The 57,124-nt window shown below is 54.0% G+C and carries 53 protein-coding genes and 1 tRNA gene (1 of these 54 cut by a window edge); 32 read left to right on the forward strand and 22 right to left on the reverse strand.

Annotation, left to right across the window (positions count from 1 at the left end):
* Nucleotides 1-88 precede the first annotated feature (88 nt).
* From CMO10_RS16690 to gatB, 5 genes are all read left to right on the forward strand, one after another.
* Nucleotides 89-1,309: an ABC transporter permease gene (locus CMO10_RS16690; RefSeq protein ID WP_297024366.1), complete on the forward strand. Its 1,221-nt coding sequence runs from the start codon at nt 89-91 to the stop codon at nt 1,307-1,309.
* A gap of 45 nt (nt 1,310-1,354) precedes the next feature.
* Nucleotides 1,355-1,537 carry a hypothetical protein gene (locus CMO10_RS16695; RefSeq protein ID WP_297024367.1) on the forward strand — a complete coding sequence of 61 codons (183 nt, stop codon included), beginning with the start codon at nt 1,355-1,357 and terminating at the stop codon, nt 1,535-1,537.
* Nucleotides 1,538-1,600: 63 nt separating this feature from the next.
* Complete coding sequence (gatC, locus tag CMO10_RS16700) at nt 1,601-1,891, forward strand: Asp-tRNA(Asn)/Glu-tRNA(Gln) amidotransferase subunit GatC (protein WP_008890773.1); 291 nt, start codon at nt 1,601-1,603, stop codon at nt 1,889-1,891.
* Entirely contained in the window at nt 1,891-3,369 is a 1,479-nt protein-coding gene (gene gatA / locus CMO10_RS16705) for an Asp-tRNA(Asn)/Glu-tRNA(Gln) amidotransferase subunit GatA (protein WP_297024369.1), read from the forward strand. Before gatC ends, gatA begins: the two co-directional genes overlap by 1 nt.
* Nucleotides 3,370-3,372: 3 nt before the next feature.
* Nucleotides 3,373-4,827, forward strand: coding sequence for an Asp-tRNA(Asn)/Glu-tRNA(Gln) amidotransferase subunit GatB (gene gatB / locus CMO10_RS16710; protein ID WP_297024371.1), 1,455 nt, complete (start codon nt 3,373-3,375; stop codon nt 4,825-4,827).
* A gap of 67 nt (nt 4,828-4,894) precedes the next feature.
* Here gatB and CMO10_RS16715 read toward each other — a convergent pair whose 3' ends face one another.
* Nucleotides 4,895-5,095 (reverse strand): heavy-metal-associated domain-containing protein, encoded by a 201-nt coding sequence (locus tag CMO10_RS16715; protein ID WP_297024373.1) that lies wholly within the window; start codon nt 5,093-5,095, stop codon nt 4,895-4,897.
* Nucleotides 5,096-5,164: 69 nt separating this feature from the next.
* Nucleotides 5,165-5,845, reverse strand: a complete 681-nt coding sequence (locus CMO10_RS16720) for a type 1 glutamine amidotransferase domain-containing protein (protein ID WP_297024375.1) — start codon at nt 5,843-5,845, stop codon at nt 5,165-5,167.
* 106 nt (nt 5,846-5,951) lie between these two features.
* On the opposite strand from CMO10_RS16720, the gene CMO10_RS16725 reads away from it, so the two are divergent.
* Together CMO10_RS16725 and CMO10_RS16730 are read left to right on the forward strand one after the other, a co-directional pair.
* On the forward strand, nt 5,952-6,863 hold the full coding sequence (locus CMO10_RS16725; RefSeq protein ID WP_297024376.1) for a LysR family transcriptional regulator: 912 nt from the start codon (nt 5,952-5,954) through the stop codon (nt 6,861-6,863).
* Between the two features lie 69 nt (nt 6,864-6,932).
* On the forward strand, nt 6,933-7,511 hold the full coding sequence (locus CMO10_RS16730; RefSeq protein ID WP_297024378.1) for a thymidine kinase: 579 nt from the start codon (nt 6,933-6,935) through the stop codon (nt 7,509-7,511).
* Nucleotides 7,512-7,534: 23 nt separating this feature from the next.
* Here the strand turns inward: CMO10_RS16730 and CMO10_RS16735 are convergent, their stop codons facing one another.
* Complete coding sequence (locus tag CMO10_RS16735) at nt 7,535-8,161, reverse strand: LysE/ArgO family amino acid transporter (protein WP_297024380.1); 627 nt, start codon at nt 8,159-8,161, stop codon at nt 7,535-7,537.
* Between the two features lie 102 nt (nt 8,162-8,263).
* Here CMO10_RS16735 and CMO10_RS16740 point away from each other — a divergent pair, with 102 nt between their 5' ends.
* From CMO10_RS16740 to CMO10_RS16770, 7 genes are all read left to right on the forward strand, one after another.
* Nucleotides 8,264-9,163, forward strand: a complete 900-nt coding sequence (locus CMO10_RS16740; RefSeq protein WP_297024381.1) for a LysR family transcriptional regulator ArgP — start codon at nt 8,264-8,266, stop codon at nt 9,161-9,163.
* 146 nt (nt 9,164-9,309) lie between these two features.
* The gene (locus CMO10_RS16745) at nt 9,310-10,626 is read left to right on the forward strand and encodes a paraquat-inducible protein A (RefSeq protein WP_297024383.1); all 1,317 of its coding nucleotides are present in this window, start codon (nt 9,310-9,312) and stop codon (nt 10,624-10,626) included.
* Nucleotides 10,623-12,302, forward strand: a complete 1,680-nt coding sequence (locus CMO10_RS16750) for a PqiB family protein (protein WP_297024385.1) — start codon at nt 10,623-10,625, stop codon at nt 12,300-12,302. The genes CMO10_RS16745 and CMO10_RS16750 overlap by 4 nt, the downstream gene beginning before the upstream one ends.
* Nucleotides 12,299-12,892 carry a PqiC family protein gene (locus tag CMO10_RS16755; RefSeq protein WP_297024387.1) on the forward strand — a complete coding sequence of 198 codons (594 nt, stop codon included), beginning with the start codon at nt 12,299-12,301 and terminating at the stop codon, nt 12,890-12,892. The genes CMO10_RS16750 and CMO10_RS16755 overlap by 4 nt, the downstream gene beginning before the upstream one ends.
* Before the next feature lie 256 nt (nt 12,893-13,148).
* Nucleotides 13,149-14,837, forward strand: coding sequence for a hypothetical protein (locus tag CMO10_RS16760; RefSeq protein ID WP_297024389.1), 1,689 nt, complete (start codon nt 13,149-13,151; stop codon nt 14,835-14,837).
* 132 nt (nt 14,838-14,969) lie between these two features.
* Nucleotides 14,970-16,001 (forward strand): GlxA family transcriptional regulator, encoded by a 1,032-nt coding sequence (locus CMO10_RS16765; RefSeq protein ID WP_297024390.1) that lies wholly within the window; start codon nt 14,970-14,972, stop codon nt 15,999-16,001.
* A gap of 56 nt (nt 16,002-16,057) precedes the next feature.
* Nucleotides 16,058-17,236, forward strand: coding sequence for an MFS transporter (locus tag CMO10_RS16770; protein ID WP_297024392.1), 1,179 nt, complete (start codon nt 16,058-16,060; stop codon nt 17,234-17,236).
* Between the two features lie 155 nt (nt 17,237-17,391).
* Here CMO10_RS16770 and CMO10_RS16775 read toward each other — a convergent pair whose 3' ends face one another.
* Nucleotides 17,392-17,613 (reverse strand): hypothetical protein, encoded by a 222-nt coding sequence (locus CMO10_RS16775; protein WP_297024394.1) that lies wholly within the window; start codon nt 17,611-17,613, stop codon nt 17,392-17,394.
* Nucleotides 17,614-17,895: 282 nt separating this feature from the next.
* Between CMO10_RS16775 and CMO10_RS16780 the strand changes: the two genes are divergently transcribed.
* Nucleotides 17,896-17,988: transfer RNA gene (locus tag CMO10_RS16780), tRNA-Ser, on the forward strand.
* A 73-nt stretch (nt 17,989-18,061) separates the two neighbouring features.
* Here the strand turns inward: CMO10_RS16780 and CMO10_RS16785 are convergent.
* The gene (locus tag CMO10_RS16785; protein WP_297024396.1) at nt 18,062-19,246 is read right to left on the reverse strand and encodes an SAM-dependent methyltransferase; all 1,185 of its coding nucleotides are present in this window, start codon (nt 19,244-19,246) and stop codon (nt 18,062-18,064) included.
* Between the two features lie 389 nt (nt 19,247-19,635).
* Here CMO10_RS16785 and CMO10_RS16790 point away from each other — a divergent pair, with 389 nt between their 5' ends.
* Entirely contained in the window at nt 19,636-20,496 is an 861-nt protein-coding gene (locus CMO10_RS16790; RefSeq protein ID WP_297024398.1) for a cupin-like domain-containing protein, read from the forward strand.
* Between the two features lie 6 nt (nt 20,497-20,502).
* Here the strand turns inward: CMO10_RS16790 and CMO10_RS16795 are convergent, their stop codons facing one another.
* The 5 genes from CMO10_RS16795 to CMO10_RS16815 form a co-directional block, all read right to left on the reverse strand.
* A complete protein-coding gene (locus CMO10_RS16795) occupies nt 20,503-21,330 on the reverse strand; it encodes a lysophospholipid acyltransferase family protein (RefSeq protein WP_297024401.1) in 828 nt (275 codons plus the stop codon).
* A gap of 5 nt (nt 21,331-21,335) precedes the next feature.
* Nucleotides 21,336-22,649: a hypothetical protein gene (locus tag CMO10_RS16800; protein WP_297024402.1), complete on the reverse strand. Its 1,314-nt coding sequence runs from the start codon at nt 22,647-22,649 to the stop codon at nt 21,336-21,338.
* 1 nt (nt 22,650) lies between these two features.
* Nucleotides 22,651-25,401 (reverse strand): cyclic nucleotide-binding domain-containing protein, encoded by a 2,751-nt coding sequence (locus CMO10_RS16805; RefSeq protein ID WP_297024405.1) that lies wholly within the window; start codon nt 25,399-25,401, stop codon nt 22,651-22,653.
* Between the two features lie 62 nt (nt 25,402-25,463).
* Entirely contained in the window at nt 25,464-26,279 is an 816-nt protein-coding gene (locus CMO10_RS16810; protein ID WP_297024407.1) for an outer membrane lipoprotein-sorting protein, read from the reverse strand.
* 9 nt (nt 26,280-26,288) lie between these two features.
* Entirely contained in the window at nt 26,289-27,020 is a 732-nt protein-coding gene (locus CMO10_RS16815; protein ID WP_297024408.1) for a GNAT family N-acetyltransferase, read from the reverse strand.
* Nucleotides 27,021-27,426: 406 nt separating this feature from the next.
* On the opposite strand from CMO10_RS16815, the gene CMO10_RS16820 reads away from it, so the two are divergent.
* Nucleotides 27,427-27,924 carry a hypothetical protein gene (locus CMO10_RS16820; protein WP_297024411.1) on the forward strand — a complete coding sequence of 166 codons (498 nt, stop codon included), beginning with the start codon at nt 27,427-27,429 and terminating at the stop codon, nt 27,922-27,924.
* Between the two features lie 84 nt (nt 27,925-28,008).
* On the opposite strand, the gene CMO10_RS16825 is transcribed toward CMO10_RS16820, so the two are convergent.
* The 3 genes from CMO10_RS16825 to CMO10_RS16835 form a co-directional block, all read right to left on the reverse strand.
* A complete protein-coding gene (locus CMO10_RS16825) occupies nt 28,009-28,251 on the reverse strand; it encodes an Lrp/AsnC ligand binding domain-containing protein (RefSeq protein WP_044828849.1) in 243 nt (80 codons plus the stop codon).
* Between the two features lie 96 nt (nt 28,252-28,347).
* Entirely contained in the window at nt 28,348-29,295 is a 948-nt protein-coding gene (locus CMO10_RS16830; protein WP_297024414.1) for a carbohydrate kinase family protein, read from the reverse strand.
* 159 nt (nt 29,296-29,454) lie between these two features.
* Nucleotides 29,455-31,047 carry a bifunctional metallophosphatase/5'-nucleotidase gene (locus CMO10_RS16835; RefSeq protein WP_297024416.1) on the reverse strand — a complete coding sequence of 531 codons (1,593 nt, stop codon included), beginning with the start codon at nt 31,045-31,047 and terminating at the stop codon, nt 29,455-29,457.
* A 624-nt stretch (nt 31,048-31,671) separates the two neighbouring features.
* On the opposite strand from CMO10_RS16835, the gene CMO10_RS16840 reads away from it, so the two are divergent.
* From CMO10_RS16840 to deoA, 7 genes are all read left to right on the forward strand, one after another.
* Complete coding sequence (locus CMO10_RS16840) at nt 31,672-32,667, forward strand: BMP family lipoprotein (RefSeq protein WP_297024418.1); 996 nt, start codon at nt 31,672-31,674, stop codon at nt 32,665-32,667.
* Between the two features lie 43 nt (nt 32,668-32,710).
* Nucleotides 32,711-34,294 carry an ABC transporter ATP-binding protein gene (locus CMO10_RS16845; protein ID WP_472910366.1) on the forward strand — a complete coding sequence of 528 codons (1,584 nt, stop codon included), beginning with the start codon at nt 32,711-32,713 and terminating at the stop codon, nt 34,292-34,294.
* On the forward strand, nt 34,291-35,409 hold the full coding sequence (locus CMO10_RS16850; RefSeq protein ID WP_297024422.1) for an ABC transporter permease: 1,119 nt from the start codon (nt 34,291-34,293) through the stop codon (nt 35,407-35,409). The genes CMO10_RS16845 and CMO10_RS16850 overlap by 4 nt, the downstream gene beginning before the upstream one ends.
* Nucleotides 35,409-36,380 carry an ABC transporter permease gene (locus CMO10_RS16855; RefSeq protein ID WP_297024423.1) on the forward strand — a complete coding sequence of 324 codons (972 nt, stop codon included), beginning with the start codon at nt 35,409-35,411 and terminating at the stop codon, nt 36,378-36,380. Before CMO10_RS16850 ends, CMO10_RS16855 begins: the two co-directional genes overlap by 1 nt.
* Nucleotides 36,381-36,490: 110 nt before the next feature.
* Complete coding sequence (locus CMO10_RS16860; protein WP_297024425.1) at nt 36,491-36,904, forward strand: cytidine deaminase; 414 nt, start codon at nt 36,491-36,493, stop codon at nt 36,902-36,904.
* Entirely contained in the window at nt 36,901-37,707 is an 807-nt protein-coding gene (locus tag CMO10_RS16865; protein ID WP_297024427.1) for a purine-nucleoside phosphorylase, read from the forward strand. The genes CMO10_RS16860 and CMO10_RS16865 overlap by 4 nt, the downstream gene beginning before the upstream one ends.
* Before the next feature lie 59 nt (nt 37,708-37,766).
* Complete coding sequence (gene deoA, locus CMO10_RS16870; protein ID WP_297024428.1) at nt 37,767-39,107, forward strand: thymidine phosphorylase; 1,341 nt, start codon at nt 37,767-37,769, stop codon at nt 39,105-39,107.
* A 63-nt stretch (nt 39,108-39,170) separates the two neighbouring features.
* On the opposite strand, the gene CMO10_RS16875 is transcribed toward deoA, so the two are convergent.
* A complete protein-coding gene (locus CMO10_RS16875; RefSeq protein ID WP_297024431.1) occupies nt 39,171-40,769 on the reverse strand; it encodes a GMC family oxidoreductase in 1,599 nt (532 codons plus the stop codon).
* A 305-nt stretch (nt 40,770-41,074) separates the two neighbouring features.
* On the opposite strand from CMO10_RS16875, the gene CMO10_RS16880 reads away from it, so the two are divergent.
* Both CMO10_RS16880 and CMO10_RS16885 read left to right on the forward strand, forming a co-directional pair.
* On the forward strand, nt 41,075-42,625 hold the full coding sequence (locus CMO10_RS16880; RefSeq protein WP_297024433.1) for an SLC13 family permease: 1,551 nt from the start codon (nt 41,075-41,077) through the stop codon (nt 42,623-42,625).
* A 118-nt stretch (nt 42,626-42,743) separates the two neighbouring features.
* Entirely contained in the window at nt 42,744-43,508 is a 765-nt protein-coding gene (locus tag CMO10_RS16885) for a DeoR/GlpR family DNA-binding transcription regulator (protein ID WP_044828858.1), read from the forward strand.
* Between the two features lie 41 nt (nt 43,509-43,549).
* Here CMO10_RS16885 and CMO10_RS16890 read toward each other — a convergent pair whose 3' ends face one another.
* From CMO10_RS16890 to CMO10_RS16915, 6 genes are all read right to left on the reverse strand, one after another.
* Nucleotides 43,550-44,368 (reverse strand): ABC transporter ATP-binding protein, encoded by an 819-nt coding sequence (locus CMO10_RS16890; RefSeq protein WP_297024437.1) that lies wholly within the window; start codon nt 44,366-44,368, stop codon nt 43,550-43,552.
* A 137-nt stretch (nt 44,369-44,505) separates the two neighbouring features.
* Nucleotides 44,506-45,216, reverse strand: a complete 711-nt coding sequence (locus CMO10_RS16895) for an amino acid ABC transporter ATP-binding protein (protein ID WP_472910367.1) — start codon at nt 45,214-45,216, stop codon at nt 44,506-44,508.
* A gap of 93 nt (nt 45,217-45,309) precedes the next feature.
* On the reverse strand, nt 45,310-46,413 hold the full coding sequence (locus CMO10_RS16900) for an amino acid ABC transporter permease (RefSeq protein ID WP_297024441.1): 1,104 nt from the start codon (nt 46,411-46,413) through the stop codon (nt 45,310-45,312).
* A gap of 1 nt (nt 46,414) precedes the next feature.
* Complete coding sequence (locus tag CMO10_RS16905) at nt 46,415-47,611, reverse strand: amino acid ABC transporter permease (RefSeq protein WP_297024443.1); 1,197 nt, start codon at nt 47,609-47,611, stop codon at nt 46,415-46,417.
* Between the two features lie 117 nt (nt 47,612-47,728).
* Nucleotides 47,729-48,751, reverse strand: coding sequence for an amino acid ABC transporter substrate-binding protein (locus tag CMO10_RS16910; RefSeq protein ID WP_297024444.1), 1,023 nt, complete (start codon nt 48,749-48,751; stop codon nt 47,729-47,731).
* Between the two features lie 495 nt (nt 48,752-49,246).
* On the reverse strand, nt 49,247-51,199 hold the full coding sequence (locus tag CMO10_RS16915) for an acetoacetate--CoA ligase (protein ID WP_297024446.1): 1,953 nt from the start codon (nt 51,197-51,199) through the stop codon (nt 49,247-49,249).
* Nucleotides 51,200-51,621: 422 nt separating this feature from the next.
* Here CMO10_RS16915 and moaB point away from each other — a divergent pair, with 422 nt between their 5' ends.
* From moaB to CMO10_RS16940, 5 genes are all read left to right on the forward strand, one after another.
* Nucleotides 51,622-52,152: a molybdenum cofactor biosynthesis protein B gene (moaB, locus tag CMO10_RS16920; protein ID WP_297024448.1), complete on the forward strand. Its 531-nt coding sequence runs from the start codon at nt 51,622-51,624 to the stop codon at nt 52,150-52,152.
* A 60-nt stretch (nt 52,153-52,212) separates the two neighbouring features.
* The gene (locus tag CMO10_RS16925; RefSeq protein WP_297024450.1) at nt 52,213-52,980 is read left to right on the forward strand and encodes a sulfite exporter TauE/SafE family protein; all 768 of its coding nucleotides are present in this window, start codon (nt 52,213-52,215) and stop codon (nt 52,978-52,980) included.
* A gap of 274 nt (nt 52,981-53,254) precedes the next feature.
* Complete coding sequence (locus tag CMO10_RS16930) at nt 53,255-54,286, forward strand: methyl-accepting chemotaxis protein (RefSeq protein ID WP_297024452.1); 1,032 nt, start codon at nt 53,255-53,257, stop codon at nt 54,284-54,286.
* A 182-nt stretch (nt 54,287-54,468) separates the two neighbouring features.
* On the forward strand, nt 54,469-55,281 hold the full coding sequence (locus CMO10_RS16935; protein ID WP_297024453.1) for a hypothetical protein: 813 nt from the start codon (nt 54,469-54,471) through the stop codon (nt 55,279-55,281).
* Nucleotides 55,282-55,350: 69 nt separating this feature from the next.
* Entirely contained in the window at nt 55,351-56,112 is a 762-nt protein-coding gene (locus CMO10_RS16940) for an IclR family transcriptional regulator (protein WP_297024454.1), read from the forward strand.
* 12 nt (nt 56,113-56,124) lie between these two features.
* Here CMO10_RS16940 and msrA read toward each other — a convergent pair whose 3' ends face one another.
* Nucleotides 56,125-56,769: a peptide-methionine (S)-S-oxide reductase MsrA gene (gene msrA, locus CMO10_RS16945; protein WP_297024455.1), complete on the reverse strand. Its 645-nt coding sequence runs from the start codon at nt 56,767-56,769 to the stop codon at nt 56,125-56,127.
* A gap of 78 nt (nt 56,770-56,847) precedes the next feature.
* Nucleotides 56,848-57,108, reverse strand: a complete 261-nt coding sequence (locus CMO10_RS16950; protein WP_297024458.1) for a hypothetical protein — start codon at nt 57,106-57,108, stop codon at nt 56,848-56,850.
* On the opposite strand from CMO10_RS16950, the gene CMO10_RS19800 reads away from it, so the two are divergent.
* Nucleotides 57,011-57,124, forward strand: partial view of a hypothetical protein gene (locus CMO10_RS19800; RefSeq protein WP_363928347.1) — the 5' end (the start) only. The gene runs 147 nt beyond the window's last position; 114 of the gene's 261 nt are visible here — the first part of the coding sequence; the start codon lies at nt 57,011-57,013; its stop codon lies beyond the right edge, outside the window. The two genes, CMO10_RS16950 and CMO10_RS19800, sit on opposite strands and share 98 nt — an antisense overlap.

The following is a 57,124-nucleotide window of genomic DNA, read 5'->3' on the forward strand; positions in this document are numbered from 1 at the left end:
ACCATCCTTCTTGTCGTCGTTCTTGGCCTGTACTGGTGCTACGATAAGATTGTGGGCATCGATAACGTGAAGTTGGGGGGCTAAGGCCATGAATGAAGTAATCTCTTATACGAAGCGGCCTGAATTGATGTCCTTCACCATGCCGATCGTGGCTGTGTTGGGTGCGATGTTCGGCTTCGTGACCGGCAACATCTTCGGGAGCCCTTGGATCGGGTTCCTGCTTGGTGCCATCGTTGGTGCTGCTCTTGCGCTCCTGTTCTCGAAAATCACCAATATCAAAAGCAAACCGAAGACCCTTGGTTCCGGCGTTGTGTTTGGTATTGTTGGTCTGGTTTTCGGTGGTCTTGGTGGCCTGTTTGGCGGTTTCCTCGTCGGTATCTCGATGGGCTGGTTCGCCAACTGGGTTGGCAGCGGTAAATACCGTGCCGGTGTTCCGATCTATTACACGCCGGGGCAGGTTCTTTGGCACAACACGTTCATGTTCATCTGTGCGTTTGTGTTCTTCTTCCTGATCGCGCCGCTTCTGCCGGTGATCTGGCTGAGCTTCAATGCCGAGAACTTCTTTACCTTCACGCCTGAAATGCTGAGCTTCAAGGCAGAGGGTTATAGCCTTAAGCATTATCGCGACTTCCTGGGTACCGATGAATGGATGGTGCCACTCAAGAACTCGTTGATCATTGCGCCGATTGCGACCCTGATTTCGGTTTCACTGGGTACCCTTGCTGCGATCGGCCTTAGCCAGTCGCACGTACCGGGCCGTCAGGCGATGATGGCGGTGCTGATTTCTCCGATGATCGTGCCGCTGATCATTTCGGCAACGGGCATGTTTTTCTTCTACGCGCCGCTGGGCAACTGGCTTGAGCTCAAACTCGGGCTTAACCAAGCGTTTGTTGGCTATGTGAAGGTGATCCTGGCCCACGCTGTTCTGGGTATTCCGTTCGTGATCATCACCGTGACGGCAACGCTTGTCGGCTTTGACAAGTCGCTGACCCGTGCAGCAGCCAACATGGGTGCAAACCCGGTCACTACCTTCTTCAAGGTTCAGATGCCTCTGATCCTGCCGGGTGTGATTTCAGGCGGCCTGTTCGCTTTCATCACCTCTTTTGACGAAGTGGTTGTCGTGCTGTTCGTCGGTTCTGCCCGTCAGCAGACCCTGCCATGGCAGATGTATACCGGCCTGCGTGAACAGATTTCACCGACCATTCTGGCCGCCGCGACCATCCTTGTGTCGGTCTCGATCCTGCTGCTTCTGACCGTGGAGCTGCTGCGTCGTCGTTCCGAACGTCTGCGTGGCATGAGCCCGGGCTAAGCAGATCAGGCATTCTGTCCTGCACATACGGGGCAGGGCAAAAACATGAAACAGGCCGGCAGCTTTTTTGTTGCCGGCCTGTTTGTTTTCATATGCCTCGATCCGGTCACGGCAGGTGATATTTTCACGCGAGGGAGTTTTATCTGCCAAACAGCCCGACAACTGGCCTTCTTCGTTGCTTCCAACCCTTGCGGCAGGGGCGGCGGGGTGCTAGTTTCCGCGCTGTAATTCACGTTCCGGCAGAGTTCTGTCTGCCGGGTTTTTGTCATTCCTTAAGAGAGACTTTCATCCATGTCGTCTTTGGATAAGGAAACAGTTCGCCGTATTGCCTATCTTTCGCGTATCAACGTGTCCGAAGAAGGCCTTTCCGAACTGGCGGGAGATCTGACCCGTATCCTCGATTTCGTCGAGGAACTGCAAGAAGTCGATGTCGAAGGCTGCGAGCCGCTGACATCTGTTGCCGATCTGACCCTGCCGCTGCGCAAGGACGAAGTCACCGATGGCAATATCCAGCAAAAAGTGCTGTCAAACGCACCGATGACCGATGCTGGCTGTTTTGTTGTGCCCAAGGTGGTTGAATAATGACTGATCTGACAAAGCTGACACTTGCAGAAGCCCGCGACGGGCTTGCAAAGGGTGATTATACCTCGGTCGAGCTGACCGAAGCGCACCTGAAATCGATGGACGCGCATCGCAATTTGAATGCGTACATCACCGAAACCCCGGAAAAGGCCATGGAAATGGCCAAGGCATCTGATGCCAAGCGCGCCAAGGGCAGTGCTGGCAAGATGGAAGGCCTGCCGATTGCGGTCAAAGACCTGTTCTGCACCGAAGGTGTCCAGACCACGGCGGCATCGCACATCCTCGAAGGTTTCAAACCGGAATATGAATCCACCGTCACCAGCAACCTGTTTGGTAATGGTGCGGTGATGCTGGGCAAGGCGAACCTTGATGAGTTCGCCATGGGCTCGTCCAACACGTCGTCCTATTACGGCAACGTGGTTAACCCGTGGAAAGACAAATCCGGCAAGGATCTGGTTCCGGGTGGCTCGTCTGGTGGTTCGGCGGCAGCCGTTGCTGCCAACATGGCGCTTGCCGCGACCGGTACTGATACCGGTGGCTCGATCCGTCAGCCGGCATCCTATTGCGGTATTGTTGGCCTGAAGCCGACCTATGGTCGTTGCTCGCGTTGGGGCATTGTTGCCTTTGCAAGCTCGCTTGATCAGGCAGGCCCGATGACCAAAACCGTGCGCGACGCAGCTATCATGCTGGGTTCGATGGCCGGTCACGATGCCAAGGACAGCACGTCCGCACCGATTGCGGTGCCGGATTTCGAAGCCGCCCTTACCGACGACATTCGTGGCATGAAAATCGGTATTCCGAAGGAATATCGCGTTGATGGCATGCCTGAAGAAATCAGCAAGCTTTGGGATGATGGCGTCGCTATGCTGCGCGATGCCGGTGCCGAAGTGGTCGATGTAACCCTGCCGCACACCAAATATGCGCTTGGTACCTATTACATCGTTGCCCCGGCTGAAGCTTCCTCGAACCTCGCGCGTTATGACGGTCTGCGTTATGGCCAGCGTGTCATGGATGAAGGCGACAGCCTTGATGACATGTACATGAAGTCGCGTGCAGCTGGCTTCGGCAAGGAGGTCCAGCGCCGTATCATGATCGGTACCTATGTGCTGTCGGCTGGTTACTATGACGCCTATTACAACAAGGCACTTAAAGTCCGTCGTCGCATCTATCAGGATTTCGAAGGTGCGTTTGGTCAGGTCGATGCGATCCTGACGCCGACCGCACCGTCTGCGGCCTTTGCCATTGGCGAAAACGAAGGCGACCCGGTCAAGATGTATCTCAATGACGTCTTTACCGTTCCGGCAAGCCTTGCAGGTCTTCCGGGCCTTTCGGTGCCGACCGGTCTTTCGGCCGAGGGGCTGCCGCTTGGTCTGCAGCTGATTGGCAAGCCGTTTGATGAAGAAACCGTTCTGCGTGTTGGTGGCGTACTTGAAGGTGCGGCCAACTTTACCGCAAAACCTGCCGGGCAGGAGGGCTGATCCATGAGCTATATTCTTGAAGGTTCAACCGGCCCGTGGGAAATCGTTGTCGGTCTGGAAGTCCACTGCCAGGTGATTTCGCAGTCCAAGCTGTTTTCCGGCGCATCGACTAAGTTCGGTAATGATCCCAACACCAATGTCAGCCTCGTTGACGCGGCCATGCCGGGCATGCTTCCGGTCGTGAACGCAGAATGCGTGCGTCAGGCAGTCAAAACAGGTCTGGGTCTTAAGGCAAAGATCAACAAGGAAAGCGTTTTTGCCCGCAAAAACTATTTCTACGCCGATCTGCCGCAGGGTTATCAGATTTCGCAGTTCGACAAACCGATTGTCGGCGAAGGCACGATCATTCTTGATATGCCCGATGGTTCGACCAAGTCGGTTGGCATTGAACGGCTGCATCTTGAACAGGATGCCGGTAAATCGATGCACGATCAGGACCCGAAATATTCGCATATCGACCTGAACCGTTCGGGTGTTGCGCTGATGGAAATCGTTTCCATGCCAGACATCCGTTCACCAGAAGAAGCCGGTGCGTATCTGACCAAGCTGCGTGCGATTGTGCGTTATCTTGGCACCTGCGATGGCAACATGAACGAAGGCTCCATGCGTTGTGATGCCAACGTTTCTGTCCGTCGTCCGGGTGAAGGTTTCGGCACGCGTTGCGAGATCAAGAACGTCAACTCCATCCGTTTCGTGATGCAGGCGATCGAGATCGAAGCAAAACGCCAGATCGAAGTGATCGAAGGCGGCGGCGAAATCCAGCAGGAAACCCGTCTTTATGATCAGCGTCTGGGTGAAACCCGCTCGATGCGTTCCAAGGAAATGGCACATGACTATCGCTATTTCCCGGATCCGGACCTGCTGCCGCTGGTCTTTGATGACGCGTTCGTTTCGGAAATCGAAAAAGAACTGCCGGAACTACCGGACGAGAAAAAGGCCCGTTTCATGCGTGAAAACGGCCTGTCGGCCTATGATGCCGGTGTTCTGGTCGCTGAAAAGGAAAAGGCTGATTACTACGAAGTCGTTGCCAAGGGCCGTGATGGCAAACTGGCAGCGAACTGGGTGATCACCAACCTGTTTGGTGCGCTGAACAAGGCAGAAGTCGGTATTGCCGATAGCCCGGTAACCGCGGAAAATCTCGGCAAGCTGATCGATCTGATCTCGAACGACACCATTTCTGGCCGTATCGCCAAGGACGTCTTTGAAATCATGATCGAAACCGGCGGTGATCCGGAAAAGATCGTTGAGGAAAAAGGTCTTAAACAGATCACCGATACCGGTGCGATTGAAACGGCGATTGACGAAGTCATTGCCGCGAACCCGGACAAGGTTGAAGAGATCCGTGGGGGCAAGGACAAAATGCTTGGCTGGTTCGTCGGTCAGGTCATGAAAGCCACAGGTGGCAAGGCCAATCCGGGCATGGTCAACAAACTGCTGCGTGACAAGATCCTCAGCTGATCCTATTCATCAGACCAAAGAAAAAGCCGCCCAATTGGGCGGCTTTTTTTGTGTGAGGATTGGAAGTTTAACCTTCAATCACCTGTGCCGGGTAACCGGCCTTGTCGATGGCAGCGATGAGGGCTGCTTCATCGGGCGTGCCCGAGACAGCCAGTTCACCGGCTTCAAGATCGACGTTGGCGTCATCGACGCCGGGTACATTTTGGGATGCCTTGGTCACCGCGTTTGCGCAGTGACCGCAGCTCATGTTTTCGACTTTCAGGCGCATGTTCCATCTCCACAGGATTCGTTTTATGTTAGGAACATACGCCTTCCAGTGGTTGGAAGGTCAAGCGATTTAAGCAGAAAGAAGTTTCAGTACAGCGTCTGCTGTTTCTTCGCTGGATGCCGGGTTCTGCCCGGTAACCAGTTTGCCATCGATAACCGCATAGGGCGCCCAGTTTTCGGCACGTTCAAAGGTTGCGCCCTGCTTTTTAAACTCGTCTTCGATCGAAATCGGAACGACGTTTTCAAGTCCAACTGCCTTTTCTTCATCATTGGTGAAGCTGGTGACTTTCTTGCCTGCGACCAACGGTTTTCCGTCTTTGCCCTTGGCGCCAACAAGGGCTGCAGGACCATGGCAGACTGCCGCGACCGGTTTGTCCAGTGCGGTGAAGGCTTCGATCAGGGCAATTGATTTGGCATCGTTTGCCAGATCCCAAAGCGGACCATGGCCGCCCGGATAGAACAGGGCGTCAAAGTCGTCGGCCTTAAGGCCGTCAAGCGTGACGGTGTTGGCAAATGCGGCTTGGGCATCTGGATCATTTTCAAAGCGGTTGGTCGCATCGGTCAGGGCATCTGGCACCTGACTGTTGGGATCAAGTGGCGGCTGTCCGCCCTTGGGCGAGGCAAGGGTGATCTCGGCACCAGCATCCAGAAAGCGGTAATAGGGGGCGGCAAACTCTTCAAGCCAGATCCCCGTCTTGTGGCCGGTATCACCCATTTTATCGTGTGAGGTAACAATCATCAGAATACGCATCAGGTCCTCCGTGCGTGGATTTCATTTGCCCCGATCGTATCTGGCTGACTAAATTTGCGTTAGAGTGAATAATTAGACAGATTGTCAAAGTAATTGAGCGAATAAAATGTCAGCACTTGATGAAGTCCGGGCAATGATGATTTTTGCCCGCGTCGTTGATGAAGGCGGGTTTTCCGCCGCAGCCCGGAAAATGGGCCTGAGCCGTGCTGCCATCTCTCATCAAATCCGTCAGCTTGAGGCCAAGCTTGGCGTGCCGTTGCTCCGCCGAAGCACACGCACCTTCAGCCTTACAGACGCAGGTTCACGGTATTACGACAGTTGTCGGACCATTACGCTCGAAGCCGAGGCAGCCCGAAAACGGGTTGAGGAATTGCGTGACGAGCCCGTTGGCAAAATTTCCATCACGTCTTCGGTGCATCTCGGCAACTTGCGCATCGTCCCCATTCTGGATCGCTTCCGGCAGACATACCCGGACGTGGCAATTGATGTGCATTTAAGCGACGAGGTTGTTGATCTGATCAAGTTGGGCATTGATATCGGTATTCGGTCTGGTCCGCTCAAAAGTTCGGACCTCAAAAGTTTCAAGCTATATCAAACCCGGCGAATTATATGCGCGAGCCCAACATATCTTGAACGGGTAGGCGCCCCCGAAACTGTCGATGAGTTGGCGACCCATGATTGGGTAATGTATAGCCGCGTGCCCGAAACCCTGACCTTGATGTGCGACGGCACGGAACGGAAAGTCAGGGTCAAAGGCTATGTGCGGGTCGATAACGCGACTGCCCGTTTGCAGTTCATGCGGGGCGGGCACGGGCTTTCGGTGGTGCCACTTTGCGATGTTCAGGATGAAATCAGGGATGGCAGGCTGGTTTGGGTTTTGCCCGACTGCAGACTCCCGGATTTGGAGATTTACGCTGTTTTCGCAGCAGGCGTGACACGCAGTGCCAAGATCCAGTCGCTGCTGGAATTCATGCGCAACGACATGCGTGACATTGATATTTCGCGCAATGGCGGCTGAGTGCCGCTTCGCTGTATTGATCAATCGTGAATGATCGGGTATTTCCGTTCTGACTTGATCGGGGGACCCATGGCCAATCTGTTTTTCTACTACTCGTCGATGAATGCGGGCAAATCGACCACGCTTCTGCAGGCGAGCTTCAATTACCGTGAACGCGGCATGGAAACGTTGCTGATGACAGTTGCGTTTGATGACCGCTTCGGGGAAGGCAAGATTGCCTCACGCATTGGTCTGGAAGCCCCGGCACTTCTGTTCGACGCCAACACCAATATGACCGCTCTGATCCTTGAACAGGTTGAAAAGGGGAAGGTCGATTGCGTCCTGATTGACGAGGCGCAGTTCCTGTCAAAAGATCAGGTCTGGCAGCTTTCCGATATCGCTGACATTCATGGCATTCCGGTGCTGTGCTATGGCATCCGTACCGACTTCCAGGGTCAGCTTTTTGAAGGCTCCAAATGGTTGCTGGCCTGGGCGGATAAGCTCAATGAGCTTAAAACCATTTGCCATTGCGGACGCAAGGCCGGCATGGTGCTGCGGGTTGACGAAAACGGAAACCCGGTCCGCGAAGGCGCACAGGTCGAAATTGGCGGCAATGACCGTTATGTCCCGGTTTGCCGCCGCCATTTCAAGGAAGCTATGGGCGAATAGGATCTCATTGCTGCGCGCAACGTCTAACCGCCCATGAGAGCGCGGATCTCCGGCGCCAGCAGGCTATAGGCTACCAACCACATCACACCGCACGTCAACCCATCAATGATCTTCCAGGTAATCGGGCGGGCGACATAGGGCGCAAGCCACGCGGCCCCCAGCGCAATCGCAAAGAACCAGACAAAACTGGCGCTCATGGCACCGAGTGCAAAGCCAAGCCGCTCATCGGCTGGGTATTGCCCACCAATACCGCCCAGCATGACAACGGTATCAAGATAAACATGCGGGTTTAAAAGTGTGACGGCGAGTGTGGTACCAAGAACCACTTTCCAGCCGGTCTTTGAGATCGCTTCCTCTGACAGTGTCTCGGTCTCGAACAATCGCCGTAGCGCACCAAACCCGTACCAGATCAGAAATGCCCCGCCACCCCAGGCTGCAATCGTGGTCAGCAGCGGGTAGGCGGCAATTAGTGTTCCAAGCCCAGCAACTCCGGCCGCAATCAGGACGGCATCACACAATGCACAGACGAAGGCCACCATCACCGGATGGTTGCGCCGCAAGCCCTGACCAAGAACAAAGGCGTTCTGGGCACCAATCGCGATGATCAGTCCGCCGCCAAGGCCAAATCCGGTAAGATAGGGTAAAAGCATTCTTCGACGTTCCCATGATGGTGATACGCCGTTGATAGCAGCTTTGATATTTAAGAAAATCGAATTATACTTATCAATCATTAGAAAAAATGATGATTGATCATGCTCGATTACAAACTGGTTCAGGCTTGTGCCGAGGTTATTCATTTCGGCAGTTTCGAAAAGGCGGCACGTGCGTTGGGACTGACGCAATCGGCGATCTCTCAGCGTGTCAAACTGCTTGAGGAACGCTTGGGGCAGCCGCTTATTGTCCGCGCCAAACCCATCGCCGCCACTGCGGCCGGGCAGCGACTGCTTGCGCATTATCAAAGCGTTCGCTTGCTTGAGCAGGATCTGGGTAGTGAGTTGCCGGATGTGCAGCCAGAAAGCGGTTTTGGACAGGTAACCCTGGCGGTAAACGCCGACAGTCTTGCGACCTGGTTTGTTGACGTGCCCAAGCGCCTTTTTGAAAAGCTTGGCCTTTTGGTGCATCTGCTGGTCGATGATGAATCGCTTAATCATCAGTCCTTACAAGAAGGTAACGTGCTTGGCGCGGTAAGTCTGCGCGATACCCCCATTCAGGGGTGTCGGGTGCGCCCGCTTGGCTTCATGCGCTATTTCATGGTGGTTTCGCCAGAGTTTCAGGAACGCTATTTCAAGGATGGGGTCACGGCGGATGCCTTGCGCGCCTGTCCGGCGGTGAACTTTTCCGAACATGACGAACTGCAAAACCAGTTTCTAAATCAGTATTTCGGACTGAACCCCGGAGAATTCCCGGCCCACACAGTGCCAAGTTCGCAAGGTTTTGTGACCTTGGCCGAGCAGGGGGTGGCCTATGCCGTGGTTGAGCAGCATCAGGCCGAGGCCGGTTTGCGTAATGGAAAGCTGGTGCGCCCATGTCCGTTTGAGATTGATCGACCTCTGTACTGGCATCACAAGACCATCAACAGCCGCTTGCTTGATCAGGTCAATGAGATCGTCCTGGCGGAAGCGCGACGCCATCTGCCTGAAATAGGCATGTAAAATCAGAGTTTTCTGAACATTGTTTCGTCGCAATTGCCAAAGACATTCATAGCTGCATAGCGGCGCAATTTGACTTGTTGATAAAAGTGTCGCTTACTTTGATATGTGAGCCAGTCCGGGTAACGGATTGTAAAAACAGGAAAACAATGTCTCATCGACTGATCGCCTGTGAACATTGCGACTATCTCCATGTCGAGGAGGACATCCCGGCGGGCAGTGTCGCATATTGCGTTCGATGTGGTTCGCCGCTTTACAGTGCTGCACAGGCACGCTTTGACAAGCCATTGGCGCTGGCCATTACGGCCTTTTTGTTATTCCTGATTGCCAACAGTTATCCGGTTCTGACCTTTGCCATGGAAGGGCGGGTTGAAAGCAACACACTGGGCAGCGGTGTTGTGACCTTCTGGCGCGAAGGGTTTCCGTTTTTGGCCATCATGGTCGCTGTGACCTCGATGCTGGCCCCAATGGGGCTAATCCTGGCGCACATCTATGTCTTGCTTCCGATTACGCTGAACAAACAAGTACCCGGGATGCAGCAGGTCTGGCGCATTCTTGCGATGATCCGGCCATGGTCGATGCTTGATGTCTTCCTGATCGGGTTGCTGGTGGCCCTGACCAAACTCACCGATTTTGCCGAGGTGATTGCGGGACCGGCGTTCTTTGCCATTTGCTGCCTGATCCCGACCGTACTTCTGATGAATGTCACGCTGGATCCGCGATACGTCTGGCGGCGGTTGGCGCCAACCACCTTGCGATATCCGACGTCAGACGACATTGCCGAAGCGGACCATCAGAAAGAACCGCTTCTGACGTGTCATACCTGTGCGATGGTTGTTCTGGGAAATGGGCGCCAAGATGTCCGCTGCCCCCGCTGTGGTGATATGGTGCATCTTCGTAAACCAAGAAGCTTGTCACGCGCGTGGGCCTTGCTGTTGGCTGCCGTCATTTTGTATGTTCCCGCCAATGTCTTTCCGATCATGACGGTGACCTATCTTGGTCGGGGTGAAGCCGATACAATCCTGTCAGGCGTCAGTGCTCTGATCAATGCCGGGGAATGGCCCATCGCGATTGTTGTCTTTGCCGCCAGCATTCTGGTGCCGATTGTCAAAATTGTGCTGTTGGGCTGGGTCTATCTGGCAACCGCACTTGGTCTTTCCGGGCCGCTCCGGGAACGCACCCTGATCTACCGCGTTACCGAACTTGTCGGGCGCTGGTCGATGGTCGATGTATTTATGGTGTCGATCCTTGCTGCACTGGTAAAGCTTGGCAATATCGCAACGGTTCAACCAGGTTTCGGTGCCGTGGCATTTTGCGGAGTGGTCATTCTGACCATGTTATCTGCCATGGCATTTGATCCACGCCTGATTTGGGATCGGGCCGGAATGCAATCGGGCAGGGTGCCTGTATTGGGTGGCACAAAATCAAAACAAGACCGCGTTGAAAAACAGGGGGTCCCGTCATGAGTGACGTGAACAGTTTCGAACCGGAACAACATCCGGAAAAACCTGACGTCAAAAAAGGCTGGGGCCGTTTTTCGATCATCTGGCTGGTGCCACTGGTGGCGTTGATTGTCGGCGGATGGCTTTTGTGGCGCGATATCGTGTCAAAGGGTCCTGAAATCACCGTTAGCTTCGAGGCCGCCGAGGGATTGTCTGCGGGCAAAACGGCCGTGCGATACCGCGATGTCGATGTCGGGCAGGTAACGGCCATTGCCCTTGCCGATGACCTTGAACAGGTTCTCCTGACCATCCGCATGAACGCTGATCTTGCAGATTACCTGACCGATAAAACGCAGTTCTGGATTGTGCGGCCGCGCGTCAGTGCGCGAGGCATCACCGGCTTGGAAACAATCGTTTCGGGCGCCTATATCGAAGTAGTTCCCGACAAGTCCGGCGAAAAGGCCCGGAGCTTTGTTGGTGAAGAAGAACCGCAATTCATTCCGAATGAAGAGGACGGCACACGCTTTGTCCTGAGGGCCGAGGAGCTTGGCTCTTTGGGCGAGGGTACACCGGTCCTGCTGCGCGGGATCGAAGTCGGCGAGGTGCTCGATACCGAACTTGATGCAAATGCCAAAGAGGTATCGATCCCGGTCTTTGTGCGCAAACCTTTCGATGCACTCGTCAAACGGCAAACCCGGTTTTGGGATTCAAGCGGGATTGCACTTGATCTGAATGCCGATGGCTTTTCGGTACGTGCGCAATCGGTGCGCTCAGTCCTGGCGGGAGGGATCAATTTCTATACGCCGCCAGGGCATGAAGATGACGAAATGGCGGGTGCCGACACCGTGTTCCGCCTGCATGAAAGCCTTGAAAAGGCTGAGCTTCTCGCCGAAGGCTACAGCCAGCGTTACATGCTTTATTTTGATTCTTCCGTGCGCGGTCTGTCGCGTGGTGCGCCAGTGGAATTCAACGGCATCCGTGTTGGCACAGTTGAAAGTGTCGATCTTGAATATGTCGTGACGCAACATGCCTTCCGTGTTCCGGTGGAAGTCACACTTGAACCCGAACGGGTCAGTATCGTTGGCGGCCGGTTGGGCGATGTCGATCCACAGGAAACCATTGAAACCCTGATTGATAACGGCCTGCGTGCACGTCTTAAAACTGGAAGCTTCATCACGGGGCAGCTGTTTGTCGATCTGTCGATGCATCCGGTGTCACCAGCGCGCTATCTTGGTGACGGGCAGGGCGATTTGCCTGAACTGCCGACATTGCCGCAAAAACTGGACGAGATTGCCAATTCGCTGACCAGCCTGCTTGAAAAGGTTGAAACATTCCCGATTGAAGAGATCGGTATTCGTCTGCTGGGCACTGTTGAGGGCATGGAAAATATCGTTACCTCGCCCGCACTCAATGACGGCATGGTCAGCCTGCAACAGGCAGCAGCCGGGATCAGTACCCTCGTTACCAATCTTGATGCCAGTGTCCTGCCCGCGACCCAGACTGCACTTGATGCTGCGCGTGAGGCATTGGGCGGGGTGCGTGATGTAACCGCACCGACGTCACCGGTACGCTACAATCTGGAGCAGGCGCTGAAAGAGCTTGGCGCAACGGCGCGGTCCTTGCGCGAATTGACCGATTTTCTTGAACAGAACCCGAGTGCCCTGATCCTTGGCAAAAGCGGGCCGGAGGAGGATGAATGATGCGACAGACTGTTCGAAAAATGATCTCGCGATACATGGTTCTGCTGATTGCACCCGTGCTGGTCGCCTGTGCATCGCCTTCGGTTCCGGATCAGTACTATTTGCTGTCGCCAATGGCACAGCCGGCATCTTCAAGCGGCGCAACGCGGGTTATCGGAGTCGGGCCGGTGAGCATTCCAAGCTATCTGGATCGATCGACCATTGTCACGCGAAGTGCCGCCAACCGGCCAGAGGTCAATTCCGGCTACCGCTGGGCCGAGCCACTAGGTGAGAACATCAATCGGGTTTTGATGGATAACCTGGACAGGGCAGGTGTCGCATCACGATTGGAAGTCTTTCCGTGGAATTCCCGGGATATGGTCGAATGGCAGGTCGTTGTCGATATTGATGCGTTCGAGCTTCAGGCGGATGGCAATGTTAATCTGACAGCACGCTGGAAGCTTGTCCATTTCCAGAGTGGCGAGATCGTCGCAGCCGCCAAGTACAACAAGGTAAGTGCCCCCAATGACCCAAGCATTGAGGGCACAGTGATTGCCATGAGCAGTCTGCTTGCCGATTTGACCGGCGAAATTTCGACGCGGATTCCCTGAAAACAATCGAAAGGGAACGGGGCACAATGATGCGCAGTTGAATTGTGTTTGCAATTCAATCGCAAAAGTGAGGAAAATTCAGAAAAAACTAAAGAAATAACCGAAAGTATATGGAGTCATCGCATCCAACTATTGTTTTAATACCCCGATTGGCTTTATAAAGAAGAATAAATATAAAAATTTGGGACACGCGCCTGACTAGTTATACGGCAATCACATGCCGCCCAAACAGGAAGTTAGGGAGCCAGAGCGCGTTATGTCGGATACGACATTTGAAGTTATGGTCCAGCGTGGGGATCGCTGGATAATCCATTCGACATTTGATGTCGAAAAGGAAGCGGTTACAGAAGCTGAAAAGCTTGTGAAAACCAAGATCTCTGCCGTGCGCGTTATTCGTAACTGGGAACGCGGCGACGGTCGTCATATCGAAAAGGTACTTCTCGAAAAAGAAGGAGCTGGCGAGGATCAGGATGATGACGTTCGCGTTTCATCCATTGAAGAAGCGCCGCTATGCGAAACCGATAACGACCTTTTGCAGAAGGAAAGCCGCGCGACCATCAACCGGTTGCTGCGCAAGTATTTCGAACAGGAAATTCTGACACCTTGCGAGGTAATGTATAATTACCAGAACCTGCGCAAGCTGATGTTCCATGACACCTTGATGCCGACTGCGGTCGACAAGGTTGCCGGGCTTCATGCCAAGGCGACCGAAGGTGATCATATCGAGGCGATGAACAATCTCCACGGCGCGATTGAGCAGCTTTCTGCGCGCGCCCGCGAGGTTGAAAAAGTCGATCTGCCGGCATTCGAAGATGCCACCATCACCGAAGTGCGCGACGAAATCCGTCGCCTGAACCTAGCCGAAGATACCGACTTCCTGACCATGGTTGCGCTGACGCGCGTTCTTTCTTCTACCCGTAACTGGGTTGGCAAGCTTGACCTGGCGCTCAAGGTCAAGGGCGACGAGAAAGACGAAGCCGCGCGCAAGATGATCGATGACGTGATTGCCGATATTCTTGGCTCTCCCGTCGCACTTAAGGAACTGCTTGGTAGTTCGCGCAGCTTTGGCGAGGCAGTGACCCTGCATATCGACCTTGCACTTGGTCGGGCAAAGGGCAATCGCGGTGCCGCTGATGATATCCTTGAGTTGCTGAACCCGCTATTTGGGTCGGGCCTTCTGGCGAACAGTCAGGAAGCGATGTTTGACTACATCGTGCGCGAACTCAAAAGTGCCAACAGCTTGCAACGTCATGAAAGCGACCCGGATCCACTTGATGGTATCCTTGAGCGACTGATTACCGAGCAGGGCGTGGTCTATGGCACCCCGATGGTAAGCGCGATTGCTGAACGTGGTGCGCGGTTGCGCAATGTTGGCGGTCCGCGTGCGTTGATCGAAGGTGTGGCGGAAATCAACAGCCGTCTGATCCCGAACTTCCGCAAGCTGACCTGGTTGATCGCGGTTGCCAATAGCGGCATCGTCGAAGATTTCGCAGATGAGCTATATGAAATGATGTGTGACTCTGTTCAGGACATGCGGGCACTGCGTGCATTCTGTGATCCGGAAGCAAAGCCGCGCGACAAGATGGCAACCGTCAAGCAGATGAATGATGTGCTTGCAGCGTCGAACGTACCGGACGAGCAGAAGGCCGAAATTGCCGGCAAGCTTGATGATGGTCTGGCAGAGTATCTGGTACGCGAAAAGGTTATCGAACGGATCGATAATCCGTCACTGCATCTGCGCAAACGCGCCTACATGCTCGTGCAGTTCTGTTCAAGCGGCGTGCTGATCGAAGGTAAATCCGCGGCCATGGCGCGAAAAAGGGTGGTGGGGTATCTTAAACAGCCCAACTTCACCGACAAGCTGGTCGATGACATCAAGGATATGACAACCAAGGAAGGCACGATCCGTGACTTCTATGCATTGCTGCAACGAAGCGGGTTCTGACCCAAAAACCTTTCGTAATACCGATTGATCTGAACACCCCGCGAAAGCCATATGGCAAAATTCGTGGGGTGTTTGTCATTGTTGCCAAAATCAATCTCCGGCATCCTGTATCTGTGACAAGGAGATGCCGTGATGTCGAAATCAGCCCAAACCCCAAGAAAAATCGCCTGTTATGCCTTTGAAGATGTCATGAGCCTTGATGTCATTGGTCCGCTACAGGTGTTTGGCTCGGCAAATGACGAATTGGCTGCATTGGGGCGACCGCAGGGTTACGAGGGGATCGTTGTCGCAGAGGAGATCGGACCTGTAAGTACCTCATGTGGCGTGCGGTTCTATGCCGATATCGGATGGTGTTCCCTTGATTTAAGTACGGTAGATACGCTGTTCATCCCAGGCGGCACAGGTGTCTGGTCGATCCGCGACAATCCCGAAATTGTCGGATGGGCGCGCAAGGCAAGCACCATTGTGCCGCGATTGGGTTCGATTTGTTCAGGTGCGCTTATTCTGGCTGAGGCCGGGGTTCTTGATGGCAAAATGGCAACCACCCATTGGTCGCGCTGTGAACAAATGGCCCGCGAATACCCGGCCATTAAGATGATGGGTGATCGGTTGCACAGCTATGATCCGGCGGGGCTGGATGGCGATCCGCATGTTTTTACATCGGCTGGTGTAACGGCAGGTATTGATCTGGCGCTGGCAATCGTTGAGGCGGATTTTGGCAGAAGCCTCGCCCTGTCTGTGGCGCGCAGGCTGGTGATGTTCCTTAAACGACCCGGCGGGCAGGCGCAGTTCAGTGCCTATCTGATCCCGGAAACCGGAACCACGGCGCGCCTGACCAGCCTGCTTGAATGGTTGCCGGGCAATATCGCCAGTGATCTCTCGCTTGAAAAGCTTGCTGAGCGCGCTGGCATGACACCACGCACCTTTTCGCGTGTCTTTACCCGCGATCTTGGCATGAGCCCGGCGCGCTATGTCGAACGTGTTCGCGTCGAAGCCGCCAGAGCCCTGTTGCAGGACGAGGCGTTGGCAATTGGTCAGGTGGCAGAACTCTGCGGGTTTCGCCATCCCGAAACGCTGCGGCGTGCGTTTCAACGTCATCTGTCAGTCAGTCCGCAGGAATATGCGGAACGCTTTGCCCGCAAATCGTTGATCGCTGCGCCCTGACAGAGGCCTAAAGACCTTCATTTTTCATCACAGTTTACGAATTGGGAGTTGGGAACATGTTGTTGCTGGCCAATGGACCATTGCGTCTGCTTTTTATCGCCCAGGCGCTTTATTGGTCCTGTTCATTGATCGGAATCACGCTGACATCGATTGTCGGTGTCTCGCTGGCGCCGGTACCGGCACTGGCCACTTTGCCGCTTGGTGTTCTCATGCTTGGTAATCTGATGTCCGTCCATCCGCTGGCTATGTTGATGCAGCGCCATGGTCGGCGTGTCGGGCTTTCCATCGGGGCGGTGTTTGGGGTCGCTGGTGGGCTTCTGGTGGCCTATGGGATCTATATCGGGGCGTTCTGGGTTGTCGCATTGGCGCCTGCGCTGATTGGTACCTATCAGACCTCTGCCATGTATTACCGCTACGCTGCACTGGAAACCGTCGACCCGGCTCAAAAGGGTCGTGCTGCGGCTCTCGTTGTTGGTGGGGGCGTGTTGGCTGCACTGATCGCGCCTGAAGTTGCAGCGGTCAGCCGTGATATGCTGCCGGTGCCATTTTCAGGGGCTTATGTCGCCTTGGCCGGTTTGGCAGCGATTGGTGCCATCCTGATGACCATGTTGCCCGACGGCGGCATTCCTGAACGCGGCGGGTCAAGCAGAGCTGTGATGGCGAAATTGTTGCGGCGTCCGGTCATTCGCGGCGCGATCGCAATCAGTGCCGCCGGGCAGGGGATTATGGTTCTTGTCATGACCGCGACACCGCTTGCGATGAAATATTGCGGCTATGATGTTGATGTCTCCGCCAACGTTATTCGCTGGCACCTGATCGGCATGTTCTTGCCTGCCTTTGTCGCGGGGCCGTTGATTGACTGGATCGGTCCGCGCCGAGTGGCTTCTGTGGGGGCACTTGTTCTGGCGGCAAGTGTTGCAGTTGCTGTTTCGGGGATCTCGGTTTCCGCGTTCCTTATCAGTTCATTCCTGCTTGGGTTTGGTTGGAATATGATGCTGCTCGCCGGCACAACATTGCTGGGCGAGGGGCATGATGTTTCCGAACGCGGGCACGCGCAGAGTTTGATGGAGCTGGGCAACAGCATTACCGCCACACTGGCATCGATTGCGAGTGGCGCATTGATTGCTGGTGCGGGATGGGTCTTGGTGAACTATGGCGTTCTGCCTGTGCTGGCGGTTGCATTGCTTCTGATGTGGCGGGCCTATGTTGCGCGACAGGAAACCGTGCAGGTATGAAGATAAAAGAAACCGCCGGTCGTCATGACCGGCGGTGAAGTTGCAGGGCGAACGGGGAGTGTCGCCCCGGCGCGACTGAAAATGCCGCAGTGCCTTTCCGCGCGTGACGGACCAAACGCAAAGACCGCATGTTTATGGCAATAAAAAACCGGCCATCAGGCCGGTTGGGATGCCAGTGTTGCCGCATTGCCAGCGACAAATTCCTTGATCTTCTGCAAAACGAAATCGCGTGAGCTGTTTTCACGGGTGCGGAACAGAACTTCGCGATCCTGAATGACAAGACCCATGTAAACCGGATCGTTGTGACCTTCCTTGGTCATTTTCAGGGCGCGGAGGGTGTGACCGAAATCGTCGGTGCTTTGATAGATCGTACGCATCTTTCTCCAACCAGCATTTACGTCATAAGACGGTGAAAAACCAATCGACCATCGCTTTATGACATGTGTTTTTTGCCAAGCGATGACAGCTGTGTGATGGTTTGAAGACTCTTTTGTCCATCAACCAGGAAATGCACTGAACAAAGCAGGCAAAAAGCTGCTGGTTTTATTTGTCAGGACTGTTAAAAAGAAAACGTCCTTAACGCCAGTTTCGGGCATTGACATGCGCCATGGCGATGTTTAAGAAAGGCGTCGTTCCGCAGGGAACACCAAGGAGATAGAGGGCAAGTGGCCGAGTGGCTGAAGGCGCTCCCCTGCTAAGGGAGTATAGGGTGACAAGCCCTATCGAGGGTTCGAATCCCTCCTTGCCCGCCAGTGAAAAAGCACCCCAAGACGGGGTGCTTTTTTCGTTTCAGGTCAAGATCGTCATTTTGCCCAAAAGCGCGGCTTAGAGCGGCTTTTCGACCACGACTTGCGCCACCCGCGTGCCGAGCGCATCAAAAGATGCTTCCGAACCGGAAAGATAAAATAACCACATGCGCCGGAACCGTTCATCATAACGGTCATGATCAAGGCTGGGGTAGGCGTCATTGAAGCGCTTCCGCCAGTGTCGGAGGGTTTCGGCATAGTTGTGTCCGACATGTTCGAACGGTGCGTGCGGCACAGTCAGGCCCGCGGCCTTGGCGGCATCGGTCATATCGACAATGCGCGGGGCCTGTCCCCCCGGGAAAATGTATTTGCGAAGCCACGGGTTGGTGCGTGTTGTGGTGTCCTTGACGATGGAATGAATAACAGCCCGACCACCGGGTTTTAGCGAGCTGTAAACCGCATCAAAATATTCCTTGTAGTGGCGGCGTCCGACATGCTCGAACATGCCAATAGAAACTATCCGGTCATAGGTGCCGGCGTTTTCGCGCGCATGATCACGATAATCCTGAAGTATAAAACGTGCGCGATCGCGGACGCCCTTGGGCGTATGGGATTTCGCAAATTCAAGTTGTTCACGCGACAGGGTGATACCGGTTGCCTCACCGCCGTTTTCAGCAATGGCATGTGACATCGCACCCCAGCCACACCCGACTTCGAGAACCTTCATGCCCGGTTCCATTTTCAGGCGGTCAATCGTGGTCCTGAGCTTGTTTGCCTGCGCCTCTTCGAGGGAGGTAATTCCCTCGTCAAAGAATGCACAGGAATACAGCATCTTGTCGTCGAGAAACGCGGTGTAAAGGTCATTACCAAGGTCATAATGGTGTTCGACATTCTGATGACTTCGGTCGACAGAATTAACGGTCAGCCAATGACCAAGCGCACTTGATATCGCATCAAAGCTTTTGAAAACGAAGGTTTCTTCTAGGAGTTCCTCGTTTTTGAGCAACAACCCCATGAAATGCCCAAGATCACCTTGGACAAGGTCCCAGCCCTGATCCATGAAGATCTCGCCGATATTAAGGCTGGGGCGATACAGGATGCCGGTCAGGGCTGAACGGGTGTTGAAGCGGAGGATGAACTTTTCACCACTGCCATCACCAACGGTGACGGGCGACAGATCCTTGTAAACCAGATCAACATTCCCGACCCGGAAGAACTTTTTGATGATCGTCGAGACGGTCGCAAAAGCAAGCCGATCCGACATTGTATGCGGGGTTGATGTCGCATTTGAACTATCGCGCCTTTCGGTGTTTGTACTCTCGTCTTGTGAAGCCATGCAGTTTGGTCCCGTGTGTGTTTTTGATTTTATGAAGTCCGTAATCTTTACAAGGATTTAAACCGATTCATAGTGCTTAATGGCGGCTTGATTTCACGCGCGGCTTATGCTCTATCTGAGAAGTGGTCAGTTGACCTTCCTATGGGCCTTTACGCGCAGACAGAAACTGATCTTCTATCGGGGATCGGGCGGGCTGTGTTCCCAAGTGTCGTTGCATGAGACTTGGTGTTCTATTGGAGGTTCACAGCTGCATGGGATTAGGTGTGGTGTCTTTGAGATCACTAACAGACGCCAAAGAACAAGAAGACGGGACCGGAATGACCAATCAGCTGAACTATCAGGGCATTGACCGACGCGATGATCTGAGTCGGGAAGACTTTATTGATCAGTATCTGAAACCAAAGCGTCCCGTCATCATGCGCAGCTTCGCAGCCAGCTGGCCGGCTTCGCAAAAATGGACCTATGACTATCTCAAGCAGGGCTGTGGTGATGTCGAAGTGCCGCTTTACAGCGAAGCATTTGCCAATTCGGACAATGATTATCTGGATGCGACCCAGAACATGCCGTTTGGCGAGTATCTTGATCTAATTCAGGCCGGGCCAACACCGCTTCGTATGTTTTTGTTCAATGTGTTCAAGCACATGCCGCAACTGCGCGAGGATTTTTCATATCCTGATCTTGGTGTGACGTTCCTTAAGAACCATCCGTTCCTGTTTGTCGGTGGGCAAGATGCCTATGTCGACATTCATTATGACCTTGATCACAGCCACGTTTTCCTGACACAGATGACCGGCACCAAGCGGGTTATTCTGTATGGCAGTGAAGATGAACGGCAGCTTTATCGCCATCCGCTGACGGTGTCGTGCAATGTTGATTTTCGTAACCCGGATCTGGAGCGTTACCCGAAGCTGAAAGACATCACCGGGTACGAATGCATTCTCGAGCCCGGCGATACCATCTTTATTCCGAGCCGCTGGTGGCACTTCATCGAATACAGCACTGCGGGTATCAGCTTGACCTTGCGCGCCTTGCCGGAAACCTGGCCTGCACGTGTGGCCGGGCTGGCCAGCATCATCAAGCTTAAGGTGATCGACCAGTATCTCGGCAAGATGATTGGCGAGAAGAAGTGGTATCAGATGAAGGAAAACTGGGCGCAGGCCCGGGCCCGCAAGGCGTAGGCGACGTCAGTCCTTTTTCAGGATGATGTCATAGCCGTTCTGGACGCTCGCATGCGCCCACTGGGTAAGTTCCTTGCGGTTTGCGAACTCGGAAACCGGGCGGCTTGGACTGAAATGCACTTTGACGGTGCAGCCCTTTGTCGCCATGAACCGCCAGAAGTGAAACGCAAGCGACGTGTCATCAAACCACGGGTAAAGCACACGTTCGGGTTCCGGTGATGCTTCATCGTCCTGTGATCCGTCTCTCAGACACAGCACTGTGATCGGCTGAACGTGGCAGACTTCGGCGATCTTTTCGTCAAAGACAAATTCCATCAATGATGATTTGAACGGCAGAACGACACTGCCATCAGTGCTGGTTCCCTCGGCAAACAGGACCAGTCGACGGTCCGGCAGGATCTTTTCGCGCAGGATCTTGATCTGTTCGTGTGATTTGATTGCACGGCGTTCAACGAAAATCGTCTGGCAACAGCGCGCCAGAAACCCTATGCCCGGCCAACTGCGGACTTCGGACTTCGCAATGAAATTGACGGTAAACAACGAATTGATCACCGGAATATCAAGATAGGACGTGTGGTTCCCCAAAAGAAGCAGGGGCAGGGTTTTGCACGGAGACCCGCTTTGCTCGACCCGGATGCCAGTGATCTTGCGTGCACCGATATGCCACAGGCGTACAATCTTCGCGCTGGCGCGGATTTTAAGGCTCTCAAGGATCAGGAAGGGTATCAACAACGCAAACAACCAGATCATAAGCACCGTGAACTTGACACCGGCCTTTACATGTTGGGCAGGGGTAATCGGTGCGGTGTTGGTCGATGTAACAGTCTGGTCCAAAACGCTCAGAAATCCTTGGTGAATGTCAGTGTGACGTTATCATTGTCTTTCCAGTTGCCAAACAGGCTGACGTCACGGATGCCATCGAAGCTGGTATATTGCAAAGAAAGATCTGTCGAGTCATCAAAGCTGTAAGACAGCTTGGTCATGGACAGGGAATCCCGCTTGCTAAAGCCGCGGGCAAGTTCCTGTGACAGGGTCCATTCACTGGTCAGCTTTGCGCTGACGACGGCATAAAGTGCGTTCTGGAACGGACGGGAATAATAACTTGGTGTGCTGTAGTCCGGATGGGATTGATCGCGGACAGTGCGGTCGGCCAGGAATTCGAACGAGACATTCAGATCTTCAAAATTAAGCTTCTCAGCATAATTGTAGAAGTTCATGGCAATCCCGGTATTTACCCGGATGAAGTCGTCGTCTTTGCCGTCATCTGTATTCTGATAGAACGCTTCCATAAACAGACGGGCACTGTCGAGCGGATAGGAAATCCCGCCAAAGATGCCTGTCGCATGCGGGTAAACAGTTTTACGCTCATTAAGCTGATCGCCGTCTTTTGAAACGGAATACAACGACTGCGCACGCGATGCCCCAATCGCATAATCGAATAGATCCGCACTGCCTTCCCAGATCACGGAGATATCCGGCTTTGCGGAATAGATCGTTTCGTCGCTATAGGTAAATTGTTGACCGCCGAAGGTGAATTGCGGCTCCAGATTGCCATTGCTGTTTGCGCCACTCCAACGACTGCCCTCTGCCGGTTGGCCGGTTGCCGGATGAAACGGCATTACAGTGACGTTCAGGTTGCCACTGTCAAAAAAGTGCTGCCACTGCGTCAGCCAGTTGCCCGTATTGACGTTATTGAGCGGAACCGTGTAGTCGCCAAGATTATAGCGGTTTAGCAATGTCAGGCGTTCGGCAAACTCGTAGTTCTGTTTCCATTTGCCGATTTTGATGGTGTCATAATCACCATCCCAGCGCAGGCCAAGCTCGATAAAATCGCCGTAAGGGGATTTGCTTTCGCTCTGGTTCGGGCCGACAAAGGCGCCCGATATCTGTGTGTGGCTGGCTTCGTGGATGTAACCCGAGATCGCCATGCTGACCGTGTCGGTCAGATACAAGGTGGTGTCGGCACTATAAAGCAGGCTGGCTTCATAAGCGTTGTTGCGCGAGCCTTCAGGCGCGTCATCGGTGAAAGCCGTAGCCGTGGATTTCACGCTGTGCGAGATGTCGAGATCATCCAGTCCGTCAAACCCGAAGGCCGGGGAGACGAGGGCCGTTGAGATGAGCGCCAATGGGGTCAGGGTTGCAATCTGCCGCATGTTATTTCTTGCTCTCGTTCGCTGCCACAAGTCGACCTGACAAAATCTTGCCGATGTTTTTGTAAACCCGGCTGAGCAGGTAGGGCTGTGTTAACTGAAGGCGCTCCAACAGGTTGGAGTCAATCTCAATCAACCAGCAGGGCGTATCGGCAATCACGGTTGCCGATCGCGGTGTGCCAGCCAGAAGTGACATTTCGCCAACTGTGTCGCCCTCGTTCATATCCGAGATGCGCTGCATGTCGCCGTCCTTGGTCGGGATATAGACACCGGCCTTGCCTTCAAGCAGGACCATCATGCTGCGTTCCGTGCGCCCGATATTGATGATGTTTTCACCCGGTTCAACATTGCGCTGCACGGATGTCAGGATCAGGTCGCGGACATGGCGTTGCGGCATTTCGTTAAATAGCGGGAAGTTGCCAAGGATCGAATGCGGGATGCGCTGGGTCACCAGATCGAAAATCCCGACGAAGTTCAAACGCGTCATCAGAAGCGGTGTCAGGAAGATATCAATGATTAGGGCCAGAAGAAGGGCGGTGCCCATCAGAATGCCAAACACCTGCGTGTAATAGAGGCTTGAAACCGCCTGCGAATAGAAAGCAAGACTGAGCGCGAAAGTCGTGGTCAGAACGGCGGCGGCTTCGGAACGGATGGTGTTTCGTGCCGCCAGCCGGGGATTGGCAATTTTGCGACAGCTTTCCTTGTAGCTGCTCAGCATATGAATGGTGTCATCAACCGCAATGCCGATGGAAACGACAATCACAACAATAAGAGGTGGGTTCATCGGAAGCCCGGTAGCACCCATGATCCCGACAGTCAGAAGCGGGACAAAGATGTTGGGCAGTACAGCTGCAAAACCAGCCTTCAGGGACGAGAAGATCAGGGACATCACCAGATAGATCGCACCAACCAGGAACAGCAGGCTTTGCATCTGTGATGAAATCAGGTTGGTCGCGGTATAGGCGGCCAGTGGCGCTTCGCCAGTGATGCTGCTGGTAAGCCATGGCGGCAGCTTTTCATCCATCAAGGCCGAGATCTGATCAATCAGGGCCAGCAGCTCCTTGGTGTCGCTGATGGTGTGCTTGACCTTGATCGTGCCAAAGCGGAAGTCACGGGTGACATAGCTTTCAATGTCGGAGCGTTCCAGCAGCATCAGGAACTGTGCGACCTGATCGGATGTTTCCGGCGGAATGGTTTCGGGATTACCCCAGACGTGGTTGATATGTGCCAGCTGATCGGCAAGCGAGGTCGCCATGGTGACGCCGGGCAGCTGTTCGATTTCCGAGCTGATCTCGTGAACGATGGCAAGGGCTTCGGGATCGCTGATCTGATGCGGGCGTTGGCCATCAATAAGGATCGTCAGGCCCTCAAGACCGCCAAGGCGTTCTTCAGAGAAACGATAATCCTGCATGAAGGGATGACTTGGTGTCAGGGCATCAAGCGGATTGTTGGATACCTCGACCTGGGACGCGGCAATTGCACCAAGAATACAGACAGCGCCAAACGGTGCGACGAACAGTGCCGGCTTTTTGTAGATGCGATCAAAGCATCGTGCCAGGAAGTAGGCGACCATGCGCAGGTAACGGTTCGGACGGCGTTTCTTGTTGTATTTGCTGTCGCCAAAGAAGTGGAAGAAAGACGGTGCCAGCAGGATGGTGATCACGCCATTGGCAAAGATCGCGAAGCTCGCCATGATACCGAAATCACGAATGGCCGGCACATCACTGATCGAGCTGACGGCAAAGCCAAGGGTTGATGTGCCCGCTGTCAGCAAGGTCGGCAGGCCAACATGCTTGATCATGTATTTGCGGGCCGCCTGGACATATTCCGGCTTGTTGAGATCTGGATGTTCGCCGTGCGCCTTTCTCAAGCCTTCCATGTAGGCGGCAAAGAAATGCATGTCTTCGGTCGAGCCAAGTGCCAGCAGGATCACAGGTGCAAGGCTGCCCAGCATGTTTAGCGGAATGCCCGTCCAGCCAAGGAAACCGAATGTAATCACGGTTGAGAGGGTTGCGGTAATCAGCGGCAGGATAAAGGATTGTGGGCGTTTTGACGTCACCCACATGCCGCCAATCAGCATGATAATCAGAAACAGAAACATCGGCGGCATTTCAGCCACAAGAACATCGGTAGTTTCCGAATTCAGCCTGGTGCCGCCAATGATCGTGATGCGCTCAAAGCTGTCGCGATAGTTGGAAATGACATCGTCCATTTCCTGATCGATCGAAACATCATCCACGGTGCCGAGAATATAGGATGGCGTGGTAACAATGATGACAAGGCCCTTGGCGTCTTCCGAAATGTACTGACCGGGAAACAAGGGGTTGTTGAGCGCGTGTTCGCGTGCGGTTGCCGCTTCTTCTTCGTCATAGGGAAGGGGATCAAGCAAGGCACCGGATGCCACATCGCCGTCTTCGTCGTGAACATCACTGACATTGATCAGGCTTTCGACCTTTTCGGCGTCCGGCATATCGCCAAGGTCGTAATGAAGGTTCTCGAACTCCTGAAGTTTATCCACCGACCAGATATCGGGGTCTTCGACCAGAAGAATTGTTGTCCGGTCAGAGCCAAACAGGTTGATGAAATCAATGTAACCTTCGCGATGTTCGTCTTCATCGCTGATCAGGCTTTGAATGCTTGTGTCGATGGTCATGCGCGGCAGGCCAGCGGCAAAGATGGCCGTCATGATCGCCAGGGCAAAGACACACAGGAACGGATGACGCAAAATCGGTGCGAAAAGGCGTGAAACAGTCATTCAAACAACCTGACAACGAAGACGTTCTCTGAAAGGAGAACCGTGGACGGAAGGAAGCTCATTTAGCGCATATAGCGACCGGTCTTGATCCAGCGATGTTCGAACATGCTTTCATCAACTGCATCTTCTTCAAGGCTGCGGGATTTGATGATCATTTCGGTGCTGGTGTTGCTTTCAAGCGTCGTCATGACGGTCCGTTTCGGACGCATTGCCGGATCAGCAACCACTTCGGGTTCATAGTTCATCTGAACCTTCGAGTGGTTTTCGCGACGGTCATAGAAATCGACCTTGATGATGAAATAGGTTTCTTTCGACACATTGAAGATGCGCCACGCATATCCGGTTTCGCGCGATACTTCCTTGTTGGCCGGGGTGGCCTTGACGACAAAGGTCTGTTCGCCATCGATTTCGGAATCTTCCAGACGTTCATAGGTGAAGTCGTCGCGGTCATCCGACGTCATGTCTTCATAGGTGAAGTCAGTGCCAAGGAACGGTTTGCGTTTGGAGGACCCGGCCGTGCGTTTGAGTTTACGGCTGACAGCGGGCAGGTAGGTCCACTGGTCATCCGAGCGCCCCTTGTTCTGCCAGCTTAGCAGTGCGACGCCTTCGACACCGGCTGGTGCATCAAACACGGTGAGATACTTGAACAAGCCATCGTCGCCTTCAAGCGAAAAGCGGCGCAATTCCCGTTCTTCGAAGATGGCACCATCCTCGGCCAGGTTCATGTCGAGCTCTTCGTATTCGCGGGGCAGATCATGACGGTTGGATGATTCGTCCATGATCTGGCGACCGGTCAGATCTTCCTGAGCAAAAACAGGAACTTGGGAAGAAGACAGCACCAAGAAGCTCAAGGCACCAAACAGGGCTTGTTTCAACATTTTGGGGGCTCACGCGTTTAGGGGTTCGAAAGTAAGGCGGTCCGCCTGCTTGCGGTAAAATCTGTGGTATTGGTCCGGGACCTTGGGAACGTCGACCGTGATCAAAACGTCCAGCGTCTTGAAGTCGGGATCAAGTGCGACCCCGTCCCCGACAACCCCACCCAAAGACAGATAGGCCTTGATCAGGGGCGGCAGTTTTCCAAGTGCTTCGTCAGGATCAATATCGGCTTTCGGCATGCGGTCCATCGACTGATAATTAAGCGCCCGCGCGATATGCGGCGCATCATCAAGCTGATAGTGATGCAGGTAAGAAAGTTCATAGGCAATCTTGTCGATATCTGTCCCATGGAAGCTTGCGCAGCCGAACAGATAGCGGATGTCATGATCGAAGATCAGTTTGGTGATGCCGCGCCACAGGAGCTGAATTGCCTTGCCGTCGCGGTAATCCTTGTGAACGCACGACCGGCCAACTTCCATACAGTTATCCTGCACGGCGTCGAGCAGGGGAATGGCAAACTCTTCCTGTGCGATATAGGAAAGGTCGGCGGGCTTTTGCTGCGAAAGCAGCAGCCGGGTGGTGGCGATGACTTTCTTGTCATTGTGGTTATCGACCACAAGCAAGTGTTCACAGAATTCGTCGAACTTGTCGCTGTCAAGACCGGCCGAATGCTGCTCGGTCAGTGCGGTTGCCTGAAACTCGCCAAAGAAAACCTCAAAGCGGAGTTTTTGCGCCGCCTCCAAGTCTTTTTTTGATTTAGCTAGATGAATAGAAAATCTACCGGTGGTCATGTAAATCTTTAATCGTTATGTTCTAATAAAACTAAACTTCGTGCGATTTATACGAAGATATAAAGACCTATAGCACATAATGAACAGTCTATAAAATCAATCTGATAGCTAAAATTTGAGGTGTTTTGCTTTCAAAGCCTGTTCATCAGGGGTTGAATTCTCTGTTTACCTATTCTCAAGGGTAAGTAATCAGCCGTTCTTTACAGACATCATGGAAAGCGGGCAGTTGCAAACCGGAAGAATATTTGTCCAAGCATGGCAGAAACTGGTGATGTGAAGCGTTGTCATAGTTGGGCCGTCGCAATTCTGCACAAGGTGCCCACATTAAATTTGATGTTTTCACGAAGAAGAGGTCGCTATGCCGTTCACAACCAAATGGGTCAAAGCCGTAACGACCGGTTTCGTTTTCGCCGGTGCCACTATTGTGCTGACGACACCTGTGCAGTCACATCCACCGCAATTGACCCACGATCACAATGTTGTCGAAGTAGCCCAAAGCGGCGGCATTTTCAGTGACGAGGAACGTCGGATCATTCGCGATGTGCTTGATGTCGCGACCGGTCAGACCGATGACAAGTCAGACCGTGACGGCAACAAAAAGAACAAGGCGAAAAACGGCAAGGACAATAAGGGCAAAGGCAACAAAGGTTTGCCGCCTGGGATTGCCATGAATCTTGAGCGTGGTGGCACCTTGCCGCCGGGCATTGCCAAGCGTGATTTGCCCGATGATCTGATTTCACGGCTTCCAGCACGTACCGATGGCGCGCTACGCCAGATTGTTGGTGACGATGTTGTCCTGATCGAGAAGGGCACCGAGATCATTCTGGACGTTATCCGGGATGTCGCCGGAAATTAAGGCAGGTCAACTTTATCAAATAGAAAAAGCGGCGTCCAACGGGCACCGCTTTTTTCATGTTCCGTTCTTGAACGCTTTCTTTAATTAGGTGAAGGCGTTGAAGGTAATGATGGTTTGGGTGTCCTTGATAAAGGGCAGCTTGTGGATCTGTTCGTTCACATAGCGCCCGATATCCTGTTCGTCTTCGACATAGACCTTGACCAGCAGTTCAAACGGGCCGGAGATCGAATAAACTTCTGACACGCCTTCTACTTCTTCGACAAGTTCTGCCGCGACGTCATAGGCTTTGCCAAGTTCACATTTCACAAAGATGAAAAATGGATGCATCGGATCGGCTCCGGTTTGAGTTTGAATTCATGACAAGCTACCTGCGTTAAATGATGCATGCAATCATCAAGCAGGCTGTTGCAAGCCATCAGTGGCTTAAAGAGGTTTGCTTTCGGCGTTTGCCGCGCGCGCTGTGACGGCATCCTGCGACAGATCCCAGACAGTTGTGCCTTCGGTTTCTGCCGTCAGGCTGGCCATCGCAAGCCCGGACGCCATGGCGTCTTCAAAACTTGTATGCGGCTTAGAGTAGGCAGACAGGAACCCGGAGTAGAAAGCATCGCCAGCGCCATTAACATCCTTCACCTTCGTCGGTAGGGGGTGCCAGAACGCCGTTCCGGTCGATGTTGACGATACAACGCCTTGCGCACCCAAGGTGATGACAACATCCGGGATGCCTTTACCGCGCAGAAGTTCGATCGCCACTTTGGCTTGCGTCAGGTCATTGATCTCGATACCCGTCAAAACCCGCGTTTCGGCGCGGTTGGCAATCAGAAGGTCGAGCTTATCAAGCACCGGTTTGAACCGCGCGGCCTTGCTCGGCGATACGGTGGCTGCGCAGAACTTGCTGTTTGCTTTGTTCGCTGCCAGCCACTGAATGCTCTCGGTCGGCAGGTTGGCATCGATCAACCACCAGGGGCGTGCCTGAAGGTTTGCAAGGCTTGGTTCCAACCGGTCAATGGTCAGCAGGTCATAGACCTCGGCATTCATCATTCCAAGCGCAAGTTCACCGGTTTCATCTAGAAGCGCTGTGTAACCGGCTGTGGCCATACCACCGATTTTCATCAGATGGCGGGTATCAATGCCGATTTCCGACAGGGCCTCTATGACCTGATCACCATCACCATCATCACCGACAGCCCCCAGCATGGCGACATTGTTGCCCAGCAGTCTCAGATGCACAGCAATGTTGCGGCTGACTCCGCCGGGTTTGCGGTGCAGGGTTCGAACCGGGTTAGAGGCCGCGGGAACAAAAGTCTCGGTACATTGCAAGGTGCGGTCGAAATGGGCGGCACCAAAACAAAGGATGTTGGGAGTAGGCGTCATAGAGAACGGGTGCTCATAATAGTGGGACGTCACGCGCGTGACGGGTCATTTACGACAAGCGACGTTCATAAGCCTCAAGCGCGTACCAAGGCAAGAAAAACAAAAAGGCAGCCCGGATAAGGGCTGCCTTCTGTTGGTCGGGTTCAATCAGTAACTTGCTTACTGAAGATTGATACGGCCTTTGGTCGTTGGCGTTACCGGGGAGTTGATCCCGATATAGTCGGCAACTGCCTGTTCAAGGTTCGGGCCGAAATCATAGACATCCTTGGCATTATCACGGAACAGGGCATAACCATCACCGCCATTGCGCATGAAGTCGTTGGAAACAACGCCATACATTTTGCCCGTATCAATCGGGGCAAAGCCATCGCCCTGCGCAACCATGACGTTGGAAACGCGCGATCCGGCAGGCTTTGAAAGATCAAGGTCAAACTTTAGCCCCGCAACCTGCGGGAACTGGCCTTTGCCTTCTTCAACAAGCGAGACACCATGTTCAAGCGATGCCACGATATCGGCACCTGAAAGCTTGAAGGTTGCCAGCGCATTCTGGAACGGCAGAACGGTCAGGACTTCACCCATGGTGACGGTGCCTTCATCGATGCTTGCACGAACACCGCCGCCATTCTGGATGGCGATCTGATAATCTTCGCCGGCTTTCCAAAGCATCGCATCGGCAACAAGTGATCCCATGGAGCATTCCATCGCGCGGCAGGTTTCGCGTGATCCGTCTGCGGGCGCAGTCAAGCTCCCAACTTCAAGCGTGCGAACCGCATCAACCTGACCACTGGCCTTTTCGATGACCGCAAGAACGTCTTCAGCCGGGGTAATGCTTGCATCCAGGGCAATCGGGTCACCCGACCAAGCAGTTGCAACACCTGCATCATCAAAGGTGACGTTCAGATCACCGAGATAGCGGCTATAGGCATATGCCTGAACGATCAGCACCGGCTTGCCATCCGCGCCATTTTTGACGACAGGGTAGGGATGAGATGCCTTGTCATTGCTGTTGGAGAACAGAAGGTGGTCATGACCACCAACAATCACATCAACACCGGTGACGTCGCTGACATAGGCAAAATCGGCATAGGAACCCGAATGGCTCAGCGCGACGATCTTGTTAATGCCCTGTGCCGTCAGACGGTCTACAGAGGCCTGAAGCGATTTTGCAAGGTCGTTGAATTTGACGTTCGGACCGGCACTCGAGATATCAGCGGTTTCCGGCGTAGTCAGGCCAACGATGCCAATGCGTTCACCACCTACCGTGATGATGGTTTCCGGTTTGATCAGTTCATTAAGACCATCGGTGGTTGCTTCGATATTGGCCGACAGGATGGGTGTCAGACTCGACTTGATGAAGCTTGCCAGAACGTCGGGGCCATCGTCGAACTCGTGGTTACCGACTGCCATCGCATCATAATCGACAAGGTTCATCAGTTCAGCCGTCAAGGAACCCTTGTATGTCGAATAGAAAAGGGATCCTTGGAACTGATCGCCGGCATCGACAACAAGAACATTGCCGCCTTCGGAACGAGCATCGCGAATGGCCGTGGCAAGACGACCATAGCCGCCAAAGCATTTGCCTTCGGCGTCGTCCTCTGCACTACAGGTATTGTTGTATTTCGTGACGGATTCAACGCGATCATGCACATCATTGGTATGGATCAGACGTAAATCATAATCGGCCAATGCGCTTCCGGCACCAAGGCTCAGCATGGTGCAAGCCGATAGCAGCCCCGCAATTGTTCTTTTCATTCCTGTTCTCCAACAATAATCAGCCCGTCCTGTCCCGATCGGGAAGGGATGTTTTGAAAAATCAAATCTGTGGGTCGGAAAATTTTTGCCCCGCGAGATGCTAGCACCAATTTTCGAACAACGGTATGTCCGGTTGTTGAAGGTGTGGTGAAAATTACACTTTGCCTTGAAGGTGGTGGGCTGCCTGATCCGGCGGAGTTCGGCAGAATCGGTAGCGAACCAATTTCAACTTTCGCTGGTGTGTTTGATCCGATTTGGTGCCCATTGCGTTCATTGCGCTCAAGAAAATTCAGCACTCAGGATTGAAGCACTATCTTCGCGCTGATAAGCATAAAACTAAGGGAAACCCCGCAGATGGGCGATATTCAGCTGTAACTGTGTTAGGTGGATTTTGACCAAACGGACAGGTTTTGTCGAAGTCTTGCGTGCTCGGCTATTTACAGGGCACTATATTTTGTAGTTACCATTAGCGTTCGCAGCATGATCACCCGCGCTATATTGGTTGAGGGACCAAAGCCCGCGTTTCATCTTGCTGTGAGCCACGTTTTTTCGATGAGGGAGTTCCGCCGATCAAGGGAATTGGCGGAAGGCATAATCAGAATTCAAACAATGAAGGGCATCGGAATGAAAAAGCTTCTGACCTCGGTGGTCGCGGCTGTCGCTTGCTATGCAGGTGTTGCTTCGGCTGCAGAAATTAAACCGGCTGTCGTTTATGACCTTGGTGGCCGTTTTGACCGCTCGTTCAACCAGGCGGCATATACGGGTGCGGAGAAATACAAGGAAGACACCGGCACCGAATATCGTGACTTCGAAATCCAGAACGATTCCCAGCGTGAGCAGGCCATGCGCAACTTTGCGCGCCGCGGCATGGATCCGATTGTTGCGATCGGTTTTTCCCAGGCATCTGCACTTGAGAAAGTGGCAAAGGAATTCCCTGAAACCAAGTTCACCATTGTTGACATGGTCGTAGACCTGCCGAACGTTCAGTCGGTTGTCTTCAAGGAACACGAGGGTTCGTTCCTTGTTGGTGTTCTGGCTGCAATGGCATCGGAAACCGGTAAGGTCGGCTTCGTTGGCGGTATGGATATTCCGTTGATCCGCAAGTTCGCCTGCGGTTACGCACAGGGCGTTAAGTATTCCAATGGCGATGCCGAAATCTTCCAGAACATGACCGGCACCACCGGTGCTGCCTGGAACGACCCGGTAAAAGGTGGTGAGCTGGCGAAATCCCAGTTCGACCGTGGTGCAGACGTTGTTTACCATGCTGCTGGTGGTACCGGCGTTGGTGTGCTGCAGGCTGCAGCAGATGCTGGCAAACTCGGCATTGGTGTTGACTCCAACCAGAACGGCCTGCATCCGGGTTCGGTTTTGACCTCGATGCTGAAACGCGTTGACGTTGCTGTTTATGAAGCTTTCGATGGCGCTGCCAATGATACCTGGGCACCGGGCCTGACCGTTCTTGGTCTTGCTGAAGGTGGTGTTGATTGGGCGCTTGACGAAAACAACGAAAGCCTGATCACCGACGATATGAAGGCAGCCGTCGCCGAGGCCAAGGAAGCAATCATTTCCGGTAGCCTTGAAGTACACGATTACATGAGCGATAGCGCCTGCCCGATGTAAGGCAGTCGTCAAAGCAAATCGGGGATTTGTCGTGTCGGATACGATGCATCAAATGCACGGCGCCGGGGAAACCGGTGCCGTGCAACCCGCTATTGAACTGCGCGGTATAGACAAGCGGTTCGGTGCGGTACATGCCAATAAAGAAATCGACCTTAAGGTCGACAAGGGAACAATCCACGGGATCGTGGGGGAGAATGGGGCTGGTAAATCAACCCTGATGAGTATCCTGTACGGCTTTTATCAGGCCGATGCAGGGACCATCCATGTCGATGGCAAGCTCTGTGACATCAGAGGATCAGAAGACGCGATTGCCGTGGGGATCGGCATGGTTCACCAGCATTTCATGTTGGTGGAGACGTTCTCGGTGCTTGAAAACGTTATTCTGGGCGTTGAGGGCGGTGCTGTTCTGCGCGAGGGTGTTGATAAGGCCCGCGAAGAACTCAAACGTCTGGAGCGCGAATATTCGCTCAATATCGATCCGGATGCTACGGTTGGGGACCTTTCTGTTGGTCTTCAGCAACGCGTCGAGATCCTTAAGGCCCTTTATCGTGGGGCAGAAATTCTTATTCTTGATGAGCCGACCGGTGTTCTGACACCGCAGGAAGCTGATCACCTTTTCAGAATTCTTGATACGCTCAAAGAGCAGGGCAAGACAGTCGTCCTGATTACCCACAAATTGCGCGAGATCATGGCAGCAACGGACAATGTTTCCGTCATGCGCCAGGGCGCAATGGTGGCGCATCGCAAGACCGCCGAAACCAGTCCGGAAGAACTTTCTGAATTAATGGTTGGTCGTAAGGTATTGTTGCGACTTGAAAAAGGTGAGGCCAATCCGGCGGCGACCGTGCTCAATGTCGAGAACCTGTGTGTTGATAATGCGCAGGGTGTGCGCAAGGTCAAAAACGCGACTTTCAACGTGCGTGCAGGTGAGATTGTCGGTATTGCCGGGGTGTCAGGCAATGGACAAAGTGAGCTACTTGAAGCGCTTGGCGGGATCCGCTCTGCCAGCGAAGGTAAAGTGGAACTGAATGGTCAGGATGTCACGCCGGGCAAGGGGGTGGATGCCGCCGAGCTACGTCGTCGTGGCGTTGCCCATGTGCCGGAAGACCGTCATCGCATGGCGATGGTTACGGCCTTTAGCGCCAAAGAGGCCGCTATTCTCGGCTACGAGGATGACCCGGCCTATCAGAAGGGCGTGTTGCTTGACTGGAATGCCATTTCCGCCGCCACAGCCAATATGATGTCGGAATTCGATGTACGTCCGGATAATCCGGATTTGAAAGCTGCCAATTTCTCGGGTGGTAATCAGCAAAAGCTGGTGCTGGCGCGTGAAATCATGCGCGATCCGGAATTGCTTTTGGTTGGCCAACCGACCCGTGGTGTTGATATCGGCGCCATTGAATTCATTCACAAACGTATTGTCGCCATGCGGGATGCAGGCAAAGCCGTCCTTCTGGTGTCTGTGGAGCTTGACGAAATCATGTCGCTTGCCGACCGCATTCTGGTGATGTGCGATGGCGCCATCATTGGCGAAGTCGCCGCATCCGAGGCAAATGAACGCGTGCTTGGCCTGATGATGGCCGGGGTTGATCCCAATGAAGCCAAGGCAGCGGAGGGACAGGCATGAGCAAGACTGTCGAACTGCCACGCTGGATTGATGTCGGCGCGTTGCCGCTCCTGAACCTGCTATTGGCTCTTGTCGTTTCCGGGCTTGTGGTTCTGGCGATTGGCGAAAACCCGGTCGAAGTTGTTGAAATCCTGCTCTATGGCGCATTCGGGTATGAAGAAGCTTGGGGGTATACGCTGTATTACACCACCAACTTCATCTTTACCGGTCTGGCCTTTGCAGTGGCGTTCCATTGCGGGCTGTTTAACATCGGTGCCGAGGGGCAGGCTTATGTTGGTGGCCTTGGGGTCACGCTAGCCGCTCTTTATCTCGATTTTCTGCCATTCCCGATCATGCTGGTCGTGGCGATGTTTGCCGCAATGATTTTCGGCGCAGCCTGGGCCTATATTCCGGCTTATCTGCAAGCCCGTCGTGGATCACACGTCGTGATTACGACCATCATGTTCAACTTCATTGCGTCGTCCCTGATGGTGTATCTTTTGGTGAACGTGCTTCGCCCGGAAGGCTCCATGACGCCGGAAAGCGAACAAATCGCCGAACATCTGCGTTTGCCGTTCATTCATGATATCGCAGGTGCACTCGGTATCGAGATGGCTTCAAGCCCGCTCAACCTGTCATTTGTGTATGCCATTGTTATTAGTGTGATGGTCTGGCTGTTCATCTGGCATACCCGTTGGGGCTATGCGATCCGCACAGTGGGGGCCAACGCGGTGGCCGCGACCTATGCGGGGCTTGAGCCCGGCCGGTTCATCATCATTGCGATGATGATCTCTGGCGCGCTGTCATCGTTTATGGCGCTCAATGAAGTCATGGGCGTTCAGCATCGCTTGCTGATCGATTTTACAGCGGGATATGGCTTTGTCGGTATTGCTGTCGCACTGATGGGGCGCAACCATCCGTTTGGTATCTTCCTTGCGGCATTGCTGTTTGGCATGCTGTATCAGGGCGGCGCGGAGCTGTCGTTTGAAATTCCTACCATCTCCAATGACATGGTTGTTGTTATTCAGGGTCTTGTCATCCTGTTTACCGGTGCGATGGAACATATGTTCCGTCCGCGCGTGACAAAGATCTATACGGCGTGGCGCCTGCGCCAGGATGCCGGGGAGGCCGCGTAATGGATACATTTCAGCTGATTATCCTGTTGCTTGACGCAACACTTCGGACCTCGACCCCGCTTATCCTTGCAGCTCTTGCCGGTATGTTCTCTGAACGATCCGGGACGATTAACCTCGCACTTGAGGGCATGATGCTGGGTGGCGCGTTTTCGGCTGCGGCTGTTGCCTTTTATGTGGGTAGCCCGTGGGTCGGCCTTCTGGCGGCAATCGCAACGACGATTGCGCTTTCGCTTCTGCATGGTTTTGCCTGCATCACGCATAAGGGCAACCAGGTTGTTTCGGGCATGGCGATCAATATCCTGATGTCGGGCCTGACCGCACTGGTCGGGATTGCCCTGTTTGCACAAGGCGGCAAAACGCCAGCCCTTGATAAAGGATCCCGTTTCCAGCCGATTACTTTCCCGGGCGCAGACGCCGTTAAGGATGTGCCGGTTGTGGGGCCGATCTATTCCGAATTGCTAAGTGGTCACAACATTCTGGTCTATGTCGCCTTCATCGCGGCACCTGCGGCCTGGTGGGTAATGTATCGCACCCGGTTTGGATTGCGTCTGCGTGCCGTTGGTGAAAATCCGGGTGCAGTTGATACCGCCGGCATCGGTGTTGTCGCCATGCGCTATCGTGCGGTGATTTGCAGTGGTGTGCTTGTCGGTATGTCCGGTGCGTATCTTTCAACAGCACAAGGGGCATCCTTCCTGCAGGACATGACTGCGGGTAAGGGCTATATCGCACTGGCCGCAATGGTGTTTGGTAAATGGCGTCCGTTCCCGGCATTGGCTGCATGCCTTCTGTTCGGTTTCCTTGATGCTGCGGCAACCCGCTTGCAGGGTGTTGTACTGCCGGGTATTGGCGAAGTGCCAGTCCAGTTGGTACAGGCATTGCCATACATCCTGACGGTCATTCTTCTGGCGGGCTTTATTGGCCGGGCCATTCCGCCAAAGGCGCTTGGTCGAGCCTACGTCAAGGAACGCTAAGCTTTTCGTGGTTCGGGTCAGGGCATATGATGCAGGCAGGCCCGAACCACATTTTTACGACGTCTTGCGCTTTGGTCAGGCGCGATAGGTAATCAAAACAGGATCAAAAAATGGTTGCTCAGAAACAGGCTCCGCGCGATCTCATTGACGCGGCACTTGCGGCCCGTGACAAGGCCTATGCGCCTTATTCGAACTTCTTTGTCGGTGCGGCATTGCGCACGGCCGATGGCAAGGTCATTTCGGGCTGCAACGTTGAAAATGCCGCCTATCCGGAAGGTGTCTGCGCAGAAGCAGGGGCGATTTCGGCCATGGTGCTGTCGGGTGAAACTCGGTTTGACGAGATCGTCGTTGTCGGGCTTGGTGATATTGCTTGCACGCCGTGTGGCGGTTGCCGTCAGAAAATCCGCGAATTCACCGGTTCGGATGCGACCATCTTCATCATCAATGATGCAGGTGAAACGCTTTTGACGCTGAGCCGTGAAGAACTCATTCCCCATTCCTTCGGGCCGGAGAACCTCAAATGAGCAAAGTGAAAGCAGCTCTTGACGTTATTGCCAGTAAGGCACCTGGTTTTAAGGCAGAGGTCGCATTGGTTCTCGGTAGCGGATTGGGCGGTGTTGTGGACGCCGTCAGTGATGCGATCAGCATAGCCTATGAAGACTTGCCGGGTTTCCCGCGTCCAACCGTGGTTGGGCATGGCGGGAAGCTTGTGCTTGGTCGCATTGGCGGGGTGTCTGTCGCGGTGATGCAGGGACGCGCGCATTACTACGAACATGGTCGTTCCGATCTGATGGCAGAGCCGCTTGAAACACTGCGTGAATTGGGCGCAGAGCGGTTGCTTCTGACCAATGCCGCCGGGTCCCTGATCCCCGATGCAGTACCGGGCAGCCTGATGCTGATTACCGATCATATTAGCCTGTTTGGCCCGAACCCGCTGATTGGCTATCACGGCAATGACCGGTTTGTCGGCATGGATGTGCCTTATGATCCGGAAATCGGATCGGGCCTGCATGATGCTGCGGCAAAGCTGGGCATCAAGCTGTTTGAGGGAACCTATTGCTGGTGCACCGGACCGAGTTTTGAAACACCGGCTGAAATCCGTGCGCTTAAGGTTCTTGGTGCCGATGCGGTTGGCATGTCGACCGTGCCGGAAAACATCCTTGCCCGTCGCCTTGGCTTCAAGGTGGCAGCTGTTTCAAACATCACCAATCTGGCGGCGGGCATGAGTGCGACGCCACTTAGCCACGAGCAGACATTGGAAATGTCAAAAACCGGTTCTGCCAATCTTATCAAGATATTGCTGCAGTATTTTTCAAGCGCTTCCTGAAGTCGTGTGACTTCAAAGCTGCTGATCTGATTTAACGACACGTGTGCAGGAGACAGCATATGCTGCCCCAGGAAATCATTCGCCGCAAACGCGAGGGCGAAGTTCTGACAGATGCCGAGATTGCCTTTTTCGTTACGGGCATCACGGATAACAGCATCAGCGAAGGGCAGGTTGCAGCCCTTGCGATGGCAGTCTTCTTTAACGGAATGACCATGGACGAACGCGCGGCACTCACGCGCAACATGCGCGATAGCGGAACGGTTCTGGACTGGAAGGTGCTTGGCCTTGATGGACCTGTGGTGGACAAGCATTCGACCGGCGGGGGTGGTGACAAGGTCAGCCTGATGCTGGGGCCGATTGTCGGTGCCTGCGGGGCATTTGTGCCGATGATTTCAGGCCGTGGTCTGGGCCATACTGGCGGGACGTTGGACAAGTTTGATTCCATTCCGGGATATCGCACGACACCGACACTCGAAGAATTCGCCAAGGTCACCCGCGAAGTCGGTTGTGCGATTATCGGTCAGACTTCCGATCTTGCCCCGGCCGACAAGCGGTTCTATGGCATTCGTGATGTTACGGCGACGGTTGAAAGTATCCCGCTTATTACGGCATCCATCCTGTCAAAGAAGCTGGCAGCTGGGCTTGATAGCCTTGTGATGGATGTGAAGTTTGGTTCTGGTGCCTTCATGGCCGAATACGAACGCGCCCGCGAACTGGCCGAAAGCATCACCGAAGTCGCCACCCGTAACGGTGTTCCTACCGTCGCGCTTCTTACAGATATGGAGCAGGTGCTGGGTGATACGGTTGGTAATGCGCTTGAAATGCAGGAAGCCATCGACTTCCTGACCGGTAAGCATCAGGAGCAGCGCGTCTATGACGTCACCATGGCACTGGCCGCTGAAATGCTGGCTGTGAGTGGCGTGACTGCTGATGTTTCTGATGGTCTGCGCATGGCGACAGAGGCGCTCAAGAGCGGTAAGGCCGCTGAAACCTTTGGCAAGATGGTATCCAGCCTTGGTGGTCCGGCCGACTTTGTTGAAAACACCAGCAAGTACCTTGAAGACGCCCCGATTATCAATACAGTCACCGCGGCCAAAACCGGTCGTGTACTGTCGATGGACGCCCGCAAGGTTGGTCTGGCGCTGGTGTCGCTTAAGGGCGGGCGGACGCGTGCAGATCAGAAGATCGATTTTGCAGTCGGCTTTACCGATTTCATCAAGGTTGGCCAGCCCGTTTCGGCTGAAACACCGATTTGCATGGCCCATACGCGTGACGCGGCACAGCTTGAAGAAGCAACTGCCTTGCTGCGCGAGGCAATCGTGATTGGTGAGGGGGATGTTGCTCCGACGGGCAGTGAGCCGGCGGTACGTGAGCGGATCGTTGCGCGCAAAAAGGCGTGATAGTCACCAAGTGACGAAAAAAGCCGGGGCATTATCCCCGGCTTTTTGCTTTCTGAGACGAACTTAACCGACTGCTGCGGCCTTGATTATGGCCGCGGCCTTTTCCGCAATCATGATAGTTGGGGAATTGGTGTTGCCTGATGTGATGGTCGGCATGATTGAGGCATCGGCGATCCGCAATCCATCAAGACCGCGCAAGCGCAATTCAGGATCAACCACGGAACCTTCATCGGCCCCCATCCGACAGGTGCCGACAGGATGGAAGATCGTCGTGCCGATATCTCCAGCGGCCCGCACGAGCTCTTCCTCGCTTCCGAATGACGGACCCGGCTTGAATTCTTCGGGCTTGTAAGCCGCAAGCGCTTGTTGGCTAGCGATTTTGCGCGTCAGCCGAATGGAATCTGCAGCAACCTTTTTGTCTGCCTCTGCCGAAAGGTAATTCGGGGCAATGGCAGGCTGGGTCCTGTGGTCCGGGCTTGTGATATGGATGCTGCCACGGCTTTGCGGCCGCAGGTTACAAACACTTGCGGTAAAGGCCGGGAAGGGATGCACCGGATCACCGAACTTCTCAAGCGAGAGTGGCTGCACATGATATTGCAGGTTCGGCGTTTCATAAGACGCGTCTGATCGGGTGAAAATGCCAAGCTGGCTTGGTGCCATCGACATCGGGCCGGATTGGTTGAACAGATATTCAAGCGCGATGCTGGCCTTGCCAAACAGGCTGCTGGCCTTTTCATTCAGCGTTTTGATGCCTGTGACCTTGAAGGCACATCGGAGTTGGAGGTGATCTTGAAGGTTTTCTCCAACCTGCGGGCTATCAAGGGTTTGTTTGATGCCATATTGCTGCAGGATATCACCGCGCCCGATCCCGGAAAGCTCCAGTATCTGCGGTGACCCGACCGCACCGGCGGACAACACAGTTTCGTGGTTGGCGTAAACGGTTTCTGTTTTACCGCCGCGCTCATATTCAACACCTGTAACGCGGCCTTCGGAAATGATCAGGCGGCGCACGTGGGCATTGGTGCGAACTTCAAGGTTCTTGCGTTCAAGGGCAGGGCGCAGAAATGCCTTGGACGTGTTCCAGCGAATGCCGCGTTTCTGGTTCACATCAAAATAGGATGATCCTTCATTGGTGCCGCGGTTGAAATCGGCCACCTTGGGAATACCGGCCTGTTCAGCCGCATCCTGAAACGCTTCAAGGATTTCCCAACGTACGCGGGCTTGTTCAACCCGCCATTCGCCGCCTTCACCATGAAGGTCATCCTTGCCGCGATAGAAATCCTCGGACTTCTTGAAGTAGGGCAGAACATCATCCCATGCCCAATTCGTGCAGCCGGCCTGACGCCACTGATCATAATCATTGGCCTGACCACGCATATAGATCATGCCGTTGATCGAGGAACAGCCACCCAACACCTTGCCGCGCGGATAGCCAAGTGCGCGACCATTCAAGCCGGGTTCGCGAACGGTTTTGAAACACCAATCCACCTTCGGGTTGCCGATGCAATAAAGGTAACCAACCGGAATGTGAATCCACGGGTTGCGGTCCTTGCCGCCGGCTTCCAGCAAAAGCACGTTGGCATTGGGTATTTCCGAAAGACGGTTGGCAAGGGTGCATCCGGCCGAACCGGCCCCGATCACGATATAATCAAAGCGATCCATGTGCTGCCTCCATATAAGGGAAGGCAGCTAAAGCGTGATTGGGGCGAGCATGGAATTTCACGGATGGTTCCTCTCTGATGAGCTTCATAGAGCTTGTTTTGTTTTATCTGTTTAGGTGACGCTATCACCGATCCTAGCGTCTGCAAACATAATCAAAGTGGTTAGTTTTTCCGTTATGCGGAAAAATTGCCCCCAAGATGCAGGCTGGAATAATTCAAGCAAAATCAATTTGATATCAGGCGAGTTTGATGCAGTAATTCTGCGATAATCTGCATTTCCGTCTGATGAGTTGTGAGCGCACATTAATGATACGGTTTCGACTTCTGGAACGTCTGCCCATATCGGCCACCGGTGCCAACCCAGCGTCGCCACGTCGTCCAGGGGCTTTGCGCCGTCAGGTTGGGTTTTGGGCCGGGATCATTGTTGCACTTCTTCTGATGATTGCCGATCCGCCAGATGGCATGCCGCAACCGGCCATGTATGCCGCAGCCATTGCAGCATTGATGGCGATCTGGTGGCTTAGCGAGGCGATCCCGATCGCGGCAACTGCCCTTGTGCCGATTGCGATTGCGCCAAGCCTCTCGGTGGCGGGGATCAGCGAAATCACCAAGCATTATGCCAATCCGTTGCTTTTCCTGTTCTTTGGCGGTTTCGTAATTGCGATTGCGATGGAGCGCTGGAATCTTCATCGACGCATTGCGCTATTGATCCTCAAACAGGTGGGCTTCAAGCCGTCATCGCTTGTGGGTGGTTTCATTACCGCGACGGCGTTTCTATCGATGTGGGTTAGCAATACTGCGACCGCGACCATGATGCTGCCAATTGCCCTGTCGCTTGTTAACCTGCTGCGCGACGAGGAAAAAACTGCACCAGTAAAAGACAGCGACGGTGATGGTCCCATTCCGTTGGTGCCGTCTGTTCGGAACTTTGCCTTTTCCCTGCTGTTCGGGATTGCCTTTGGTGCCAGCATTGGCGGGATTGGGACGCTTATCGGAACGCCGCCAAACGCGCTTTTGGCGGCGTATCTTGCCAGCAACTTCGGGGTTTCCATAGGGTTTGGCCAATGGATGATCATCGGTGTGCCATTTGCAGCCCTGATGTTGACCCTGTGCTGGGTGGTTTTGACGCGGATCGTCTATCCGTTGGAAGAAACTCTGCCCAGTGCCGCGTGCGAGGCTCTTCAAAGGGACATGGACGCCCTTGGCCCGATGTCACGCGGGGAAAAGTCCGTGGCACTGGTTTTCATCGTCACGGCCTTCCTGTGGCTAACAAAACCGTTGATCAATGGCGTTTTGCCGGGGCTGCATTTATCTGACGCGTCAATTGCGGTCATGGCGGCAATTGCGCTGTTTTCCATTCCGATCAAGGCGCGCGAGAACCTGTATGTTCTGGATTGGAAAGCAGCCCTTCGGCTGCCGTGGGGCGTGTTGCTGTTGGTGGGCGGCGGGCTTGCACTAGGCGCCTTGATCAATGATACGGGGCTTGCCGCCTGGATTGCCGGGAACGCCGGTGCGTTTCCTGCCTTGCCGGTGATCGTGCAGATCGCGCTGATCGCCTTGATCGTTTCCCTGATCAGTCATCTGACATCGAACACAGCGACCGTTGCGACCTTCCTGCCATTGGTTGCGACATATGCGTTGGGCGAGGGGATTGATCCCGTGCTGCTGTCGGTGCCAGTCGCACTTGCTGCCAGCTGCGCCTTTATGTCGCCTGTCGCTACACCGCCAAATGCCATCGTATTTGCCAGTGGGTATCTTACCATCGGGGACATGGTGCGTGCGGGGGCGGTGATGAATGCTGCAGCATTGGCAATTATTACTCTTTTTGCTGTGATTTTGGTGCCGCTGGTCTTGTAGCGGCATGTGTATTTAGCTGACAAGACTTGCCAAATGACTCAAGAGAAAGCATTTTGATCAGGAATGAAAATTTTCCGCTAAAGATGAAAATTGAAAACAGAAACAGCAGGAGAGAGGCATGGGGAAACTGGATCGCCGTCGTAGAGAGATTTTGGAACTGGTTGCTTCCAACAGCTTTATGACCATTGATACCCTTGCCGAGCACTTTTCTGTCACGCCGCAAACCATCCGCCGCGATATCAATGAAATGGCCGAAGAGGGCCTGATTGCGCGTTATCACGGCGGTGCGGCCAGCGTTTCAACTACGGAAAATACGGCCTATACGGACCGCCAAGTTCTCAACCTTGGCAGCAAGCGCGAGATCGCAAAACTGGTCGCGCAGCATATCCCGGAAGGTGCATCCCTTTTCATCAATATCGGCACAACCAACGAAGAAGTAGCCCACGCTCTTCTGGGCCATAAAAGCCTCAAGATCATCACAAACAACCTGCATGTCGCCGAAATCTGTGCCGCCAACCAGGGCTTTGAAGTCATCATTGCCGGTGGCGTTGTCCGACAGCGCGATTTTGGGGTGATCGGGGAAGCCACCATTGATTTCATCAACCAGTTCAAGGTGGATTACGCGATCGTCGGGATTTCCGGCGTTGACGAAGATGGCAGTCTGATGGATTTCGATTATCGCGAGGTCCGCGTTGCACGTGCGATTATTTCCAACGCCCGGCAAACCTTCCTGTGCACGGACGCATCAAAATTCGGTCGCCGTGCGATGGTGCGTCTTGGGCATCTGTCTGAAATCGATGCCTTGTTTACCGACCGTCATCCGGGACCGATCTGGTCGGATGTTATCCGTGAAGCAGACGTATCGGTTTATACCGCCAACTAGGCGCGGTCAGGCCCGATTTTTGGGGCAGGGTGGATCGGGGTTTAGCTGTAGACGTGATCTTCGCGTTTGCCGGTCCGCATCGTGATCGGACCCTGAGATGAGCCGTTGAGCATCTGTGTCAGATGCGCATTGTGGGCGTCATCGATGTCCGCAGTTTTCCCGGACCAATAGACCTTGCCATCATGCATCATCATCAGGTTCTGATAGCGCGTGCGTGCTATCTGCATGTCGTTGGTAATTGATATCACCGTCGTGCCACGTTGTTCGGCGATTTTGCCGATCATGCGTTCGATATGGTTCGACAGGACCGGGTCAAGGCCAGCCGTCGGGTTATCCAGCAACAGGATAGACGGATCGGTCGAAATGGCGCGTGCGACGCCAACGCGCTTTTGCATGCCACCCGAAAGGTCACTTGGTGTCAGGTCCGCACTTTCGGACGCCAGTCCGACAAGACCAAGCAGGTGAATGGCATGCGCCTTGGCGTCCTTGCGGCTTAACGTGCCAAGCTCAATCTGGCGAAAGCAGATGTTTTCCCAGACCTTGAGGCTGTCAAACAGGGCGTTTTGCTGAAACAGCATGCCCATCCGTTCGGCCCATTCAGCACGTTTGGGTGCGTTGGTCTGACTGACGTCATCGCCATCAAGAACGATTTTGCCACCGTCCGCGCCATAGATGCCGACCAAACATTTCATCAGGACACTTTTGCCTGCCGCCGATGGGCCAATAATGGCCAGTGTTTCGCCCTTGGGCAAATGCAGACTGACATCATCAAGGGCAAGCTTGTTACCAAACCGCTTGCTGAGGTGATCGACAGAAATAAAGGCCGAATGGGTCGCGGAACTGGTTTCGGACGTGGTCATTTGCATTCCGGATGATGAACATGTTGGGGCCGAGTTTCGGCAATTGCGCGGGCCGGGGCAAGGATCATTTTCAGAAAAACGAAAACGGCCCCGCACGTGGAGGCCGTTTTGCAAAGATCGGATGGTTTGATAACCGGCTAGTGCGACAGGATCTGGCTGAGGAACAGCTTGGTACGATCGCTTTTCGGGTTATCAAAGAACTCCTGCGGACCTGCCATCTCTACGATCTGGCCGGCATCCATGAAGATCGCGCGGTCAGCGACCTCTTTGGCGAAGCCCATCTCGTGGGTCACACAGAGCATGGTCATACCTTCCTTGGCGAGCTCGACCATAACGTCGAGAACTTCCTTGACCATTTCCGGGTCAAGTGCCGAGGTCGGCTCATCAAACAGCATGATCTTCGGCTGCATGCAGAGCGAACGGGCAATTGCCACACGCTGCTGCTGACCACCGGAAAGCTGACCCGGATATTTGTGGGCCTGCTCGGCAATCCGCACACGCTCAAGATAGTGCATGGCGAGATCGTTGGCTTCTTTCTTGGGCATCTTGCGAACCCAGATCGGTGCCAGCGTAAGGTTTTCCAGCACGGTCATGTGCGGGAAAAGGTTGAAATGCTGGAACACCATGCAGACTTCGCGGCGCACGGCTTCGATGTTTTTGACATCGTCGCCAAGCAGAATGCCGTCGACATAGATTTCGCCGCTCTGATAGGTCTCAAGGCGGTTCATGGTGCGGATCAACGTCGATTTACCGGAACCCGACGGGCCACAGATAACGATACGCTCACCTTTGCGAACGGACAGGTCAATATCCTGAAGAACATGGAAATTGCCGTACCATTTGTTCATCTTGTTTACGACGATGACATCCTCTTTGGACGGAGGAGGCACAGCGCCGGTAGTGGTTTCAGTTGCTACAGTCATTGTTTTTTTCCTCACTCCTTACCTGCGTTCGCCTTTGCGAAGCTCTTTTTCAAGATAGGCGGAATATTTCGCCATCGAGAAACAGATTAGGAAGAATATTGCCGCAGCGAAGGCATAGCCTTCGACGTAATATTTGGTCCAGGCCGGGTCACTGCGAAGTGCCAGCTTCACCGTGCCAAGGAAGTCAAACAGGCCGATAATCACGACCAGCGTTGTATCCTTGAACATGGAGATAAAGCTGTTCACGGTCGGCGGGATCACCAGACGCAAGGCCTGCGGCAGAATGATCAGACGCATGGACTGCCAATAGGACAGTGCAAGGCTGTCACCAGCTTCAAACTGGCCACGCGGTACGGCCTGCAGACCACCACGGAATACCTCGGCGAGGTAGGCGGCGGTAAACAGGATGATACCGATCTGTGCACGCAGCAGCTTGTCGATGGTTACCCCATCAGGCAGGAACAGCGGGAACATGACCGATGCCATGAACAGAACCGTAATCAGCGGCACACCACGAATGACTTCGATATAGACCACGGAAACGGTTTTGATCGCCGGCATGTGTGACTGACGGCCAAGGGCGAGCAGCAAACCGAACGGGAAGGCAAAGATCACACCTATCGAGGACAGGATCAGGGTTAGCGGCAAGCCACCCCAATAACTGTTCTGCACATAGGTCAGACCAAAGACACCGCCCCACATCAGGATTGAAATGACCGGAACACCGATTAGCCACATCGGAATGATCGCTTTGCGCAGGCCCGGATATTTAACCGCGCCGAGGCTTCCGCAAATGATGCCCATGAGAACAATCATGGCCAGCAGCGGGCGCCACTGTTCGTCAAACGGGTAGGTCCCGAACAGGATCAGCCGCAAGTTGGCATTCACAAAGCCCCAGCAGGCACCTGTGACTTCAGCACATCCCTCAATCGTCGGAGACAGCGTCGCATTGACGATGGCCCATTCAACGATCGGCGGGATCAGCCAGAGCAGGAATGCGATCGAACCAAGAGTCAGGATGGTGTTGAACCAACCGTCGAACAGGTTCTTTTTCGACCATGCAACCGCACGTTCGGCAAAGGAGCCGGTTGGCATCGGAGGTAATTTTGCGTTTTCTGACATGTTACCTCTCCACCAGTGCCATTTTCTTGTTGAACCAGTTCATAAAGAGCGAGGTCAACAAGGACAAACCAAGATAGATCGACATGAAGATCGAGATGGCCTCGATCGCCTGACCTGTCTGGTTCATGGTCGTGTTGGAAACAGACACCAGATCCGGATAGCCGACGGCAACAGCAAGCGAGCTGTTTTTGGTCAGGTTCAGGTACTGGTTGGTCAGCGGCGGGATCGCAACGCGCATGGATTGCGGCAGGATCACCTTGCGAAGGGCGACAGAACGCTTGATGCCAAGACTGTCAGCTGCTTCCCACTGGCCATTCGGAACGGCCTGGATACCGGAACGGACAACCTCGGCGACATAGGTCGAGGTATAAACCGTAAGGCCGATCAGGACTGCCATGAATTCCGGCGAGATGTTGTAACCGCCCCGGATGTTAAAGCCCTTCAGGGCCGGCATGCTCATTTCGGTCGGTGCGCCACCTGCCAGATAGGCAAGGAAGACGAGGCCGACAAAAATACCAAGCCCGGCAAGGAGCATCGGGAAGGGTTTACCGGTCGCGTCCTGGCGCTTCTTGGCCCATTTCTTGACGAAATAGATAATGACGCAGGCGATCGCGGCTGCGATGGCCATAAACGTATAAGCGTTATCGGGTTCCGGAACCGGCATATACATCCCGCGCGAGGTCAGCAAGACACCGGGCAGGGGTTCCAGCGCATCGCGCGGATGGGGAAATGCGCTCGGAATGAGTGCGTACCAGAAGAACAGCTGCAAAAGGACCGGAATATTCCGGAAAGTTTCAACATAAACTGTCGCCAGTTTGCGAACGATCCAGTTGGACGACAGGCGTGCAACGCCAAAGATTGTCCCGATGATCGTGCACAAAATGATACCGAGCAGCGACACCTTCACAGTGTTGAGAAGACCGACCATAAGTGCAGACGCATAGCTGCTTTTTGCACTGTAATCGATCATGGTTTCACTGATCTCGAAGGAAGCTTCAAGATCGAGGAACCCGTAACCGGTAGAGATGTTCTGTTGTTCAAGGTTGTACAAGGTGTTGGACACCAGGTACCAGCCCGCAAGAACGATCAGTCCGATTGCGATGATTTGGTAAAGCACCGCGCGAACGTTTTCATCATTCAGATAGTCGACGAGACCCTTGGAACGAACATCCCCCGGGGCATTTTGAGGCTTACTCATATGACCCTCAGGTGTAGATTGTATCCAAAATCAGTAAGCACCTAACGAAAAGCTCCGCCCATGCGTTCAGGCAGTGGGGCGGAGCTTCGTAGGTTTAGGCTGGCGATTAGCTAATGATTAGCGAATCGGCCATGCATACTGCAGGCCACCGTCGGTCCACAGAGCGTTCAGACCACGCTCGAGGCCGAGCTTGGCGGTAACGTTTTTCTCATAGCTTTCGCCATAGTTACCAACCTGCTTGACGATGTTGTATGCCCAAGCTTCGTCAAGACCAAGAGCTTCACCCATGCCCGGGGTTACGCCCAGCAGACGCTGGATGCCCGGGTTGGTGCTGTTTGCTTTCATGTCGTCAACATTTTCCATGGTGACGCCATACTCTTCTGCTTCAATCATTGCAGTGAAGGCCCAGCGAACAACGTCCGACCACTGCTCGTCACCCTGGGCGACGACCGGGCCGAGCGGCTCTTTGGAAATGATTTCCGGAAGAATGACATAGTCAGCCGGGTTTTCAGCCATCTGGGTACGGATGGAAGCAAGACCCGAAGCATCGGTGGTGTAAACGTCGCAACGGCCAGAGAAGAAGGCTGCGGTTGCTTCGTTGATGTTTTCGATAACGACCGGCTCGAAGGACATGCCTTTGGCGCGGAAGTAATCAGCAAGGTTCAGCTCGGTCGTGGTGCCCGGCTCAACGCAGACGGTTGCGCCGTCAAGCTCGGTTGCGCTGGAAACGCCAAGAGCTTTCGGGATCAGGAAGCCCTGACCGTCATAGTAGTTGATGCCAACAAAGGTCAGACCCAGTTTCGCATCACGGGTGGTGGTTGCAGTGGTGTTACGCGACAGGATGTCGATTTCACCGGACTGCAGTGCCGTGAAGCGCTGTGCTGCGGTCAGCGGGGTGTACTGAACGGCGTTTGCGTCACCAAGCAGTGCTGCTGCAGTTGCACGGCAGACGTCAACGTCGATACCTTCCCATTTACCTTCTGCATTGGCAGCGGAGAAGCCCGGAAGACCGGTGTTCACGCCGCACTGAACGAAACCTTTTGCCTTGATGCCGTCAAGCACGGCACCTGCCTGTGCGTTCTGTGCGGCAACGGCTGCAACGGTCATTGCGCCAGCGGCAAGGATCGTTTGAATTTTCATAAGATAGCTCCCTTGTTAGCAAAGCATTGTTTTTAGCTTTTGTGCCACCCTGGATATGCACAGCCGCATATCCATCCGTCCGAAAGAGATCGGACCGCCAAATTAAGAAATTTTAGGCCGCTATGTGTCAAGTGTGAAAAATTTCGGGCAGGTTGGGGAGCGATGAATTCGGCGGAAAATTGAGACTTTTTCTGCAGTTATAGACTGCGTAGTTTCACTTAGATAAATTATACAAAATTCCGTTTTCCTTATTTATTCAATGCTCTAGTGGGAATTTTGGTGGTGTCGCAAGCACGGTTAAGAATTGCACGAACTTTTTTTCATCAAATTGAGGTTGATGGTTAAAAAACGTGCACAAGTTCACGCTGTTTAAAAAGCATGCATCGTTGCGCTGCGGAATCGATGGCGAGCATATCTCAAAACAGCCGTGTTCGGACCGGAGTTGTGCCACGCCGCAAAAAAAAGCCCCGCACTATTTGGCGGGGCTTTGGATCATCAGGTTTTCAGTTCCGACAGGTTAGAGAACAGCTCCAGTGCTGTAGGGTTTGCCAAGGCTTCCTGATTTTTGACGGGTCTGCCGTGGACAACGTCGCGAACAGCAAGCTCTGTAATCTTACCTGATTTCGTGCGCGGAATATCGGCAACGGCAAGGACCTTGGCCGGGACATGGCGCGGTGTGCAATTGCTGCGGATCTGCTTCTTGATCTTGTCGATCAGTGCGGTATCCAACACGTAATTATCGCGCAGCACAACAAACAGGATCACCCGAACGTCATTATCCCAGTCCTGACCGATGACAATCGATTCCTGAATTTCCGGCAGCTTTTCGACCTGGCGATAGATCTCTGCCGTGCCAATGCGAACGCCACCCGGATTAAGCGTTGCGTCTGAACGGCCATAGATCACCATGCCGCCTTCGTCATCAAGTTCGACATAGTCGCCATGGCACCAGATGTTCTCGAACCGGTCGAAATAGGCACTGTGATAGCGCGACCCATCCGGATCATTCCAGAAACCGACCGGCATGGACGGGAAGGGTTTGGTGCAAACAAGTTCGCCTTTTTCATTGCGAACCGGTTTGCCGTCATCGTCAAAGACATCAACTGCAACACCCAGCGCGCGGGTCTGAATAACACCGCGCTTCACCGGCAGGACAGGGGAGGCAAGCACAAAGCAGCCAAGGATGTCTGTTCCGCCCGAAATCGAAGCGAGATGGATGTCTTCCTTGATGTCGCGATAAACGTAATCAAAGCTTTCCGGTGCCAGCGGTGACCCTGTCGAGGTCATCGCGCGCACGGTAGACAGATCGTGGGTTTCGCGCGGCTTGAGTTCAGCCTTGGCAAGGGCGTCGATATATTTGGCCGAGGTGCCAAACAGGGTCATGCCTTCTGCATCGGCATAGTCAAACAGGATGTTACCGTTCGGATAGAACGGTGAACCATCATAAAGCAGAAGGGTCGCACCGGCCGCCAGTCCTGCCATCAGCCAGTTCCACATCATCCAGCCACATGTTGTGAAATAGAAAACGCGATCACCGGGTGCTACGTCACAATGCAGGATATGTTCGGAAACCTGTTTCAGAAGCGTTCCGCCCGTGCCATGGACAATGCATTTCGGCTTGCCCGTCGTACCAGACGAGAACATCACATAAAGCGGGTGATTGAACTCGACCTGCTCAAAGGCGATCTTCTCGGTCCGGAAGGGGGCTATGAAGTCGTCATAGGTGACGGCATTGCGGATATCCGTCGTGTTGGCGCCATCAAATGCATAAGGCACGATGACGACCTTTTTCAGGCTGTCGATCCGCTCGACAACATCGTGAACCTTTTCGCGGATGTCATGTTGTTTGCCATTATAATGATAGCCATCAACCGTAATCATGACGGTCGGTTCAATCTGACCAAAGCGGTCGACAACGCCCTGTACCCCGAAATCGGGGGAGGCGGATGACCATGTGGCGCCGATCGCGGCCGTCGCAAGCATCGCGATCACGGTTTCCGACATGTTGGGCATATAGCCACAGACACGGTCACCTTTGCCAACACCCTCGGCACGCAGCGCCTGCGAGAATTTTGATACGGCAATATTAAGTTCGGCCCAGGACAGGCGGGTCTTGACCTTGTCCTCGCCCCAGAAGATCAGGGCATCGGTATCATCATCACGGACCAGCAGGTTTTCAGCAAAGTTCAGACGCGCATCGGGAAAGAACTGGGCGCCGGGCATCTTGTTGCCGTCGATCAGGACGCGCTCACCCCAAGTTTGTGCTTTGAGGTCAGCATATTCGATGACAGCAGGCCAGAAACGTTCAATCTCGGCAACAGACCAATCATAGAGTTCGGTAAAGTTCTCGAGCTTTAGCGCGTACTTTTCATTCACCCACTCGCGAAACCGGGTGACGTTTGCATTTTCAACGCGTTCTTTCGTCGGTTGCCAAAGCAAGTCGCTCATGATGGGTCCTCTGTTTCCTGCCGAATGTTTTGCTGTGCTCGACGCTTCGTTTCGGGGCGCCAAATTGGTAGTCCTTTACCGCTTTTCTAAGCGTAAAAATCCACACCGGCAAGCGAAGTCACGTAGATGTGTAATATTGGTAATACCAATTTGCTGATTTTTCATTATGTATGATGTCATGAAATCCAGCTAATAAATTGATGTATATAGCGACTATTTGTCAAAATAGGGGCGAAAAATTGTTTGGTAGATGACCGCTTTTCTTGCGTCAAAAGCTAATAAAGTATCAAATCAGGCGGGGTTTTTATTCTATCGTGATTCGTTTGGTTGCGATGGCGGCGTGTGATGCACGTGAAAACGCTTGCACCCGTCTCAGGGCATATTAGGTTGATGCAGCGTATTGGAAAGATATGGAGATAGCCGTGGCGGGTATTGACGAAAGCCAACCTTTTGTGTCGATCAACATTGCTGTTCTGACGGTCAGCGATACACGTGATCTCCATAATGATACCTCGGGCGAAGTCCTGTGTGAGCGGATCATCGAAAAGGGGCATCGGGTTTATGATCGTCAGATCCTGCCTGACGATCAAGGAGCCTTGCGCAAACAGCTGGGTGCCTGGTGCGCTGACCACAATGTCGATGTGATTATCACGACGGGCGGGACAGGTGTAACCGGACGCGATGTTACAGTCGAAGCCCATCGTGCGCTCTATGAAAAGGAAATCCCGGGATTTGGCGAACTGTTTCGCTGGATTTCATATCAGAAGATCGGCACATCCACCGTCCAGTCGCGTGCTACAGCCGGCGTCTGCATGGGGACCTATCTGTTTGCGCTGCCCGGATCGACCGGGGCGTGCAAGGATGCTTGGGATGAAATCCTGACCTATCAGCTTGATATCCGGCATCGCCCGTGCAACTTCGTCGAACTGATGCCGCGCCTTCTTGAGCAATAAGGCCGAAGCAAACACACCTTTCCCGTGATCCGGGATTTTCCACCCAGATAAGGACGTTTGATGGAATTCATCACGGATCCGTTTTTCTATCTTGTCGGCATTCCTGCCGTTCTGATTGCCGGTGTGTCGAAAAGCGGTTTTGGCGGCGGGCTTGGGGTTGTTGCCGTGCCCTTGATGGCGCTGGCCGTGTCGCCGCAGGCGGCGGCTGCCATCATGCTTCCCATCCTGTGCCTGATGGATGTCGCCAATGTTTGGGCCTATCGCAATCGCTGGGACCGGAGGAATATGAAGATCCTCGTGCCCGCCGCATTGGTAGGCATTCTCATCGGGACCTTGTCGTTTAGTTATCTCAACGAAGCGGCGGTCAAGATGATCATCGCGCTAATCGCCATCATCTTTACGCTTGATCACTGGTTGCGTGGTCGCAATGCCAGTGGGGTGCCGGGATCAGCAACGGTAGGCAAGGGCACCATCCTTGGCACACTTGCCGGTTTCACCAGTTTTGTGGCCCATGCGGGCGGTCCGCCGGTTTCGGTGTATCTGTTGCCGCAAAGAATGGATAAGTCGATCTTTGTCGGTACGACGGTGATGTTCTTTATCGTCGTGAACTACGTCAAACTGATCCCCTATGCCATGCTTGGGCAGTTTGATGCATCAAACCTTGGGACGTCTCTTTTGTTCGTGCCGGTGGCCTTGTTCGGGACGTGGCTTGGCCTTTGGGCGCATGACAAGGTCAGCGTCAAGTTGTTCTACCGCGTTTGCTACAGTCTACTGTTCCTGACGGGGATAAAGCTGCTCACAGACTCGATTCTTGAGTTCACGGCCTGACACAAGGATTTTGACGCTTCGGGTCCGAAGTATAACTTCCCACCACCTGACCTGTATCAATGCGGGACCGGCCGCATTAGCGTTGTTTTATGCGAGGTCGTCTTCTCTGGATACGGGGCGTCACGGCAGAAGTATAATCCCGTGTTTACCTCCAGATAGAAGTGACTTAAGAGATATCGTTGCTGCAAGAAAAAGCAGAATTGATGGCACTTAAAAAATAAAAAGCCATCTGCAGCCGGAGGAGACTTGGTGTGCATATGGGAGCTTTACTTAAATGCCAGAAAGAATCCTGCAGGTTGCGACGGCAATGTCCGGGCAGGCCAACGATAAAATCACTGAAATCAAGGCTGTTACGCGCGCGACACGTACGCTTGCGCTCAACGCACTGATCGAAGCCGCAAGGGCCGGTGAAGTCGGACGTGGCTTCGGCGTGGTCGCCAATGAGGTCAAGGAAATCTCGCAGCGCGTTACCGTGATCACCGAAGAGCTTGAAAGCATGTTTTTGAAGCTGGCATCGGATCTGGAAGAAACAGCGCAAATGGCCCGTGGTGATCGCTTTTCCGATTTGGCCCGCTACGCTGTCGAATTGATGGACCGAAACCTGTTTGAGCGGTCCTGTGATGTCCGGTGGTGGGCAACAGACGCTGCCGTCGTTGATGTTTGTGTAAACCCGCATGACGAAGCCATTGCCCAGCGGGCGTGTAATCGGCTGGGTGTCATTCTGGATTCCTATACGGTCTATCTTGATCTTTGGGTGGCCGATAAGAGCGGCAATGTTATCGCCAATGGTCGGCCGGATTCGTATCGCCTTAAGGGCCAGAATATTTCGGATCAGGCCTGGTTCCATGAAGCATTGCGGTGCCGCGATGGCGGGCATTACGCCGTTGCTGATGTCGAACAAAACCCGATGCTAAACAACGCCGCAACACCCACCTATGCCACGGCCGTGCGTAAAGGCGGCGATGTGAATGGCGAGGTTATCGGTGTGATGGGTGTCTTCTTTGATTGGGAGAGCCAGGCGCCGATGATCGTCAAGTCACTGAACTTCAGCCCCGAGGAACGCGAACGCACGCGTGTCATGCTGATTGATGCCAACAACCGCGTTCTGGCGGCATCCGACGATAAAGGTATTCTGAGCGAGAAGTTCACGCTTCGGGTCAATGATCCAGCGCGCGGTGCCTATTTGCTTGATGACGGCGCACTGGTGGCCTACGCCCTGACCCCGGGGTATGAAACCTATGAGGGGCTTGGTTGGCGCGGTGTGATCGTGCAGGCACCCAGATCGGAAAACGTCGCCACCGCATAGTTTCCAGATCAAGCGGGCGAACCATATAAACAACCAGAAACGGGTGCCTCAGAAGAGGTGCCCGTTTTTTCATGGTCTATGCGCAGCGCGATAGCGCTTGCCCAATTCCGGGAAACCGGATACGGATGTTGTCACTTTGTTGATAAAGTGTCATTGATGATCCGTTAGAGGGATAAACGCATTTGGAACTGATCCTTGCGAAGATTGCAGTATCGATTGGAACGGTTCTTGGGCTTTCTGTCCTTGCCGAACGCGCAGGACCGCGTGTTGCCGGCGTTCTGTCTGGATATCCGCTTGGAACGGCCATCCTTCTTTATTTCATCGCGATTGAACAAGGTATCGGTTTTGCCAGCGAAAGTGCGGTGTACGCCTTGCCAGGGCTGATTGCGACTTTGACGTTTCTCTACGCTTATTATCTGGTGTCGAGAAAATGCACGCACTTGCCTGTAATCCCGCAGATATTCCTAAGCTCGCTTGGCGCATTCGTCACCTATCTGGGCGTTTCGTGGCTGTTTCAGCTTGCGCCGATGAGTTTGACGCAGGCCGCCGTGATCCTGCTGGTGGCGATATTCGTGGCGCTGATCCTGTTCCGCAAGATCGAGAACGTCCGCATTCTTAACCGGGTTCGTCTGACCAAGGGCGTCGTTATGCTTCGCGCGACCCTGGCTGCGATCATTGTGCTGGTCATCAGTGGCATGGCGGCCTGGATCGGGCCGCGTTGGTCAGGGCTGCTGTCGGGCTTCCCGGTCACGCTTTATCCAATGATGCTGATCCTGCATTTCTCATACGGGGCGGCGCCAGTTCATACCGTCATCCGAAATTTCCCGCGGGGTATGGGGGCATTGTGGGTGTACATCCTTGCGGTGACCCTTGGTTATCCTGTGCTTGGGCTCGGTTTGGGAACGCTTTGTGCCTTTGCTGCCGCGACTGTTTATCTGGTCAGTTACTCCACTTTCGTCTGGTTCCGTCAAAAGTCCGTGCAAGCGGCACGCTGATCTCCTAACATTCAGAGAATACGACAATGATGGTCGGCAAATCGACCACTTGCAGGGAGTAGTCGCTGAATGCAGCAGGTCCAGTCGCTGGTCAGGGCGTTAAGCATCCTCAATGCGCTTGCCGAAAGCGAAGACGGGATGACCTTGACCGAAATTGCGCAACAGGTGAAGTTGCCGCCATCCACGGCACACAGGTTGCTGACAACCATGCAACACGAACGCTACGTGTCGTTCGATGGGGAACGCACACTCTGGTTCGTGGGTGTGCAGGCGTTCAGTGTCGGCAATTCCTTTACAAAGAACCGTAACCTCAGCCAGATCGCCCGGCCTTACATGCGGGCCTTGATGGAAGACAGTGGAGAGACCGTGAACCTTGCCGTCGCAGACGGTGGGGAGGTCATTTTCCTGTCGCAGGTCGAATGCCGTAAAATGATGCGCGCCCTTGTTACACCGGGGCGTCGAGCCCTGATGCATTGTTCGGGTGTTGGCAAGGCCTTGCTGGCCTTCCTGCCAGAAGAGGAATTGCATTCAGTCGTTGCCAAGCACGGCTTGCCCAAGATCACCGAGCGCACGCTTGTCACCCAAACAGCGCTTGAAAAGGATCTCGAAAAGTCCCGTCAGCGCGGCTATGCGCTTGACGATGAAGAACACGCGGTTGGTTTGCGCTGTGTGGCAGGTGTGGTCCGTGATGAAACCGGACAGCCGATTGCAGCACTGTCGCTGTCTGGACCAGCGGCGCGTATCCCCAATGACCATATCGAACAACTGGGCCTCAAGATCCGCAGGGTTTGTGCGGATCTTAGCAGGGAATACGGCGGCAAGCCCGTGTGATCTTGATCCGGGTTACATGCCCGGGCAGGACACGCCGGTTCCACCCAGACCGCAATACCCGTCGGGATTTTTCTGCAGGTATTGCTGGTGGAAATCTTCGGCATAGAAGAACTCAGGCGCCTCGGTGATCTCGGTTGTCACTTCGGCCTGACCGGCGGCTTTTAGCGCGCCATTGTATTCTTCACGGGACTGTTTTGCGGTTTCCAATTGCTCTGGCGTGCGCGTAAACAGCACGGAGCGATACTGGGTGCCAACATCATTGCCCTGGCGCATGCCCTGTGTCGGGTCATGGTTTTCCCAAAATAGTTTCAGAAGGGCAGAATAGGACGTCACAGCCGGATCAAAGACGACCAGAACGACTTCTGCATGGCCGGTCATGCCGCTGCAAACTTCGCGGTAGGTCGGGTTTTTGGTAAGGCCACCCGCATAACCGACGGCGGTGCTATAGATCCCCGGTGCCTTCCAGAAAAGGCGTTCGGCGCCCCAGAAGCATCCCATGCCGAAAATCGCCACTTCCAAATGTGCAGGGAAGGGACCCTTCATCGGGTTGCCGGTCACGATATTGGCGTCAGCAACCGGAAGCTCCTCATCACGTCCCGGAAGGGCGGTTTCTGCGGTTGGCATTTTGGGCTTGTCGGATTTCAGCACGGAGAACATGTCATTTTTCCCGAAGAGTATTTCGCGTTCATGCGTGCAATGTACTCCAGACAGAGACAATAGCAATTCCCCTCTTGATCAAATGTCTTTGAACATTCTTTTGGCAGGGGGTTCGTTCCACCAGATAATCCACACATGAATTCCGTGGAACGGTGTGCTGAGAAGGCCTTTGCGCAAGCTAAAGCATTTGAAATCAATGGCCTTGATGCTGACAGGTGCTTTTTGTCTGCTGATCGGATTGGTGTTTCTGCCATTGCCACCACCGTTTTTCGGTATGGTCTTTATAGCGCTTGGTGTCCCGCTGCTGGCGGCGGGATCAAAACGCACACGGCGTTTCATCCAGCATCTTCGCTGG

This window comes from Thalassospira sp. (genome assembly GCF_002709775.1).
In the GTDB taxonomy this organism is placed as follows: domain Bacteria; phylum Pseudomonadota; class Alphaproteobacteria; order Rhodospirillales; family Thalassospiraceae; genus Thalassospira.

What these genes read in the sequence shown, in the direction of transcription:
- CMO10_RS16690 (WP_297024366.1), top strand. Translation starts at nt 89, where the DNA reads ATGAATGAAGTAATCTCTTATACGAAGCGGCCTGAATTGATGTCCTTC.
- CMO10_RS16695 (WP_297024367.1), top strand. Translation starts at nt 1,355, where the DNA reads ATGAAACAGGCCGGCAGCTTTTTTGTTGCCGGCCTGTTTGTTTTCATA.
- gatC (WP_008890773.1), top strand. Translation starts at nt 1,601, where the DNA reads ATGTCGTCTTTGGATAAGGAAACAGTTCGCCGTATTGCCTATCTTTCG.
- gatA (WP_297024369.1), top strand. Translation starts at nt 1,891, where the DNA reads ATGACTGATCTGACAAAGCTGACACTTGCAGAAGCCCGCGACGGGCTT.
- gatB (WP_297024371.1), top strand. Translation starts at nt 3,373, where the DNA reads ATGAGCTATATTCTTGAAGGTTCAACCGGCCCGTGGGAAATCGTTGTC.
- CMO10_RS16715 (WP_297024373.1), bottom strand. Translation starts at nt 5,095, where the DNA reads ATGCGCCTGAAAGTCGAAAACATGAGCTGCGGTCACTGCGCAAACGCG.
- CMO10_RS16720 (WP_297024375.1), bottom strand. Translation starts at nt 5,845, where the DNA reads ATGCGTATTCTGATGATTGTTACCTCACACGATAAAATGGGTGATACC.
- CMO10_RS16725 (WP_297024376.1), top strand. Translation starts at nt 5,952, where the DNA reads ATGTCAGCACTTGATGAAGTCCGGGCAATGATGATTTTTGCCCGCGTC.
- CMO10_RS16730 (WP_297024378.1), top strand. Translation starts at nt 6,933, where the DNA reads ATGGCCAATCTGTTTTTCTACTACTCGTCGATGAATGCGGGCAAATCG.
- CMO10_RS16735 (WP_297024380.1), bottom strand. Translation starts at nt 8,161, where the DNA reads ATGCTTTTACCCTATCTTACCGGATTTGGCCTTGGCGGCGGACTGATC.
- CMO10_RS16740 (WP_297024381.1), top strand. Translation starts at nt 8,264, where the DNA reads ATGCTCGATTACAAACTGGTTCAGGCTTGTGCCGAGGTTATTCATTTC.
- CMO10_RS16745 (WP_297024383.1), top strand. Translation starts at nt 9,310, where the DNA reads ATGTCTCATCGACTGATCGCCTGTGAACATTGCGACTATCTCCATGTC.
- CMO10_RS16750 (WP_297024385.1), top strand. Translation starts at nt 10,623, where the DNA reads ATGAGTGACGTGAACAGTTTCGAACCGGAACAACATCCGGAAAAACCT.
- CMO10_RS16755 (WP_297024387.1), top strand. Translation starts at nt 12,299, where the DNA reads ATGATGCGACAGACTGTTCGAAAAATGATCTCGCGATACATGGTTCTG.
- CMO10_RS16760 (WP_297024389.1), top strand. Translation starts at nt 13,149, where the DNA reads ATGTCGGATACGACATTTGAAGTTATGGTCCAGCGTGGGGATCGCTGG.
- CMO10_RS16765 (WP_297024390.1), top strand. Translation starts at nt 14,970, where the DNA reads ATGTCGAAATCAGCCCAAACCCCAAGAAAAATCGCCTGTTATGCCTTT.
- CMO10_RS16770 (WP_297024392.1), top strand. Translation starts at nt 16,058, where the DNA reads ATGTTGTTGCTGGCCAATGGACCATTGCGTCTGCTTTTTATCGCCCAG.
- CMO10_RS16775 (WP_297024394.1), bottom strand. Translation starts at nt 17,613, where the DNA reads ATGCGTACGATCTATCAAAGCACCGACGATTTCGGTCACACCCTCCGC.
- CMO10_RS16785 (WP_297024396.1), bottom strand. Translation starts at nt 19,246, where the DNA reads ATGTCGGATCGGCTTGCTTTTGCGACCGTCTCGACGATCATCAAAAAG.
- CMO10_RS16790 (WP_297024398.1), top strand. Translation starts at nt 19,636, where the DNA reads ATGACCAATCAGCTGAACTATCAGGGCATTGACCGACGCGATGATCTG.
- CMO10_RS16800 (WP_297024402.1), bottom strand. Translation starts at nt 22,649, where the DNA reads ATGCGGCAGATTGCAACCCTGACCCCATTGGCGCTCATCTCAACGGCC.
- CMO10_RS16805 (WP_297024405.1), bottom strand. Translation starts at nt 25,401, where the DNA reads ATGACTGTTTCACGCCTTTTCGCACCGATTTTGCGTCATCCGTTCCTG.
- CMO10_RS16810 (WP_297024407.1), bottom strand. Translation starts at nt 26,279, where the DNA reads ATGTTGAAACAAGCCCTGTTTGGTGCCTTGAGCTTCTTGGTGCTGTCT.
- CMO10_RS16820 (WP_297024411.1), top strand. Translation starts at nt 27,427, where the DNA reads ATGCCGTTCACAACCAAATGGGTCAAAGCCGTAACGACCGGTTTCGTT.
- CMO10_RS16825 (WP_044828849.1), bottom strand. Translation starts at nt 28,251, where the DNA reads ATGCATCCATTTTTCATCTTTGTGAAATGTGAACTTGGCAAAGCCTAT.
- CMO10_RS16830 (WP_297024414.1), bottom strand. Translation starts at nt 29,295, where the DNA reads ATGACGCCTACTCCCAACATCCTTTGTTTTGGTGCCGCCCATTTCGAC.
- CMO10_RS16835 (WP_297024416.1), bottom strand. Translation starts at nt 31,047, where the DNA reads ATGAAAAGAACAATTGCGGGGCTGCTATCGGCTTGCACCATGCTGAGC.
- CMO10_RS16840 (WP_297024418.1), top strand. Translation starts at nt 31,672, where the DNA reads ATGAAAAAGCTTCTGACCTCGGTGGTCGCGGCTGTCGCTTGCTATGCA.
- CMO10_RS16845 (WP_472910366.1), top strand. Translation starts at nt 32,711, where the DNA reads ATGCATCAAATGCACGGCGCCGGGGAAACCGGTGCCGTGCAACCCGCT.
- CMO10_RS16850 (WP_297024422.1), top strand. Translation starts at nt 34,291, where the DNA reads ATGAGCAAGACTGTCGAACTGCCACGCTGGATTGATGTCGGCGCGTTG.
- CMO10_RS16855 (WP_297024423.1), top strand. Translation starts at nt 35,409, where the DNA reads ATGGATACATTTCAGCTGATTATCCTGTTGCTTGACGCAACACTTCGG.
- CMO10_RS16860 (WP_297024425.1), top strand. Translation starts at nt 36,491, where the DNA reads ATGGTTGCTCAGAAACAGGCTCCGCGCGATCTCATTGACGCGGCACTT.
- CMO10_RS16865 (WP_297024427.1), top strand. Translation starts at nt 36,901, where the DNA reads ATGAGCAAAGTGAAAGCAGCTCTTGACGTTATTGCCAGTAAGGCACCT.
- deoA (WP_297024428.1), top strand. Translation starts at nt 37,767, where the DNA reads ATGCTGCCCCAGGAAATCATTCGCCGCAAACGCGAGGGCGAAGTTCTG.
- CMO10_RS16875 (WP_297024431.1), bottom strand. Translation starts at nt 40,769, where the DNA reads ATGGATCGCTTTGATTATATCGTGATCGGGGCCGGTTCGGCCGGATGC.
- CMO10_RS16880 (WP_297024433.1), top strand. Translation starts at nt 41,075, where the DNA reads ATGATACGGTTTCGACTTCTGGAACGTCTGCCCATATCGGCCACCGGT.
- CMO10_RS16885 (WP_044828858.1), top strand. Translation starts at nt 42,744, where the DNA reads ATGGGGAAACTGGATCGCCGTCGTAGAGAGATTTTGGAACTGGTTGCT.
- CMO10_RS16890 (WP_297024437.1), bottom strand. Translation starts at nt 44,368, where the DNA reads ATGACCACGTCCGAAACCAGTTCCGCGACCCATTCGGCCTTTATTTCT.
- CMO10_RS16895 (WP_472910367.1), bottom strand. Translation starts at nt 45,216, where the DNA reads ATGAACAAATGGTACGGCAATTTCCATGTTCTTCAGGATATTGACCTG.
- CMO10_RS16900 (WP_297024441.1), bottom strand. Translation starts at nt 46,413, where the DNA reads ATGTCAGAAAACGCAAAATTACCTCCGATGCCAACCGGCTCCTTTGCC.
- CMO10_RS16905 (WP_297024443.1), bottom strand. Translation starts at nt 47,611, where the DNA reads ATGAGTAAGCCTCAAAATGCCCCGGGGGATGTTCGTTCCAAGGGTCTC.
- CMO10_RS16910 (WP_297024444.1), bottom strand. Translation starts at nt 48,751, where the DNA reads ATGAAAATTCAAACGATCCTTGCCGCTGGCGCAATGACCGTTGCAGCC.
- CMO10_RS16915 (WP_297024446.1), bottom strand. Translation starts at nt 51,199, where the DNA reads ATGAGCGACTTGCTTTGGCAACCGACGAAAGAACGCGTTGAAAATGCA.
- CMO10_RS16925 (WP_297024450.1), top strand. Translation starts at nt 52,213, where the DNA reads ATGGAATTCATCACGGATCCGTTTTTCTATCTTGTCGGCATTCCTGCC.
- CMO10_RS16930 (WP_297024452.1), top strand. Translation starts at nt 53,255, where the DNA reads ATGCCAGAAAGAATCCTGCAGGTTGCGACGGCAATGTCCGGGCAGGCC.
- CMO10_RS16940 (WP_297024454.1), top strand. Translation starts at nt 55,351, where the DNA reads ATGCAGCAGGTCCAGTCGCTGGTCAGGGCGTTAAGCATCCTCAATGCG.
- msrA (WP_297024455.1), bottom strand. Translation starts at nt 56,769, where the DNA reads ATGTTCTCCGTGCTGAAATCCGACAAGCCCAAAATGCCAACCGCAGAA.
- CMO10_RS16950 (WP_297024458.1), bottom strand. Translation starts at nt 57,108, where the DNA reads ATGAAACGCCGTGTGCGTTTTGATCCCGCCGCCAGCAGCGGGACACCA.